We start from the raw sequence: 57,671 nt of genomic DNA on the forward strand, positions 1-57,671 counted from the left end.
GCCGGCTTCGGCCCGCTGACCCTCGCCGCGAACGCCGGCGCCTCGCGCATCCGCAGCCGGGAGCTGACCTCCTCGGAGGCCTTCGGCGGCGACATCTATCTCGACCCGTCGGACAGTACCGCGCGGCACACCATCCAGACCCAGGTGCACATCGAGGTCACCGATACCGCGACCGGCCGCTGGGCGCAGGACGTGCCGCCGGCCGACGCCCCGGCCCACACCGTCGAGCTGCGGATCCAGGAGCACCTGACCGCCACCGAGGGCTTCGACAAGGAGCCGCACGCCGTCACCCGCGCGCTCGACGACCCCTCGATCGACCATCTGCTCGCCGAGCGGACCGGCTACGGCGACGAGCTGAAGCACTCCTTCCTCACCGATCTGCACGACAAGGGCCTGGTCCTCGACGACAAGGCCCGGGCGGCCGTGGACGGCTACTTCGCCGAGCTCTCCTCCCCGCACAACGTGGCGAGTCTGCACACCACGGACCCGCTGCGCCGGGCCGGGCTGACCACCTCGATCACGGCCAAGGGCCGCGAGGGCGACAGCGTGCCGATCACCCTCGGCGCCCACGCGATCCCCAGGACCCTGACCCAGGTGAGCGAGTCCCGCTCCGGCCTGAAGATGGACACCGTCGCCCGGCACACCGTGAAGCAGGGCGTCAGCACCGGTCGCGGCGGCGGCCTGCCGGGCAGCCTGACCGGCGGCGGGAAGTCCCACGACAGCACCGCCACCCTCGGCGTGAACGGCGCGAGCACGCGGACCGAGAACGCGAGCCTGGAATCAGCGTTCACGGTGACCCGCACGGTGCGCGCCGAGGACACCAACGCCTCCTACCGGATGGAGTCGCAGCTCGATCTGCACGTCGCCATCGGCGAGGACCAGACCGAGCACTTCAGCGTGCCGGACGCCACCGCCTGGATCCGGCTGCGCACCGACGACCACGCGCGGCTGATCAGCCCGGACGGGACGCCGGAGCGCAAGCCCGCCGCCGAGGACGCCGCCAGCCTCGACCCGCACCTGATGTCCTCCGAAGGGCTGCCGCTGGGCCAGGTCAAGAAGCTCTCGAACCTGGACGGGCTCTACCGGGACCTCACGGCCAAGCTGGCCGACCACCTGCCGGAGGAGGCGTCCGGCGATCTGGCCGCGCTGTTCCGCGCCGATCCGGCCGGCTCCTTCCTGCACGGCGCCGACGAGAAGCACGAGAACTGGCGCCGCATCGTCTCGGCGGTCTCCGGCCCCGGCCTCGTCCAGCGCGCCGACGCGCTGACCGGCGAGGGCGTGACGGTCAAGCTCCGGATCGATGGCAAAGACGTGCCGCTGCGGCTGTCCCTGGGGGATCTGAAGCCCGAGGAGGCCACCTCCCTGGGCCGCGACGACAAGCTGATGCCGATCTCGGTCCACCAGGCTTCGCAGACCTCGAGGATCCGCAGCTCCAGGCAGCAGGACCTGTCGCTGAGCACCTCGCTGGGCCTGGGCAAGAACAACGGCCTGTTCACCGCCACGATCAGCGGCCGCGAGACGAAGGCGGCGCGCTCCACGGTGTCCGGCGGCGTGCGGCAGTACACGCGCAGCCTCAGCGGCAGCACGCTGTTCGACGTCGGCGGCAAGCTGGGCTGGAAGCTGGAGCACCCCGAGAAGCCGCTCGAGGGCGAGGTCGACGGCGGCCTGCACCTGTGGGTCTCCTCGGACCTGGTCAAGGCCACGGCCGGGCTCGGCAAGCCGCTGCCGGTGCGTCCGCTGGCGCCGCACGAGCACTCGCCGCTGGCCACGACGCCCATCCACATGGCCGTCACCGGCGGCGGGATGGACGCGCTGCGCACCGAGATCGCGAAGAGGAACCCCGGTCTGGCCCACGAGTTCGGCACCGGCCGGTTCGCCGCGGAGCTGCCGCTGCTGTCCGGCGGCGGCGTGCGGGTCGCGCCGGGCGTGCACTGGGACGTCACGCCGACCGGCCGGCCGCAGGTCCTGAAGACGATGGCGGTCTACGTCGAGGGCCACGGCGAGGCCGGCACCGCGGTGGACCACGACCTGGAGGTCCGTGCGGGCAAGGGCGGCTCCGGCTTCGGCGGCGGCAAGGGCGACGACCTCACCGGCGGCGCCACGGTCAGCCACTCGCGCGACACGTCGCGGGGCTCGAACACCGGACGCGGCGAGAACACCTCGCGGCTGATGACCGCCAAGACGGTGCAGATGGCGCTGGTCCGCACCCAGGTGCGGCACCGGGTCACCGGCGTCAGCATCAGCGAGGGCAACGACAAGGGCAACGACGCCGGCAGGCCGGTCGAGCCGATCGAGACGGTCGGCGAGACGCTGGTCATGGTGCCGCTCAGCGAGCTGCACGGCCGGCAGGACCTCTACGAGTTCCCCGGGGACAGTGCCGAGAAGGTCTTCGAGGGCTTCACGGCGCCGGGCGAGGGCGATCCGTCCCAGGCGCTGAAGGCCGGGATGCTGTTCGGCCCGGTCGGCGCGCACCCGGACGGCGGCCTCGGCCTGGAGGCGACGGCCAAGGCCGGCGCGGCCTTCGGCGACCGCGACCTGAACGAGCAGGTCCGCGACCTGCTCCAGACCCCGACGCTGGCCTCGCAGATCAGGAAGCTGAGTGACGGCGGCCTGACGCACCCGATCGTCACCGCCGGCGGCGGCCGCTACGAGCTGCGCATCCAGGCCAAGACCGTCGGCCGCCCGGTGCTGCACGACACCAACACCAGCGGCGGCACGAAGAGCTACAACGCCGACGTGGCGACGTCCAGCGAGCGCACCGGCAGCTCGAAGACCACCTCGGGCGCCGCGACCTTCGGCGTCGACACCCCGGCCGTGACCGCCACCGCCACGCACACCCGCTCCGGGGGCTCGGCCGACGTCCAGACCAGGGCCCGGCGCGACATCGAGTCCGAAGGCCTGCGCTACTCGGGCGACTCCGTGGACGAGTACCGCCAGGACGTCGAGTACACGTACACGATCACCCGGATCTCGCATCCGCTGTGGAACCTGCACTTCGGCGACCGTCCGCCCGAGGCGCTGCAGAAGTCGGTCGGCGGCAGCTACGTGAGCGAAGTGCGCGTCTTCGAACGCACGACGCACGCCCTCGACACCCACGACACGCCCGAGAACGCACCCGCGGCCCGGCCGAAGCTTCCGGACACCGCAGTCGCCCTCGACTGGCACGGCCAGGAGAAGATCAGCACTCTGTTCCGCGAGGCCGGCGGCACCGAGCAGCGGCACGCGCCCCTGGACGCGGCGGTGCTCAGCAAGGGCAGCTTCGGCGCCTCGCTGCACGACGTGCTCAAGCCCGGCGGCGCCGAGTTCCGCGGCGTGGACCTCGGCGGCCGCACGCTCATGATGAAGCGCGGCGTCCTGGTCGAGGGCACGCTGAAGGCGCCGAAGAGCGTGGCGTTCCTCAAGAGCGGCACCGAACGCGAGTCCTTCAGCCACCGCGACGTCGGCACCACGACCGAGCACTCCGACAGCACGAAGCAGGAGACCAAGGGCCAGATCTCGGCCACCGGCGTCACCCCGCACGGCGTGACCGTCGGCGGCCGCGCGGGCCTGGGCCGCTCCGTCGAGGAGCGCGAGAAGACCAGCGAGACGCACAGCACCGAGACCCGCCCGCGCTGGGACCGGCAACCCGGCGGCCTGTTCGCGGTGCACGTGCCGATCGAGCTGAAGCTCGACTTCGGACGCGGCGGCGAGCCGAGCACCACGACGGTCGACGTGCTGGTGCACGTGGACGCGGCGGGGGCGGAGGCGCTCGGGGTGCCGACGGCGAAGATCCGGGAGCTGCGGGGGGATCCGGAGCCGGCGCCGGTCGCGCCGGTCGCTCCCGTCGCGCCGCCGCACGAGCCGGCGCATGACTCACCGCACGAAGACCAGGCACCGAATCCTCCGCACGACCCGACGCACGAAGAACCCGCCCTTGACGCGATCCCGCTCGACGACGCGACTCGCGAAGAACTCAGACTGTTCACTCCCGAAGAGCTGACTCAGCTGGAGAACCTCGCGCGCGACACCTCGCCCGAGGACTTCCGCCGGCTCGTCATGCGCATAAGTCTGTCGCCCGGCACCGTTCCGGAGGCAGCTCTCCTGGAGCGCGTCCCCGGCCTGATGTCGCGCGATCATGTGCTGCACGCCGTCCAAGAGATCCGCGATCAGGAACCCGCCGCACCCACCACCCCCACCCACGCCTCCGTCGCCCCGCTCGTCGCCCCCTTCACCCATCCCGGCGACGACTCGGTCACCGTCCACACCATCCCGGCCGGCACCACCGTCTACCGCCTCGTCGACATCCGCACCGCCGTGGCCCACCTCAACGGCCGCATCGAGCCGCGGAACAAGGTCGGCTGGATCCACCTCGGACGCGGCCTCTACACCGCCCCCGAGAGTGAGAGCGCCGCCGTCTACAACGACCGTTTCGACAAGGTCATGCTCCGCCTGACCCTGCGCCGGGACATGGTCGGCATGAACATCCGCGAGGCCGGCACCAACGCCGCCGAGATCGGCCACCAGCTCGGCGAGCAGCACGAGGACGGCTCCGTCCAGATCAGCGACGCCGGACGGCGGCTGCTCGACGGTTCCGACTTCGTCGCGGTCCACACCGGCGAGGCCGCCCCCTACGAGATCAAGTTCCACGAGGGCACCCTCGACGACTTCGACGTGCATCCCGATGACGCAGCGCTCGCGGGCTACGGCGACGGGGTCCTGGCGGTCTACGGCGACTGGGCCCAACATCCCACCGACCTGCCGCTGGACGCGGAACAAAACCTGGAGAAGATCGGCCTGTGGGCCACCGGCACGGCACTGCCCTGGCACCAGGTGACCGGCGCGCACGTCCGGCAGGTCGCCGACGCGGTGGGCCTGCCGCACGACCAGTTGCGCCGGCTGTCGGAGACGCTGTTCCCGATCTACATCCCCGACACCCTCGACGAGCTGCGCGAGGCGGTCGGTGACGCGATGCCCTTCGCCACCATCAAGCAGCACCAGGACGACGTCAAACTCGTCGGCGACGCGCTGGCGAACATGACCAAGCCGAGGTACGACGAGTTCCGCGCCCACGCCGGCTACCAGGACGTCGCCGACAAGGCCGCGGCCGTGGCGCGGCAGACCGACGACCTCGGGCACCTGGCCGCCGTCAACGACCTGCACGCCGCCGTCGAGCGGTTCACCGATGCGCTGCCGCCGGCGCAGCAGCAGCGGTTCGAGCACACCGACCTGTACAACGCCACCGGCCAGGCCTACGCCCGGGTCTCGATCGTCGAGCTGCGGCTGCGCCGCGACACCGGCGCGTTCCAGGTCCACATCGGGCACGACTTCGCGGACGACGCGACCCGCACCGCGTGGGTCGAGCACTTCCAGAAGGGCTTCACCGAGGGCACCGACGACGTCCTGTGGATCCGGAACATCAAGCACGACTCGGACAAGCACCTGAAGCCGGCCATCGACGCCATGAAGGCCGGTCCCGACCGGCGCTACTTCACCGTCGCGCTGCACGGTTCGCCCGGCTCCACCCACGTCGGCAGCGGACACCTGTCGGTCAAGGAGATGGCCGCCCTCGTCCGCGCGGACAAGAGCTGGTCCCAGAACCAGCGGCCGGTCCGGCTGTTCTCCTGCTACACCGGCATGGACGACCACGGATACGCGCACGAGCTCGCCAAGGAGTTGGGCGTGGACGTCATCGCGCCGAACGACAAGGCGTGGGCCGACCGGAACGGCAACACGTACGTCTCGGAGAACCTGTACAAGTACGACGCCAACGGCGTCCCGCGGCCGACCCCGAAGCGCAAGGAGCCTGAGACCGGCGCCTGGCGGCGGTTCTCGCCGGACGGGAAGGTCGAGCTGGAGCTCGCGCCCGGGCGGAAGCTGCCGCGCACGTCCGCGCTGACGCTGCTCACCCGGACGCTGCCGCGCACCGAGGACGAGATCAAGACCTGGCCCGAGGAGGCGCACGAACCGCTGCGCGCGCTGGCCGGCGTCCTGGCCACCGGCGACACGCTCTTCGAGCGGCACCTGATCGACCAGCACATGAACAAGACGCGGGACGATCTGTCGGCGCTGCTGGACGACAAGACCGTCGAGAAGCTGGCCGCGCATGTGCCGCCCGGTCGCGACGACATCCGCCAAGCCCTGCATCAGCTTTCCCCGGAGCCGGACCATGATTCCGGCCCCGACACCAGCCCCGACACCGGCCCGGTACCGCTCGATCCCGTCGCCTTCACCCTGGAGGCACCGACCCCTGAGGAAGCCCTGGCGACCCTCACGACGCGGCTCCAGAACGACGAACACGTCTGGGTCTACGCCGGCAGCTCCCCGTTCGCCCGGCGGGTGACGCTGGTCGACGGGCAACCGCATCTGGGATCGACCCGGCTCACCGCCGCGCACGTGGCCCAGTTCGGGGACGCCCAGGGCTTCGACCCCGACGACAGGCTGTCCCTCACCGATGCCGCCAACCCTGCGCCCGCACAGGTCAAGCCGAACGGCAACCAGCGCATGCTGTTCCACAACACGTCGCTGATGCTGGGCCACTTCACCGGCGACATCGTGCGGGACGGTGCCGTGACGCGCTTCGGCAACCAGCACCTCACCATCGACAAGGCGATGCCGGCTCTGTTCACCAAGCTGGCGACCCAGGATCCCGGGGAGGTGCGGACGTTCCTGGCGCTGGTCCACGACAACCGCCACCTGGCCGGCACGACGATGACCGGCAACGGGTTCGTCGCCCCGGCCAACATCCACTTCCGCCCGGCCGCGAACCGCCAGCGCGCGATCGCGCTGCCGGCCTGGCTCGGCACCCAGAACCACCACACCGACCCGCCGCCGGACCCGGAGCCGACGGAGGTGACCACGGACGTGACCTACGCGCGCTTCCGCGCCTTCGTCGACAACCGCCTGGCGGACCTCGAGGTCCCGGACGAGGACCGCGCCGAGCTGATGGGCTCGCTGGACTGGACCGCGAGCCGCTTCGACCCGAACCCGGACGCCCTGACCCCGGCCGCCCGCGACGCGCTGTTCGCCGGCCTGTACCTGAACGCCGGCGAGCGCCTGGACTTCAGCAAGAAGGCCGTGGTCCTGCAGAGCCTGGCCGGCCACGACGCCCCCATGCCGCTGAAGCTGATCGTGCGGGAGAAGTCCAAGGTGGGCCCCGCCCTGCGCACCTCCCTGACGCAGCTGCGCGGCGAACTCCCCGAGGGCTCGGCCGCCCGAGCCGCGATCCAGGCCCTCCTGGACCACCCGGACAGGGAACTGCGCCCCGCGGCCCCTCCCCTGAGCGAGGCGATATCGGTGATCATGGACCATTACTGGCCGACCATCCTCAGCTGGATGCCGGCACCGCAACCGGAATAGGAACAACGACGACCCATGCCGCCCACGACACGCATCGCCAAAGTCTTCGACGGAGCCGACGACGGCGTCCCGTTCTACCTCCCGACCCACCCGCGCCTGTCCCCGGCCGAGCGCGACCGGCCTCTGGCCTACCTCGCGGCGGGCACGGCGCTGCTGATGACCACCGCGACCGAGCCCGACTTCGTCGAGCCGAAGCGCGGCGAGGTGGTGCCGATGAACTTCCGCACCGACGGCACCTGGGTCTGGAACGACGCGCTCGCCTACTACCTCGCCGAATACGGCTTCGCGCCGGAACCGGACTTCCTGGCCGCGATGGAGGCGGCCGGGTGGACGTGCCCGACCCCGGACGCCGAGGTGGTCGAGCGCGCGCTGGAGGAGTTGTTCGGGGAGTAGGGGACTCGGTCCGGGCGCATTCGGCGCCTACGCGCCACCGTCGCCAGGCCGGACGTCGCCTGGCGCGTCAGAGAATCGATCCGCCCCGCATACCTTGTCGGCCAAAGCCCGCTGCCACTCGACGGCATCCGCGCCCCGATAGTCCAAGATCAAAATATCATTCCCCTCCTGATACATCGAGTGCGTCACGCTGGCGGTCTCCGTTCCCCACGTCCGTTCGATCCGTATCGGGATGGGGAGCTTCCCCACGCCTACGGCCGCACAGTCCGTGACCTGATACGCAATCGTCACAGCGACTGTTTCCCCGGGCTGGAGCGTGAAGGGCACGGAAGCGGAAGGCTTCGAGAAAGGGTGCGTGATACCAGAGTCATCGCTCGCCAGGAGACGCAGTCCGGGCTCGTCCCGGCCCACACCGACGATGCGCAGCGCACTCCACCCGTCGTTCTTGATCAAGACGCCGGTGGTGAACTCCTTGCGGTCCTGCCGCCAGGTGTCTCCCCCGTCTCCGGGCTGCGGAGAGGTGACTCGCGCATGGACACTGCCCGACAGCCATAGCAATACGCTTGAAAACCCCAGCACAAGAGCGGCAGAACCGCCGGCCAGGAGCCGCATTGGCCTCTTGGTGGTCACGGCGATGCCAGAGCTCTCGGACACCGCAGTCTCGTCAGCACCCGTCACGCGCCAAGCATGGTCCATCCGGCGGTCCCCGCGTCAACCAAGAAGATCGACCAACGCTCTACGTCAGGCTGGGCAAGGGTTTCCCGACGCGGCGCTAGTACCAACCGGTCGCGTCCACCACTTCGCCCTCTTCATCCTCTTCGTCCGCCGCCAGAGGTTCGCCCGGCCCGCCCCCGGCTGTGATCGCCGGCAGTCTGCCGCGATTCCGCCGCCGCTCCGCCTCCCGCCGGGCCCACCCCGGAATCAGCGCCGCCGCCCCGCCGCCGATCAGCAGGACCCCTGCCAGCGCGCGGGTCTTGCGCACCGGCACCACGGTCGTCGACGGCTGCACCAGCAGCTGGGTCCGGACCCTGTCGTTCGCGTCGACCCCGACGCGGTTCTGCAGGTCGTCCAGATCCGCGTTCAGCGCGCCCAGCAGGATCCGCAGCGACGCCGCCGCCGCCGGCACGCTCGGTCCGTCCGCCGAGATGTCCAGGCGCGGCAGCCAGTAGTAAGGCTCCTGTGTCGTCCCGCTGTTGCGCGGCGTCAGCGAGTACCCGGCGGACATCCCCTGCGCGTGCAGCTGCGCCGCGCTCGAATCGCTCGACAGGCCTTCGGCGATCAGTGCCGCGGTCGCCGCCAGCGACGCCTTCTGGTCCGCGTACGGGTTCGGATTGTCCTTGGCCTGCTCGACCGAGGGCGCCTCCACCTCGACCACGGCCTGCGCGCGGAAGCGGGGCGCCGGGTGCGTCGCGAAGTAGCCGCCGACCATCGTCACGGCCAGGATCGGGGCCGCCAGCCACCAGGCCCGCGCGCGCCGTCGTATCGCGCGCGTCGGGCCGGCGTTCCGCCGGCCCGACGACGCCAAGAGTTCCTCCCGCGCCCTCACAGCCGTCCCCCATCCGCTTGGCCGGGCGCCCTGCCGCGGGTGCCCGTGCCGCCCCATCGATGATGCAGGGCGCGGCCCAGCGCGGGAACCCCGAAAGTGGGGGGACATCCCCACACGGCCGAGGTCGTCCGTTTCCTTCCCAGTGATCTGATACGGCCCTATCATTGACCACCGTCGGGTTTCGTCTTTGGGCCCGGCGCGCGAGGCCGAACGCGAAACGTGGGGGGACCATGGATCTCGGCACGATGCTGCGCGTCATGCTGCGGCGATGGTACGTGTCCATCCCCGCACTCCTGGTAGCCATAGCGCTGCCTGCTGCGGCGTGGACGATGATCTCCTCGAAGTACCAGACCACCTCCACCATCAGCCTGCTGAACTCGCCCGCGGGTTCCAGCGCCGACCAGGGCACCGGCAACCCGTTCCTGGCGTTCAACAGCTCCCTGACACCGATGGCCGACTTCCTGGCGCGCCGCCTGAGCTCGGACCAGACGGCGACCGACCTGGCGACCAAGGGCGTCACCGACGCCTTCTCCGCCGAGCTCGCGCCGAACGCCTCGGGGCCGTTCCTCACCATGACCATGACCGGCAAGAACCCGAACCAGGTCGTGACCGAGCTGCAGACCTTCGACCAGTACGCGATGAGCCAGCTCGCGGTGATCCAGACCAGTGCCAACTCCTCGCTCCCGGCCTCGACGCTGATCCGCGCGGTGGTCGTGGTCCCGCCGCAGAAGCCGACGACGTCGATGAAGTCGAAGTTCGAGGACGTGGCCGGGGCCGGCGTGTTCGGGCTGGCGATCCTGTTCCTGTCCGTGTTCGGCAGCGAGGCCATGGCGCTGCGCCGGGCCCGCGAGCGCTCCGGCCAGTCCCGCCGCCGTTCCGGTGGCTCGCGCTCGGGCTCGGGATCGGGCGCTGGCGCTGGCGCGGGATCAGGCGCGGCATCGGGCGTCGCCGGCGCCAACGGCATCAGCAGTGGCAACGGCACCTTGGCCCGCCGCACCCCCGCCCTGTCCTCCTCCGCGCAGCTGCCGCACTACCGCGACGCCGAGTTCGACGGCGACTTCGAGGGCGAGCACGAGGACGAGACCGAGCCGTGGATCGACATCGAGCCGCTCCCGCTCGAACACCTCGCGATCACCGATCGCGATCCGGGCTCGCGCTGAGAGGGCGCCGAGAAGTGAGCGCCCCGGCACCCCCGCGCCTCCGCCGCCGGACTGCGGGCGGCTCGTCCACCGGCACCGGTACCGTCTCCGACGAATCCGCCGGCCGCAGCCGCCTCCCCGCCCTGTCCCGGCACCGCGACCCCGCCGCCCTGCACGCGAAACCCGCCCGCTGGGACGCGGCCTCGATCCTGACCGTCTACGCCTTCCTGGTGATGCTGATCCCGGCCACCCAGACCGTGGCCAACCTCGGCGCACTCGGTGCTCCAGCGACCGTCTTCTCGGTCGTGGCCTTCCTGTGGTTCCTGGCCGGACGCCTCACCGGCCGGTTCAGCCTCGACCCGGGATCCAGCTCGGTCCGCAAGGCGATGTGCGTCCTGGCCACCGCGTTCACCATCTCCTACATCACCCTGTCGGGCCGCTCGGCCAGCCCGCTGGAGACGCAGGCCGCCGACCGGGCCCTGATCCTGCTGCTGATCTGGTGCGGCCTGGTGGTCGTGGCCTCCGCGGGGATCACCGACCGGGACCGCCTGGAGACGCTGCTGCGCCGGCTGGTCCTGCTCGGCACGATCGTGGCCGTGATCGGCATCTTCGAGTTCTTCTCCGGCTGGCAGTTCACCGAGCACGTCGTCATCCCGGGCCTGGCCACCAACAGCGACCCGGCCGCCACCGGGGCCCGCGGCGGCCACCTGCGCGCGCAGGCCACCACCACCCAGCCGCTGGAGTTCGGCGCGGTGATCGCGGTCCACCTGCCCTTCGCGCTCCAGCAGGCCGGCGACGCCTCGAAGTGGGGCCCGGGGCTGCGGCAGATGCTGCGCCGCTACGGCCCGGTGACCGCCATGATCATCAGCCTCCCGATGACGGTGTCCCGCACCGCGATCATCGGCCTGGTCGTGGTGCTGGCGACGCTGATGCCCTCGTGGCCCAAGCAGCGCCGGCGTCCGGCGTACCTGATGACGCTGTTCGGCGCCGCGGCCGTCCGGGTCCTCGTCCCGGGTCTGCTCGGCACGATCCTGGTGCTGTTCTCCTCGGCCTCGGGCAACTCCGACAACAGCTCGCAGGCCCGCACGAAGGACTACGCGGGCGTGACGCCGTATATCAAGTCACGACCATGGTTCGGCCGCGGTCCGTCCACGTTCATCCCGAGCCTCTACCGCTACACCGACAACTACTATCTGCTGGCCCTGGTCGAGGTCGGCATCGTCGGCGTCCTGGCGGTCCTGATCATCTACTTCACCGGCATCCGCGCCGGCCGGCTCGGCCGCAAGCTGAGCGTCGACGAGCCGTACCGCGACCTCGGCCAGTGCTTCGCCGCGACGTTCGCGGTGATGCTCTTCATCAGCGCCACGTTCGACACGCTGAGCTTCCCGATGCTCAGCGGATTGCTGTTCCTCTTGTTCGGCTGTTCGGGTGCTTATTTAGGCATCGCCAGGTCGGAAGCCGCCGCCAGAGCCCAGGCAGGTGCCCCATGAGCCATTCGCAAGCCGCCCCCGACGCCGGTTCGGAGCCCAGCTCGGAACCGGGTTCGGAGCCGGGTTCGGAAGCCACCTCGCTGCCCGCCGAGGAATCGCTCGGCGACCGGGTCCGCTCCGCCGCGAAGTGGAGCATGATCAACACCCTGCTGATCCGCATCGGCACCTTCGCCACCGGCGTGATCCTGGCCCGCGGCGCGCTGACGCCGCGCGACTGGGGGCTGTACGCGGTCGGCGGCGTCGCGCAGGCGGTGCTGCTGTCGTTCAACGAGCTGGGCGTGAGCCTGGCCGTGGTGCGCTGGGACCGCGACCCGCGCTCGTTCGCGCCGACGGTGGTCACCCTCGCCACGGCCTCCAGCACGGTGCTGTACGTCGGGCTGTGGTTCCTGGCGCACGACATCGCGGTCATGCTCGGCTCCCCCGACGCCACCGGCGTGCTCCGGATCCTGTGCTTCGCGGTGGTCGTCGACGGCGTCGCCTGCGTCCCGAACGCGGTGCTGATGCGCGAGTTCCGCCAGCGGGCGCGGCTGACGATCGACCTGCTGACCTTCGCCGTGAGCTCCGGCCTCACCCTGCTGCTGGCGTTCCGCGGCTGGGGCGCGTCCAGCTTCGCCTGGGGCGGCGTGGCCGGCGTGATGGTCGCCCTGATCGGCTGCGGCATCGCGGCGCCCGGCTACCTGCGGCCCGGCTGGGACCGCACGGTGGCGCGCGAACTCGTCCGCTACGGCGCGCCCCTGGCCGGGGCCAGCCTGTTCGTCCTGGCGACGATGAACACCGACAGCGCGGTGGTCGGCGCCACCCTCGGCCCGGTGGCGCTGGGCCTGTACCGGGTCGCCTTCACGATGTCGAGCTGGCCGGTCCGCGCCATCTCCGAGACCGCACGCCGCGTCTCCTTCGCCGGTTTCTCCCGCGCGGCGGTCTCCGAGCAGACCCTCACAGACGGCTTCACCGGCGGCCTGTCTCCCCTGTTGATCGCCTCGGTCCCGGCCTGCGCACTGCTCGCCGCTCTTCCGGGCCCGATCATCCGCTCGGTCTACGGCGACCAGTGGACCGGCGCCGCGGGAGCCTTGCGCTACCTGGCGATCCTGGGCCTGCTGCGGATCATCTTCGAGCTCTGCTACGACTTCATGGTCGCCGCCGGCCGCTCCCGGGCACTCTTGACGGTCCAGGCCCTCTGGCTCGCCGCCCTGATCCCCGCCCTCTACATCGGCGCCCACCGCAACGGCATCAGCGGCGTCGGCGCGGGCCACATCGTGGTCGCGGCAGGCCTCATCGCTCCCGCCTACCTCCTGACGCTGCGCGCCGTCGGCATCCATCCCCTGCGCATCGCGGCGGTCACGTGGCGCCCCATCCTCGGCGGCGCGGCAGTGGTGGCCGTGGCCATCGCGGTGAACCACGTCGCCGGCGACTCCGACGCCGGGCTGGCCGGCGCGAGCCTGGTCGCGATGGTGGCGTATGTGCCGATCGCGGTGCCGGCGTCGGTGATGCGGCAGGTGTGGGCCGTGGCCCAGTCCCGGATCGGCAGGCGCCGCAGGCCGATCCCGTCGCCGATCATCGTCGACGAGCGCCTCGCTTCCGGGGAGTCCGCCTCGGCCTGACAAACGCGATCGTCTTCGAACTCTGTTGCCAGCTCGCGCACAGAGACGTAGTGTCCTGAACATGAGTGTTCAGTCTGGCGCCTTGAGCCGATCCCGCCGCGCCGTGAAACGGCCCCTGCTCGATGTGGTGGCCGAAGTCCTCCTGGCGCAGCCGGGCGCCTCGCTCGCCGAGGTGGCCGAGGCCGCCGGGATCAGTCGCACCACGCTCCACAAGCACTACGCGACGAGGGACGAGCTGGTACGCGCGGTCGGCGTGCGGGCCACGGACATCTGGGAGCAGGCGGTCGACCGGGTCGCGGACAAGCCCGGCACGGAGCCGGGCCTGCGAGAGTTGCTCGCCGCCATGATCGAGAGCGGGCCGCAGCTGGCGTTCCTGTGGCGCAACCCCGTCCTCGACGGTGATCACGAACTCATTCAGCGCTACATCGACGTCGAGAACCGCTGCCTGGCCGTCCTGGATCGCGCGCGCAAGCAAGGCCTGCTCGCCGCGTCCACGCCCGACTGGTGGCTGCTGCAGACCATGCACGCGCTCGTCTACACCGCGGCGGAGGCTGTGCACGACGGAAAGCTGGCACCGCTCGACGCGCCTGATCTCGCGCTCAGAACACTGCTGCACGGACTGGGTGCGCGGGGCGTGCAGGAGGCGTCGGCATGAGCAGGCTCACGCAGACAGCCGGATTCGTCACATCGCTCTACACACAGCGTGCCTTCACCCACTATCTGGCCTCCGTACGACACGAGCCGATGGCGCAGCTCGCCACCCGCAAAGGCAGCCAGGACCCGTACGCGATCTACCGGCGGATGCAGCAGAACGGGCCGCTCTACCTGACGGCGCGCGGCAACTGGTCCACGGCGAGCCACCGGGTGTGCAACGCGGTACTGCGCGACCGGAAGTTCGGCGTCATGCAGGACGAGTACCTGGACCTGTCGTTCCTCGGCATGAACCCGCCGGACCACACCAGACTGCGCCGCCTGGCACAGCCCGCCTTCAGCCCGAAGACCCTCCCGGCCTTCCGCGACCGCATCGAGAGCACGGTCGCGGACCTCCTCGACCGCGCGACGTCCCGCGGCGGCAGCTTCGACCTCGTCACCGATTTCGCCGCGCCGCTCCCGATCAGCGTCATCACCGAACTCCTCGGCATCCCCGACGCCGACAGCCGCGAGTTCGCCGAACACGGCGCCGTCGTCGGCGGCGCACTCGACGGCGTCAACTCGCTGCGCCAAGCGGCACGCTTCCAAGCCGCACAGGCAGCGCTGCACACCCTGTTCGAGAAGGTCTTCGAGCTCCGCCGCCGCGAACCGGCCGACGACCTGATCAGCCGCCTGCTGGCGGCCGAGGGCGACCAGCTCCAGCCGGGCGAGCTGGAACCGATGGTCTTCCTGCTCCTGATCGCCGGCTTCGAGACGACGGTCAACATCATCGGCAACTGCGTCCTGGCCCTGCTGCGCAACCCGGAACAGTGGGAAGCCCTCCGCGCGGACCCCGAACGCCTGGCCCCCCAAGCAGTCAAGGAGGCACTCCGCTACGACCCACCGGTCCAGGGCACCAGCCGCATCGCCCTGGAGGACGCCGAACTCGAAGGGCGGCACGTCCGCCGAGGACAAACCGTCTTCATCATGATCGGCGGCGCCGGCCGCGACCCCGAGGTCTACGACCACCCGGACACCTTCGACATCGAGCGCACCAACCCCGCCGAACACCTGGCCTTCTCCGGCGGCATCCACTACTGCGTGGGGCAACCCCTGGCCCGCATGGAGCTGAACATCGCCATCCAGATGCTGGCGGAGCGCATGCCGAAACTGCGGCTCGCCGGCCCGGTGCGGCGACGGCGGACGACGACCATCAGGGGGCTGCGGCAGTTGGTGGTGAGTGCGGACTGACGTGGTTGGGTGGGTATGGCTGGTTGCGGTTTGTTTGTGGGCTGACAGTCACAGGCGTTTCTTGACGGCTTCGCGCATGGTTTACGGGATCCGCTGGTGGCGCGGTTCGGGGGCGGCGCTGGTTTCGCGGGGCGGCGGTGGTGTGGGTAGGTGGGCGGCTCTACTGCGAAAATCCAAGGGCAAGGGCAACTGCGAAGGTCAAGGGCAAGGTCAAGAGCCTGAAGAGCGCCTCCGGCGGCGCCTGCGCGGCGAGCGGCCTCGCTCCGGGGAGTGGGGGCCGCGCTGGCTGCCGGCGGACGCTGCTTGTGGTCGCCTCTGTCCCGGATTCCCCGCCGCTTCGTCGCCCGGAGGGAACCATCCCGGCCTGGGCGGTATCAAGCCGGATCACTGTTGCTGTGGCCCAGTATCAGCGGCTTGACACCGCCCAGTCCGGGATGGTTGTGCAAGCACCGCCGAAGCGACGGGGAATCCGGGACAACCCCCGCCTGTGGGAACGGTTCCCGCACCACACGCACACACCGCCCGGCCGCCGCTGTACCTCACGGAGTGGACCCCGTCCACACCACAGACCGGGGTTGTCCCGGATTCCCCGTCGCTTCGGCGGGCGAAGCCAAGCAGGCCGGGCCGGTGGTGTCAAGTCGCTGATACCTGGCCACCAGCTGGGCGATCCGACTTGATACCACCGGACCGGCCTGCTTCCGTAAGGCGACGAAGCGACGGGGAATCCGGGACGAAGGCGACCACAAGCAACGACCGGCAGCAGCCAGCGCAGCCCCCACTCCCCGGAGCGAGGCCGCTCGCCGCGCAGGCGCCGCCGGAGGCGCTCTTCAGGCTCTTGACCTTGCCCTTGACTGTCGCAGTTGCCCTTGACTGTCGCAGTAGAGCCGCCCACCTACCCACACCACCGCCGCCCCGCGAAACCAGCGCCGCCCCCGAACCGCGCCACCAGCGGATCCCGCAAACCCTGCGCGAAGCCGTCAAGAAACGCCTGCAAGCCCCCATCCCACCCGCACCCCCACCCCACCCGCACCCGCACCCGCACCCGCACCCGCACGAGAAACTCACCCACACACACGTCAGAGGCGCCCTTTTTACGGCTTCGCGCGACCTACCACCCCCGCCGCCGCCAAGACTGCCACCACACCCACTCCCGCCCTCGATTCACCGCCGCGCTCACCACCAGCGGGCGCAGGTACGGCATCGCCCGCTCCCCGACCGCGCGCCGGACTCGCAGGCCCGCGTACTCCGGCAGGTGCCGGTACTCCGGCCAGCAGTCCTCGGCGAAGGCGACCAGTTCCGTCACCGGGACCGTGCCTGTCAGCCCTTTGTCGTACGCGCGGACCGCTCGGCGCAGCGCCTGCCGTGCCAGCTTGCGGCGCATCTCCCCGGCCCAGGCGTCCGCGTTCGGCAGGGCGTCGCCGCACTTCACCAGGACGGACTCGAACGCCGCGCGCCGCTGGCGCAGGTCGTCGAGTTGGCCGCCGAAGTCGACGGTCGACATGTTCGCGCCGTGGCGGCGGTAGTACGCCTGGTCCGCGGCGCGGATGTGGCCGACGCCGGCCACCGAGGCGGCGCGCATCCACATCTCGATGTCGCCGGAGTGCGGGAGGGCCGGGTCGTAGCCGCCGATGCGCTTCTGCACCGAGGTGCGCATCACCACCTCCGGTGAGGTGATGCAGCCCTCCGCTGTGCGGAAGCGGCGGCGGAGCCACCACAGGCCGGGCCGTACCGCCCACTGGCCGGTGTGCCAGTCGGCGCCGCGTGCCGGGGGGAGGGGCTCGCCGTCCTGGAAGGTCAGCGGGTGTCCGTACACGAAGCCGACCGAGGGGTGCGCGTCCAGTAGTGCCGTCGCGCGGACCAGCGCTCCGGGTGTCAGCCGGTCGTCCGCCGACAGCAGCACGCAGTAGTCGCCGTCGGCCCAGTCCAGCAGCCCTTCGTTGTACGTCGCGATGTGGCCCCGGTTCACCTCGTGCACCGCCACCGAGATGCGCGGGTCGGCCGCCGCCAGTTCCCGGGCCTTGTCCGCCGAGTCGTCGGGCGAGCAGTCGTCGATGATCAGGACCCGGACGTCCACGCCGGGCTGCTCGTCCAGCACGCTGCGCACGCAATCGGCCAAGAAGTGCCCGTACCGGTAGCACGGGATCACGACACTGACACTGCCCATAACACTCCGCCCGATCCACTTATCACTGAAGCACCACTAGCGAACAAGCGAACAAGCGGTCGGCCGAGCCCCGCGCGCAACCGCGACACGGAGCCCGGCCGACCACCTTCCATCCGAACCCAGAACCCTTACTTGATGCCCGGCTTGTTACTCCGGCTCCCATACGAAGGCGACGGCAACACCCCGGGCGCCACACCCAACGGCGTTCCCTGCCCCGGCAGCGCCGGCGCTCCGCCGGTCACCGTCGTCGGCGCGATCACCCACGTCAGCGGCGGCGTCGGATCGTCGTTGTCGACGTTCGCGGTCACCGTCACCCGGTACGACGCGTCGCGCGGCAGCATCCCCGACGGATGGAACGCCACGATGTGCGTCGCCGGATCGAACGTCACGTACCCCGGCATGATCGTCCCGGCCGGCCACTCCTGCCCCGGAACCGGAGCCGCCGTGACCACGGTCATCTTCACCGAGGCCGGGTCGGCCGTCGCCGGGAGCACCGTGGTGATCGGGTGCGTCGGATCCATCACCGGATCCTTCAGCAGCGTGATCTTGTTGCCCGACGGCGTGGCCGCCGTCCCCGCCACGTTCCCGCCCGTCACCGCGGCGCCCGCCGCACCCGAGACCCGGCTGCCGCTCACGCGCGCGCTCGGGCTCGACAGCTGCGACGCCGCCGGGCTGGCGGCCGGGGCGGTCGTCTGGAAGACGGGGTCGACCCAGTAGTTCGTGGCGTTGTAGGTGTTGGTCGGGAACGTCGTCGTGGACCCGTATGAATAGAGCCCGTTCGACGTCGCCGGCGCGGTGAGCGGATAGTAGTTGTGCGGGTTGGTGAAGTATCCGGCGTCGGCCGCGTAGTGCCCGGAAGACGCGTGGTACGAGACCACGTACTGCGTGTTCGCCGCGATCGAGACCGGGGTCGCGAACGTCAGCGTCTGCCAGCCGGAGGCACTCTCGCCGGTGAACGTCCCGGTCGCCAGCTGCTGGCCGGTGGCGCTCCACAGCGTGCCGGTGTGCGTGCCGGTGTTCGCGGCGCTCTTGTAGAACCGCAGACCGGTCACGTTCCCCGCCACCGAGGAGGAGAACTTCACCCCGAGCTCCACCGAGTTGCCGTCCCCGGAGTCCGCCGTCGTCGGCACCGTGGACGTCGGCCACAGCGTGCAGGGGCACGACGGCGCGGGCATCGTGGCGGCGGTCGTGAACTGCCACATCGCCGGCGCGCTCATCGCGTTGCCATAGGCGTCGTCGGCCATGAGCGAGGCGGTGTACCCGGTGCTCAGTGCCAGCGGGCTGTCAGGGGTGAACACGATCGTGTTCGTCGACGACGTATAGCTGATCGAGCCGGGCACCGCGGTCCCCGTCCCGTCCTTCACCGTGAAGGTCGCCGTCGTCGGGTCCATCGAGGCGCTAAACGAGGCCGACACCTGCGTCGTCGGCGATACCGCGGTCGCCCCGGAGCCCGGGGTCGTCGAGGTCACCTTCGGCGGCGTGGTCGGGATCCCGGTGTTGTCGAACACCGGGTCCACCCAGTAATTGGTGTCGTTGTAGGAGTTGTTCGGGAAGGTCGTCGAGGATCCGTAGGAGTAGACGCCGTTCCCGCTGGAGCTCGTCGACTGCTGCGCCTGGATCGGCGCCGCCCCGGCCCCGCCGTTCGTGAAGTACCCGGCGTCGGCCGCATAGTGCCCGACCGGCGCGTGGTACGACACGACGTAGGTCGTGTTCGCCTTGACCGACACCGGCGTGGTGAAGTTCAGCGTCTGCCAGCCCGGCTGCGTCACCGTCGCGGTCGAGGCCGGCGTGGACGCCATCAGCAGACCGTTCGAGGTCCACAGGCTCGCCACGTGGGAGCCGGTGTTCGTCGGGCTCTGGTAGAAGCGGACGCCGGTGATGTTGCCGGCGGTCGAGGTCTTGAACTTCGTCCCGACCTCCACCGACGCGCCGTCACCGCTGTCCGGGTGCGCCGGCGAGGCGGTGGACGGGAAGATCACGCACGGGCAGACCTGCGGCCCGACGGTCAGGCCGACCGACTGCGTGGCTCCTATGTCCGCGTTGTCGTCCTCGGAGCGCACCTGGATCTGCGCGTTGCCCATGGCCGTCGGCGTCCAGGCGTAGCTCCAGGTCACCGCACCGCCAGTGGTCTGCGTGGTGTTGGCGGCGTTCCACGTGGTGCCGCCGTCCACCGAGACCTCGACCCGCGCCACCACGGTCCCGAGCGCCGGCGCCGCGGTGCCGGTCGCCGTCAGGGGCTTGAGGACCTGCACCGTGGTGCCGGAGCTCGGAGCGGTCACGGTCGTCGTCGGACCCACGGTGCCGGCCGGCAGCGCCGTGCCGGTCACCAGCCCGGTCTGCGGCGTGGTCGGCTGCTCCCCCTCGTCGGCCAGCATGTTCATGGTGGCCTGCTGCACGTCCCGGTCCACCGTGGTGGTCTGGTTCGGCGGGTTCGGCGGGTTGGCGACGCCGGTGTTGTCGGTGTGCAGGTTCGTCAGGCCCCAGGCCCACTGGACCGTGGCCGTGCCGAACACCAGCGCGTGCGACGTCTGGTCGCGGAACTCCACCAGGCTGTGCGTGGCCTGGCCGGTCGAGTAGTCGTTGCCGTAGTCCGTGCGCAGCTGGTCCACGGTCAGCGTGGTGGAGGACAGGTCGATCTCCCCCGGCGGCCGGGTGGAGTCGGCGTAGTCCGAGTCCCACTCATAGCCGAGCAGGCCGTAGGGCGTGCTCTCCGAGCCGTTCATGAGGCTGGCGACCGAAGTGTGGCGCCAGACGCGCAGATCGGCGTACTGCGAGGAGAAGGTGATCGGCGAGTACTGGTTCGCGTTGACCGAGAACAGCGTGCCGGTCAGCTGGTCCTCGGGTGCCGCGCCGGTGCCCAGGCCGTGCGCGTCCATCCAGGTGCCTGTCCACTGCCCTGTCGGGTCGGGAACGCCGTCCACCGGGTTGGTCCCGTACAGCTTGGTCATCTTGTACGTGGTCATGGTGCGGTTCGGCGTGTTGCTCCCGTCGATGCTGTTCTCCATACGGGTCCGCCAGAAGACCTCGTTGCCGGACATGAAGATCTGGTTCTGTCCGGCATGCCGCGCGGCCATGACGTTGTTCCACTGAGTCTGGTTCCAGTACTCGTCGTGGCCCGAGGAGATGAACACCTTGTGGTTGCTCACCGACGCCGGATCGGTCGTGGCGTCCATCCCGGAGATGTAGCTGACGTCGTAGCCGTTCTCCTCCAGCCAGTAGATCAGCGCGAACTCCGAGCCGAAGATGCCGTTCTGCCCGATGTCCGGCAGCGGCCGGTTGTAGCTGACGCGGTAGGCGCGGCCGTCCGGCGCCGGGCCGTTGCCGACGTAGACGTCCTGGCCGCCGAAAGTGTTGTAGGCCTGCCAGGTCTCGTCGGAGGTCTGCACCACGATGTCGCTGTGGTGCGCGGCGTTGTCCGGCTCCCGGACGATCACCGGCACCGGCATGTAGCCGATCAGCGCGTCGGTGCTGTCCCACTGCTCCAGGGCGACGATGTAGACCCCCGACACGGCGGTCGGGGGCACCTGGATCGCCACGGTGGTCGGCCAGTTCCCGCAGTCCACCAGGCCGGTGGGCTTGTCGGAGACGCACCCCGGCAGGTTGTTGGTGTAGTTGGCGGGGTAGGTCCCGGTGGAGGTGTTCATGCTCCACGACATCGCCCGGGAGCCCTTGCCCCCGTAGTACCCGAGGCGGTCGACCTCGACCGCGTACTTCGTCGGGGACTCCACCTTCAGGCTGATCGTGCCGCCGGGCAGCACGCTCTCGTTGGTCGTGAACCCCTGGATGTCTCCGTAGGCGCTGGTGTACGTCGCCAGGTTCCCGGCGCCGTCGGTCAGGTCCTCCACTCCGGTGGTCTGCTGGTTCTCGCACGCCACCGTGTTGGCGCACGCGGCCGCGTGCGCCGGTCCGGCCACACTCCACACCGTCACCACTGAGGCGACCGCCATCGCGACGACCGCATAGGCCGACTGTCTGAGCCCTCTGTAAATTCTGTTGTGCGCCATCGTTCCGCGACCTCGTTCGCAGTGCTCTGTCTTGCTACAGACGGCTCCGGTGCGCCGAAAGCGCCCGGGCCAGGGCGGCGACGACGGTCTCCTGCTGCTCCCGCATCAGATGCGGGTGCAGCGGCAGGGAGAGCGTGTGCGCCGCGACATGTTCGGCGTGCGGATACGACGCGTCGGTGGCGAACGCGCCGGTCCGATGGAGCGGCACCGGGTAGTGGATCCCCGCGCCGATGCCCTCGGCCTCCAGAGCGGCCAAGACCGCGTCCCGGTCGGGGACCTGGACCGTGTACAGGTGCCAGACGTGCTCGTTGCCCGGCAGCACGGTCGGCAGGGTGACGTCGTCGAGGTCGGCGAGCAGCTTGTCGTAGTACGCCGCCGCGGCCTGGCGCGCGGCGTTCCACTCCGGGAGCCGGCGCAGCTTGGCGCGCAGGACCACCGCCTGCAACGCGTCCAACCGGCTGTTGACGCCCGCGATGTCGTGCGCGTACTTCACCAGGCCGCCGTGGCTGCCCAGCTTGCGCACCGTCGCGGCCAGTTCCTCGTCGTCGGTCAGGACGGCGCCGCCGTCCCCGTAGGCGCCGAGGTTCTTGCCGGGATAGAAGCTGGTCGCGGCGATCGCCCCGGGGCCCGAGCCGGGCGTGCGGCCCAGGCGCGTGGCCCCCTGGCACTGCGCGGCGTCCTCGACGATGCGGATACGGGTGCGGATGTCGCTGCCGCTGCCGGCCAGCCCGGCCTGCAACTCCTCGACCGGCGCGAGCTGCCCGTACAGGTGGACCGGCACGATCGCCTTGGTGGCCGGCCGGATCGCGGCCAGCGCCGCCCGGACGTCGATCAGGCAGGAGGCCGGATCGCAGTCCACGAACACCGGCTTGGCGCCGATCCGCGCCACCGCGCCGGCGGTCGCCGCGAAGGTGTTCGCCGGCACGATCACCTCGTCGCCCGCCACCACGCCGACCGCGCGCAGCGAGAGCTCGACGGCGTCCGTGCCGTTGGCCACGCCGACGCAGTGCCCGACCCCGGCGAACGCCGCGTACTCGCGCTCGAAGGCCGCCACCTGCGGGCCGCCGACGAAGCCGGTCGTGGCCAGCACCTCGGCGAAGCCGGCCTGCACGGCGTGGGCCACCTCGGCATGCGCGGCGGCCAGGTCGACCAGGGGTATGCGCGGGCTCATGGATCGGTCCTCCGGTCGACGGCGCCGCGGGGCACGGCACAGTGGAAGTGAATAAGGGTTCGATGACACTGACGGCGAGGGCGTCCTGCCGCACCCTCGCCGCCCGGCTCCGGCGCGTTCATCGCAGCGCCGCCCGGCGCGCTAAGGACTCCGGGCGGGCGACGTCCCGGAGCTTGCGGGCCGGGTTGCCGACCCACACCTCGCGGTCCGGGACGTCCTGGAGCACCACGGATCCCATGCCGATCTGCGACCAGGCCCCGATGCGCACGCCCTCACGCACCATCGCCCCGGCCCCGATGTAGGCGCCCTCGTCGACGACCACGCCGCCGCCGAGCTTCACCCCGGAGGCCAGCGTCGCGTAGTCCCGGACCACGACGTCGTGGGTCACCACGGCGTGCGGCATCACGGCCACGTGCCGGCTGATCGTCGCGTCGGCGGTCAGGACCACCCCGGCCAGCAGCACCGATCCGGCGCCGACCGTGGAGCTGCGGGACAGCTGCGCGAAGGGGTGCACGATGGTCGCGTACCGGCGGTCGGGCAGGCCCAGCCGCTCGACGATCCGGGCCCGCCCGAAGTAGTCGCGCGGGTTGCCGACGCAGACCACCAGCCGCACCTCCGGCAGCGACCGGATCAGGTCGATCGGCCCCCTGACCTGGTCGGCGATCGGCAGCCCGGGCAGCGCGTCGTCGAGGAAGCCGGCGAACACGTCAGAGCCCGGATACCGGTCGCGCAGGGCCTCGGCCGTCTCCCGGCCGAAGCCGCCGGCTCCCGCGATCGCGATGCGCAGCTCGGTCACGGGGCGGCCGCCTTCAGGACGGCGACCACGCGGTCCTGCTGCGCCTCGGTCATGCCGTGGAACACCGGCAGGATCAGCGAGTTCAGGCTCAGCGCCTCGGTGGCCGGCAGCCGCGGCGTGCTGACCTCCGCGTAGGCGGGCTCCATGTGGGCGGCCATGATGCCCCGGCGCGCGGAGACTCCAGCCTCCGACAGCCGGAGCAGCAGGTCGTCCCGCGAGACCGGGAACCGGTCGTCCAGCCGGATCCAGAACGACTGGTAGTTGGTCCGGCCGTATTCGGGGTCGGTCACCGGCGACAGCCCGGGGATCCCCGCCAGCTCGCGCTGGTACCGCGCGGCGATCTCGCGCCGCTCGGCGACCGTCGCGGCCAGCTTGCGCAGCTGCACCAGCCCGACCGCGGCCTGGATGTCGGTCATCCGGTAGTTGAACCCGGTCTCCAGATATGCCTCCAGCACCGGCTTGGCACTCGCGTGCCGGTCGGCGGCCGAGACGTTCATTCCGTGCTCGCGCAGCCGCCGCATCCGGGCCGCGGCCTCGGCGTCGTCGGTGGTGACCATGCCGCCCTCGCCGGTGGTGAGCAGCTTGCGCGGGTGGAACGACCACGCCGCCGCCTGCGCGCCGGCGCCGACCGGCGCGCCCCGGTACCGGACGCCGGCCGCGCACGCCGCGTCCTCCAGCAGCGCCAGACCGCGCTCCCGGCACAGGCCGCGCAGCGCGTCCAGGTCCGCCGGCACGCCGCCCTGGTGGACGAGGATCACCGCGCGGCTCCGGGGCGTCAGCACGGCGGCGACCGTGTCAGGGGTCAGATTCCCGGTCTCGACGTCCACGTCGGCGAACACCGGGACGGCGTTGACGTAGCGCGCGGCGTTCGCCGTCGCGATGAAGGACAGCGACGGCACCACCACCTCGTCACCGGCGCCGACTCCGAGCGCCACCAGGCCGAGGTGCAGCGCGGCGGTGCCGGAGCTGACGGCGACGCCGTGCGCGGCGCCGGCCTCGGCGGCGAAGGCCCGCTCGAACTCGGCGACGCGCGGCCCCTGGGCGACCCAGCCGGAGCGCACCGCCTCGGCGGCGGCCTCGGCCTCCTCCTCGCCGAGCCAGGGCACCATCACCGGGATCCGGGCGGGCGCCTGGGCCTCGGGCGTCCCAGCCTCGGGCACCCCGGCCTCGGGCATGCCAACCCCGGTGGCCACCGCGCTGCTCACGAAGCGACTCCCTCGGCAACAGAGCCCGCGGCAACAGAGCCCTCAGCCACAGCACCCTCGCCGGCGACACCGGACGTCGCCATGGCCGCCGCCGCGGCGCGCTCTGCCGCCGCGGCGACCTTGGACACCGGCACCGGTACCGGCTCGGGCGCCGCCTCCTGCTCGCTGCGCCACCACTGCACCAGGTCCGTCAGGCCCTCGCGCAGCTGCATCTCGGCCTTGAACCCCAGCCGCGACTCGGCCTGCGAGATGTCGGCCAGGCGCCGGGTCACGCCGTTGACCGCGCGCGGCGGCCCGTACTCCACCGGCAGGTCCGAGCCCATGACCTCCAGCAGCGTCTTGGCCAGGTCGTTCAGGCTGGTCTCGACCCCGCAGGCCACGTTGAACACCTCGTCGGTGAGGTCCGCGGCGGCCGCCAGGACGTTGGCCCGCGCGATGTCCGCGACGTGCACGAAGTCCATCGTCTGCGTGCCGTCGCCCAGGATCAGCGGCGGCGTGCCGGCGGCGATGCGCTCCATCCAGCGGATCAGGACCTCGGTGTAGAGGCCGTGGATGTCCATGCGCGGGCCGTAGACGTTGAAGTACCGCAGCGCGACGTAGTCGAGCCCGTACATGCTCTTGAAGCTGCGGAGCATGGCCTCGTTGAAGGCCTTCGCCGCGCCGTAGAAGGTGTCGTTGTTGTAGCTGTGGTGCCGCTCGTCGGTCGGGAACTGCTCGGCCAGGCCGTAGACCGAGGCCGAGGAGGAGGCCACGACCTTCTTCACCCCGGCCGCCGCCGCGGCCTCCAGCACGTTGAACGTGCCGTCGACGAGCACCTCGTTGGCCAGCCGCGGCTCCTCGGCGCACTGCGTGATCCGGATCGCCGCCAGGTGGAACACCACGTCGGTGCCGGCGGACAGCTCGGCGAGCAGCTCCCGGTCCCTGATGTCGCCCTCGACGACGCGCACCCGGCCGCTCGGCAGCGCCGCGGCCAGATTGGCCCGCCGGCCGCGGACGAAGTTGTCCAGCACGGTCACCGACTCGCAGCCGGCGTCCAGCAGCCGGTCCACCACGTGCGAGCCGATGGTGCCGGCGCCGCCGGTGACCAGCGCGCTGCCGCCCGCCAGGCCGACCGCCGCGCCGGTGTCGTCATTGGTGCCCAAGCCAGTCACACGCCCTCCAAGGCATCTTCGTTCACAGCCACGAGGGCTCCGTTCTCGGCGAGGCTGCGCGAGGCGGCCTCGAGGATTCGCAGGACCCGCAGTCCCGCGCGGCCGTCGGTGGCCGCCGGCGTGCCGGTGCGCACGGCGCGGGCGAACTCCTCGACCGCCACCGCCAGCGCCTCCCGCTCGTTCAGCGCCGGCGCGACCATGTCGCCGGTCCGGTAGGACACCAGGGCCGCGCGCCGCTGGTCGGCGGCGAGCTCCTCGGGGTTGGCCAGGTCCACACCGCGGTCGAAGACGCTGACCCGCTGCGCGGGGTTCAGGTCGTCCCAGACCAGCGTGCGCTTGGAGCCGCCGACGATGGTGGTGCGCACCTTGGTCGGGGACAGCCAGTTCACGTGGCCGTGCGCGATCGCTCCGGAGGACAGGGACAGCGTCAGGTACGCCACGCAATTCCGGCCGGCGCCTATCGGGTCCGCACCGGTCGCGGCCACCGCCACCGGCTTCACGCCCGGCGGGAGGATGAAGTCCAGGATCGACAGGTCGTGCGGGGCCAGGTCCCACAGCACGTCCACGTCGGGCTGGATCAGCCCCAGGTTGATCCGCACCGAGTCGACGAAGTGGACCTCGCCGAGCTCCCCGGAGTGGATCAGCTCCCTGATGGCCAGGACGGCCGGGGTGTAGCAGTAGGTGTGGTCGCACATCAGGATCAGGTTCCGCTCGGCCGCCTCGGCGACCAGCTCGGCGCCCTCGGCCTCGGTGGCCGCCAGCGGCTTCTCGACCAGTACGTGCCGCCCGGCACGCAACGCGGCCATCGCCACGTCCCGGTGCGTGCGGGCCGGCGTCGCGATCGCCACCGCCTTCACGTCCGGGTCGGACAGCGCGTCGTCCAGCGCGCCGCTGACCCGGACGCTGGCGTACGGCGCCGCGACCTTCTCGGCCCGCGCGGTGTCCAGATCGATCAACCAGCGCAGGTCCCAGTCCGGCGAACCCATGAGGTTCCGCACCAGGTTCGGCCCCCAGTACCCGGCGCCGACGACGGCGATACCCGGCCGCTCGGCGGCCGAAATTCCCCCCGACATTCTCAGTACGCTCCTTTGCCCTTGACGACGGCCGAGCCGGTGCGCAGCAGGATCTCCGCGTCCAGGCCCAACGACCAGTTCTCGACGTACCCCAGGTCCAACCGCACCGCGTCCGCCCATGCCAGGTCGGAGCGGCCGCTGACCTGCCACAGCCCGGTCAGGCCCGGCTTGACCAGCAGCCGGCGCCGGACCTCCTCGCTGTACTTCGCGGCCTCCTCCGGCAGCGGCGGACGCGGCCCGACCAGCGCCATGTCGCCGCGCACGACGTTGAGCAGCTGCGGCAGCTCGTCCAGCGAGTACCGCCGCAGCACCGCGCCGACCTTCGTCACCCGCGGGTCCCGCCGCATCTTGAACAGCAGGCCGTCGGCGTTCTTGTTCAGGTGCGTGAGCCCCTTCTTCGCCTCGGCCGCGCCGACGGACATGGTGCGGAACTTGTAGAGGACGAAGTGCTCGCCGCGCAGGCCCACGCGCGTCTGCCGGAAGTAGACCGGACGCCCGTCGCCGACCAGGATCGCCAGCGACACCGCCAGGAAGATCGGCGCCAGCAGCAGGATGCCGATCGCCGCCGCCGCGCGCTCGCCGAGCTCCTTGGGAACGCGGGAACCGCGCGACAGCTTGGGCGCGCGGACGTGGAACAGCGGCACGCCGCCGTCCCGCCGGACCGCCAGCCGCGCCGGCGCGATCTCGTTCAGGAACGGCGCGACCAGGATGTCCGCACCCAGGCCGGCCAGCCTCCAGCCCAGGCTGCTCAGCGCCGCCGCCCCCAGATGCGGGCCGGGCATCAGCACCACGACCTCGCATCCGGTCACCTGCAAGGCGGTCGCGACCTGTTCGGCGTCGCTCGGTCCGCCGTGCGCGGTCAGCGTGCCGACGTTCAGCGGGTCCAGCGGGTCCTGCGGGGTCGGCGGCACCGACCCCGAGGCCGTCGTCATCGCCGCGCCGGGCACAGCGGGCCCGGCGACCTCCAGCGACGCCACCGCCCGCAGCCCCGAGCGCTCGCGCCGCAGGATCGCGGCCATCGCCGAGCACTGGATGGAGCTGCCAACCAAGAGAGCTGGCCTTGAGGCCAGCCCCGGGTGCCGTGCTTGCAAGGCTCGGAACGCTTTACGCGCCACCAGCGACGCCAACGCCGCCATCGGGGCCGCCAAGAGCACCCCGCGCACCAGTCTCTCGTTGCGGGCGACCAGCGCGCACAGCGCCGACAGCGCTGCCATCGCGGCCAGGCAGGCCCGCAGAATCCTGTGATACTCCTCGGTGCCCGGCCCCACGTGCCGCCGCTCGTAGAGCCGGTGCGCGCCCGCAGCACCGACCCACGCGACGGGCACGGCGACCAGCGCCGGCCAGTCGTCCTGGACCGGGACCGCCAGCCACGTGGCCGCGGTCGCGCAGGTCCAGTCCATAGCCACCAGGAGCGCCGCACCGGCGCGCCTGCCGTAACTCGTCCGGGGTCGTGCGAGACGTACTCGCACGACCGTACTTTCAACGCCCGACCCGACCGCCATGCCGAAATCCCCCCACGGAACTCCATCGCACCGCTCGACGCCTACCGCCCCGCACTACCCCCGGCCATGACCGCTGCGTAACCGCACGAACACTTGTCGAACTGGAAGCATGGTAGTGGGCTGGGATACTTCGCGCGAGTTGTACCGGAGAGTTATCATGGCTAACACTTAGCGTCGTTCTGCTGTTATACGTACTCTGTCCAGACATGGTCGTGTGTGGGACAACCACCGAAGCCCAGCAGGGCCGGTGGAGTGGGGGGATGAGAATGGCGCGCACTGCGCTGCGCTGGGGCAAAGACACGCTCAACCGACTGATCGGATGGCAGGTGATCTTTGAGATACGCAACAAAACCTTGAAATGGCCGGGTGCGCTCCGCATGCGGCGCTTCGAAGATCGCGAAGTGAAGCGGCTACGGGCCGAAGCACCGTTGTTGTCGGCGCGGGTCGCGGTGGTGATCCCGACCTACCGCCGACCGGACGGACTCGCCGCCGCGGTGGGCTCTGTCCTGGCACAGACCTGGTCGGACTTTGTCGTGGTGGTGGTGGACGACGGCGGCGGCGGGCTGGAAGCCGCCGAACTCCCGGACGATCCGCGACTACGGACAGTGTCGCTGTCGGAGAATTCGCACGTTTTGGGGCTGGTCCGGAACGTGGGAATGCGGCTGACGGAATCGCGCTACGTCGCGTTTCTGGACGACGACAATCTCTGGGAATCTGAGCATTTGGCCCTGACGGTGAAAACCCTGATGGATTCCCCGCGCCTGTCTGGCGTATACACCGCCTTGCATCGGGTGCTGCCGGACGGATCCGATCTGGACGTGTTGTCAGTGCCCTTCGACCGCAAGCGCGCGTCGTGGGACTCCTTCCTCGACTGCAACGCCTTCGTGGCGGTCCGCAGCCGGGCCCTGATCTTCAGCCGGATGCCCCGGCCCATCGGCCTGCTGCCGCGCGAGGACTGGGAAATGATGTACCGCTTCACGCGCCGCCACCGCATCACCCACCTGCCGTCCCCGACGGTCCGGTACCTGGTGAACCCGTCGAGCTTCTACACACAGTGGGACAAGGACGACAAGAGCAATAAGAGCAACAAGAGCGACAAGGGGGAGAGCGAATGAGCGCCACGGATTTGAGGAACATCTCGTTCCACGGCATCGGGATCCCGGACGGCCCCGAACGCGAACCGGACGAGCACCGCTACTGGGTGACGGAGTCGGCGTTCCTGCGCGTCCTGGACTTCTGCGCCGACCAGCCCAACATCCGCCTGAGCTTCGACGACGGCAACGCCTCCGACGCGGCCATCGCCCTACCGGCTTTGCGGGAGCGCGGCCTGCGAGCCGACTTCTTCCCGATCGCCGACCGCCTGGGCACCCCAGGCAACCTCGAACCCGGCGCCCTGCGGGACCTCACCGCCGCCGGCATGACGGTCGGCACCCACGGCGCGGCCCACCGCCCCTGGACCACGGCCCTGGCCACGGACCACATCAGGGAACTCGAGGACGCCCGAGGCCGCATCGCCGAACACAGCGGCCGCCCGGTCGACACCGCCGCCTGCCCCTTCGGCGCCTACGACCGCAAGGTCCTGCAAGCCCTTCGAAAGGCGGGCTACCGCACGGTGTTCACCAGCGACGCACGCCCCGCCCACAGCGGCGCCTGGCTGCAACCGCGCTACAGCGTCGAGGCCGGCGACACGCCGGAGACGGTGCGAGCGCGGATGCTGACGCCGCGGTCCACGACGGGGCGCGCGGCGGATCGGGCGGTGCTGATGGTGAAGGCGTGGCGGTGAGACCGGCTTCGATCGCGGCCGAGTTCGCCGCCACTGCCCGGCGCGACCTCCGCCGCATCCCCATCCCCCTCCCCACCGTCGCGAAGGCGAGCCCCTCCCCATGACCACTCGCGTCCTCATCGGCTTCGCCGATGCCTTCGCCGCGATCGAGTCCGCCTGGGCGCTGGCCGACGCCGGCCACGAGGTGTTCGCCTTCGCGCGGCGCGGGACCTCGCCGCCGCTGGCCGCGTCACGCCGGGTGCGCGTAGTGCCGGTCACCGCGCCCGAGGACGATGCGGCGGCCTGCGTCGCCGATGTCGTCAACGCCGCGCATCGGCTCGGGACTTCCGTGCTGCTTCCCCTCGACGACCTCGCCGTGTGGGTCGCCGACCGGACCGATCTGCTTGTCGCGGGGGCCACCGGCAAGGCCGCGGCCTTCGCGCTCGACAAGCGGCTGCAGGTCGAGGCCGCCGCCGATGCCGGGTTCGCGGTGCCGGCGCGTACCGCCGCCGGGCCGTGGGTGGTCAAGGCCGCGCTGGCCGCCGTCGAGCTGGACGGCAAGCTGGTGCGTCCCGGGGGCCGGGTCGCGGCCACCGAGGCCGATATCGCCGCGGCCACCGAGGAGCTCGCCGGGCCCGTGCTGGTGCAGCAGTTGCTGACCGGTGTGGGAGAAGGGGTCTTCGGGTTCGCGACCCCGGACGGCATCCGGGCCTGGAGCGGCCATCGCCGGGTACGGATGACCGATCCGCGCGGGTCGGCGTCCAGTGCGTGCCGCTCGATCGCGGTCGAGGAGGATCTGCGGCCGCGGGCCGAGATGCTCCTGGCCTCGGTCGGCTGGCGCGGCATGTTCATGCTCGAGCTGCTGCGCGACGCCGCCGGGACCCCGTGGTTCATGGAGGTCAACGGGCGGCCCTGGGGCAGCATGGCGCTGGCCGTCCGCCGCGGCTTCGACTATCCGGTCTGGGCCGTGCGGCAGGCGCTCGAGCCGGCGTTCGTGCCCGAGCCGCCGGATCCGGAGCCGCCGCACATCGTCTGCCGGCACCTCGGCCGGGAGCTGATCCACCTGGCCGCCGTGCTGCGCGGCCCGATCGCCGACCACCCCGGCCCGTGGCCCAAGCGCGGCGCGACGCTGGCGGCCCTGCGGCCGACGCGCGCCGACCGCTGGTACAACCTGCGCCGGGGCGAGCGCCGCGTCTTCTGGCGCGACACCTGGTCCACCCTGTCCGCCCAAGCCGCCCGGATGAGACGGAGAACCTCGTGACAACGGTCCGCGCGGTGGCGCACATCCACTCCGAGTGGTCCGACGACGCCTCCTGGCCTCTGGACCGCCTGGCGGCCGCGTTCCGCAAACGCGGCCGCAGCGTCCTGCTGATGTGCGAGCACAGCCGCACGTTCACCGAGGCCAAGTGGGAGGAGTACGTCCAGGCGTGCGCCGCGGCCTCCGGCGACGGCGTCCTGGTCGTCCCGGGCCTGGAGTACAACGACGCCGACAACGTCGTCCACATCCCGGTCTGGGGCGAGGTCCCGTTCCTGAGCCAGACCCCCGACATCGCCGACGTCCTGGCCCACACCCGCGCGGCGGACGGCGTCGCCGTCTTCGCGCACCCCTGGCGCCGCAACGCCTGGCGACGCTTCGACCCGGCCTGGGCCAAGGACCTGACCGCCGTCGAGATCTGGAACCGCAAGTACGACGGCTGGGCCCCGAACCGCCAGGCCCGCGCCTACGCCGAGCGCCTGGGCCTGCCGCCGTTCGTGGCCCTGGACTTCCACGGCGCCCGGCAGTTCTTCCCGCTGGCGATGGAGCTGACCCTCACCGGCCCGCCGTCCCGCACCACCGTCGAGGACGCCCTGCGCGACGGCCGGTTCGAGCCGCTGGCCTTCAGCCGCTCGGCCCTGCGGCTGACGTCGGGGGTCGGCGGCCTGGCGCTGGCGGCGGCCGAAGCCGCACGCGCCGTCGCGGCCCGTACGGTGCGCGCGGCACTGAACAGGAGGAAGTAGGAGCAGGCGTCAAGGCCCCGGCTTGGCCCGCAGCCGAGCCGGGCTCACCAACGCACGCACCGCAGCCTTGCTGCTGGCCCGTCCGAGCAACGCCCGCGACGCCTCCCGCAACAGCAACGCGCCCCAGAAGGCCGCGACCGCCGGAGCGCTATGCGTGCGCCGGTAAAGCCGAATCCGGTTCACCGTCAGCAGCGTCCACAGCTTCGGCGAGACAAGGGCCTCGCCTTCCAGATGCACCGCGACCGCCTCGGGCGCCAACCGCGTCGACAAACCACGGTCCCTTGCCCGCAAGGCGTATTCCGTCTCCTCGGAGTAGAGGAAGAAGGACTCGTCCCACGGCCCGCATGTCTCGACGCACTCCCGCGACAACGCCATCAGCGATCCGGCGACCCAGTCCGCGCGCGTAGGGCCCTTGTACGCCTGCGGATCCACGACCTGCTCACCGAGGGCGGCGAACCGTCCCGAGCGATTCGCCCCGAGCACCATCTCGCCCACCAGACGCAACGGATTCGGCTCACGCCGCAGGGTTCTGATCATGCGGCCGGTTCCGTCGTACAGCAGCGGCGCGGTGATCCCGGTGCCCGGCCTTTCCAGTCCGCGCACCAAAGCCGCGCCGCACCCCGGCCGCATCCGGATGTCCGGATTGCAGACCAGGACGGCGTCGGTCTTCTCGTCCAACGGACCGACCGCCTCCAGCGCCGCGTTGATCGCGGCGGCGTAGCCGGCGTTGCGTCCCGTCTGGACCAGGAGCGCGTCGGGTGCCTTCGTCCGCACCAGATCGGACGTCTCGTCGGCGGAGTCGTTGTCGGCGACCACCAGCCGCCAGCGCAGCCCGGCCATCCCGGACTCCAGCGAGTCCAGCAGCCCCGGCAGGACATCGGCGCTGTTCCACGTGACCACGACCAGCACGGCCCCGGGCAGTTCCTCAGCGGACGACGGCATCGAGCACCTCCGTCAGCTCGGCCACCCACCGGTCCATCCCGAACTCCGTCTCGGCCAGCCGCCGGGCCTCGCGCCCCATGGCTTCCGTCCTCTCGGTGTCGGCGATCAGCTCCAGGATCCGCGCCCGCAGCGCCGCCGCGTCGTGGGCCGGCACGAACACGCCGTTGACGCCCTCCTCCAGCGCGTCGCGCTGGCCGTCGACCCGCGTGCACACCACCGCGCGTCCCATCGCGAAAGCCTCGATCATGCAGCTGACCCCGTGGTCGGTGTCGCTGGGATGCAGCGGGAGCACGACGAATCGCGAGCGCGCGTACAGGTCCCGCAGCTCCACCGCCGACAGCGGCCCGAAGGTGACGCCTTCCGGCAGCTCGACGCGCTCGCCGCGGTCGCCGAGTTCGGCCCGCCAGCGGTCGTCCATGCCCGCGACCAGCGAGCCGGCGATGTGGCAGCGCACGCCGGTGCCGTCGAGCGCGGCGATCAGGGTGGCGAAGTCCCGGTTCTCGCGGCCGGCGGAGCAGATCATCACCGCGTCCGCGCCGTCCTTGCCGTCTCCACCGTCCCCGCCGTCCGGGTCGTCGGGAGTCCCCGGCTTGGCCAACTCCGGGTCGAAGAACCCGGTGTCCACGACCCACTTCGGCGACACGATCCGCTCCGCGGGCACCCCCAGCTGCTTGACCGCGAACTCGGCCTGCGCCGTGGGCGGCAGGACCATCGTCGTGATCCCCGGCCAGGCGTACCGCAGCAGCTTCGCCTTGGCGCCGGAGGAGATCCAGCTGTAGAGGGTGACGAGCTTGGCGCGCTTGCGGCGGCCGGTGAAGCGCAGCGCCAGGGCCAGCGGCAGGCTCGAGGCCTCGGCGCCCCAGGCGAAGATCGCGTCGTACTTCCCGCGCACGCGGAAGGCTTCGGCGGCGAAGGCCAGCGGGAGCGGCAGCTTGCCGTATATCAGCCTGCGTGTCCGCGACGGACCGGTCAGGAAGCGCTGGTCGAGGACCGTCAGGTCGTAGGGCAGGTCGTAAAGCCAGACCTTCGAGCGCGTCCCGGTCTTCGCCTGTTCGGCGACCTCTTCCAGGTAGGGCGGGAACCAGCCCGCCGACACCATGACCAGGATCCGGGGTTGCTCCAGAGCGTCCGTCACCGGGCCATGCTCGCAAAGCCGGGAACAACCCCACAAGAGCGTTAGAACCCTGACAGGACGCGTGCGGATTCCGATGCGATACTCGGCAATCGTGGTGTCAGTGGTCATCCCCGCGCACAACGAGGCCAGCGTGGTCGGACGTCTGCTCGGCGGACTTCTGGCCGGGGCCGCGCCGGGCGAGTTCGAGGTCTGGGTCGTCGCCAACGGCTGTTCGGACGACACGGCGGAGATCGCCGGCGCGTTCCCGGACGTCAAGGTCCTGGTCATGCCCCAGGCGAACAAGCACGCCGCCATGCGGCTGGCCGACGAGCACGCCGAGGGCTTCCCCCGGCTGTATGTGGACGCCGACGTCGAGCTCGGACCGCGGGACGTGCGCGCCCTCGCGGCGGCGTTCGACGATCCCGGCGTCCTGGCGGCCGGCCCGTCGCGCGCGATGCCCGCCGACCGGCGGCCGTGGACCGTGCGGTGGTTCTACGACGTGTGGGACGAGCTGCCGGTGGTGCGCACCGGGTTGTTCGGACGCGGCGTGGTCGGGGTCTCGCGCGAGGGCTGGGAGCGGCTGCGCGCGCTGCCGCCGCTGCTCGGCGACGACCTGGCCGCCTCGCTGCTCTTCGAGCCGTCGCAGCGCCGGGTGGTGCCGGAGTCCCGCGTGGTGGTGCACCCGCCGCGCACGGCCCGGGCGCTGCTCAGGATCCGCACCCGCGCCCTGGTCTCGACGCTCCAGGCCGCCGACGACCCGGCGCTGTCCTCGGCCTCGGGATCGGCGCGGACCTCGCTGTCCGATCTGCTGGCGGTCGCCGGGGCGGCACCGTTCCGCGCCACGCCGAAGGTCGCCTGGTTCTTCGCGCTCACAGTCGCCACCAAGCTACGCGCTCGGCGCGCGGTCCGTACGAAGGACTTCCGAACCTGGCACCGCGACGACACGAGCCGCTGAGCCGCCGACCAAGATCGAAGTGTCAGTGTTCTGATTCGCGGGTAGCCTCCGGCGACAGGGGGTGGGGAACCATGACAGAACGTACCCGAACACCGCACGCCGTCCTGGTGCTGCTGAATCTGCCCGTGCCCGACGACCAGCGCGCCTGGTCCCAGGCCCTTGCGCTGCGCGCCGACGGCGCGCGGGTCACGGTGGTGTGCCCGGCGATCCGCGGACGCCGGGCCGGACCGGAGCGGATCGACGGCATCGAGGTGATCCGCTTCCGCTCCTTCGAGGGCCAGGGCGCGCTCGCGACGGCGGCCGAGGGCCTGTGGACCGCGGCGGCGGCGGCCCGGGCCGCCCGCGGCGCACTGCGCTCCTCGCACGCCTCGACGCCCCGCATGCTGCAGATCGGCAACCCTCCCGACCTGCTGTTCCCGCTCGCCTGGTGGGCCCGCCGGCGCGGCGTGCGCACGGTCTACGACCAGCGGGACGTGGTCCCGGTGCTGGCCGAGTCGCGCGCCGGATTCAACAGGCTGACACCGCTCTTCCTGGCGGCCGAGCACCGCATGATCACGACCGCGGACGTGGTGATAACCCCTAGCGAGGAGCAGCGGGCGCGGATCCTGAGCCGGTACCGGCGCGACGCGCTGATCATCCGGACGGCCGAGGTGCCGCCGGCAGCCGGCGACGCCGATGCTGATGTCGCAGCCACAGCCGCTCCGGAGCTTTCCGAGCAGAGCGACTCCCAGGCCGACCTGACCATCGGCTACCTCGGCGTCGTCGGCGAACAGGACGGCCTCACCGACCTCCTCGACGCCGTCGCCCTGCTGCGCGCCGACGGCGTCGCCGGCTTCCACGTCGAGGTCGCCGGCGACGGGCCCGCGCTGCCCGCCGCGCGCGCCGCCGCGACGCGCCTTGGCCTGGACGAGCTCGTGACCTTCCACGGCTGGCTGGGGCCCGGCGCCGTCGACACCTTCCTCGGCAAGATCGACACGATGGCCGTGCCCGACCCCGACAACCCGTTCAACCACTTCTGCGCGATGAACAAAGTCACCCACGCGATGGCCCGCGGCATCCCCGTCGCGCTGCGCCCGCTGCGCGAGAACGTCCGCCTCACCGCGGGCCACGCGTACGAGGCCGCCGACATGACCATCCGCGCCTTCGCCGACGCTCTGGCCGCGTTCCTCAAGGACACGCCGGCCTCGCGCGCCGAGATCGCGGCCGAAGCCCGCACCACCTTCGAGGCGCACCATTCGTGGCCTCATCACGCGCCGCGCTACGTCGAGGCCGTGTCTCCCACGCGCCACTGATCGAGCCACTGATCAAGCCACTGGTCACGCCACAGATCGAGTTACAGATCACGCCGCTGATCGCCGAGCGGGCCCCGGCGCTCTCCACCGAGCGCCAGGGCCCTCACTCATTCACTCCCAGTCCCCGCACGAACCCGCCCCGGGCCCGCCATCCCCCGCCGAAGATCGCGTCCCAGTCGAACTCGTCCGGGATCGCGGGCAGCGAGACCACCACCGCGCCCCCGTTCTGTTCGACGGCGTCACGCCAGGCGACGGCGCCCTGCACGCCGTCCGGCTGGCCCATCGTGGGTATCAGGCATCCGCCGTCCGCGCCGTCGAGCACACACACCGAGAACCCGGCCATGAGCGTCCACCCGTCGCAGGTCGGCAGCAGTCCGTCCAGCGACGCCAACTCCGGGAACTCCGCGTGCATCGGCGCGTCCGCCAGCACCAGCAAGGGCATCGGGCCCAGCATGAACCGCGCGTTCTCGCGCGGCAGCAGCATCGCAGTCATCGCGCCACCGTACCGGCAGCAGCAACCTGACGTTCTCCCGGTCGGCACCGGGAGAACGCCGGCCGCCGGGCCTCAGCCGAGTTCGGCCACCCCGGCCCACGCCTTGTGCCCCGAGACCTTCTCCGCCTTGCCGAACCCGCCCCCGGCGACCCCCGGCAGCAGCACCAGGTTGCCGTGCTTGTTCACGGCCCAGATGTCCGGCAGCCCGTCGCCGTTGGCGTCGCCCTTGCTGACCAGCAGCGGATACCGCGCGGCCGTCAGCCCGTGGCCGACCAGCACCCGCGTGGTCCCGTCGCCGAAGGTCCCGTCGGCCGCGCCCGGGTAGAGCCAGACCTGGCCCGTCGCGTCGTCCCGCGCGATCAGGTCGTGCAGCCCGTTCGCGGCGGGCACGATGCCGATGACCGTCCGGCCGCTCCACCCGGCCCCGGCGGTCGCCACCGGCGCGTTGTAGCGGTCCATCACCACCGACGAGTACAGGAACAACTGGTCGCCGACCTTGCCGACCAGGTCCGCCCGGTGGTGCCCGGTGAGGTCGCCGGGCGAGAAGAGCTGCGTGAACGCCGGCCACGCCGTCTGCCCCGACGGCGCGGGCACCAGCACCTCCTGCGACGGCGAGAACCCGCCGAGGCCGTCGCCGAACGCGTTGTACAGGTTGCCGTTCTGGTAGACGAACAGGTCCTGGAACTCCCCGCGCCGCTCGTCGCCGCCGCCGGCGATGAGCGCCCCGGTGAGGTTCGTCCCCGGCAGCGTGCCGACCGCGGGCGCCACCGACCCGTCGCCGCCGCCGGCCGAGAACCGCAGGCCGCCGTCGGCGCCGACGGACAGCAGGTCGGCGTGGCCGTCGCCGTCGTAGTCCGAGTAGCCGTCGACCTGCGCGCTACCGGTGAGGGAGAAGGTGTAGGTCGCCGGCTCCGACACGTCCCCGGCGGCGTCGACCGCCTCGACGGTGAGCGTGTTGGTCCCGAACTGCGCCGAGCGCAGCTCCGGCGTGGTCGCCGTCCCGTCGGCACCGGCCGCGACGTGCGCGTTGCTGCCGGGCGGCGTGGACAGCGTGCCGTTGAGCACGTAGTCGAACTCGACGACGCCGCTGGCGGCCGGCACCGAGAAGGTGAACGTCCCCGGCGTCCGGATCACCGGCCCGGGCTGCCCGTCCGGCGGGAAGACCGCCGAGGTGACGGTCGGCTGCGGGACGACATCAGCAGTGGCCGGACCCGAGGCGAAGACCCCGGCCCCGGCGGCCGCGACACCGGCCGCCAGCAGTATCAGGGCACGACGAGTCAACGGTTGAACCATGGTGGAACCCCCCTGAAGCAAAACCCCGTACTCCCCGAAACCATGGGAGCGCAGTCATCGTACGTCGCGCTGACCTGCTGGGCTACCTCACCTGTCCCGCTGCCCCCACACGCCCCACCAGTTCCACGAGGGCGGCGCCCAACGGAGCCTCTATGCGTGTCGAGGCGTACCTGTCGCCCCGCGTCACACCCTGGTTGACGATCACGACCGGCTTGCCCGCCCCGGCCGCCCGCCGCACGAAGCGCAGCCCCGACATCACCGTCAACGACGATCCGAGCACCAGCAACGCCTCGGCCCGGTCCACCAGCTCGTTGCACTGCTCGACGCGCGCCTTGGGCACGTTCTCGCCGAAGAACACGACATCCGGCTTCAGCACCCCCCGGCCGCAGGCGTCGCAGTCCACCGGCCGGAACCGCAGCACCGCGTCCTCGGCCAGGTCCACGTCGCCGTCGGGGTTGATCCGCGCCGCGACCCCGTCGAAGACCGGATTGGCCTGGATCAGCCGGCGCTCCAGTTCCGTCCGCTCGCTGAACGCCCCGCAGGTCAGGCAGATCACCCGGTCCAGGCTCCCGTGCAGGTCGACGACCTCCGGCAGGGTCCCGGCCGCCTGGTGCAGCCCGTCGACGTTCTGCGTGATCACGCCGTCCACGTGCCCGGAGGCGCGCAGCGCCGCGACCGCCCGGTGCCCGGCGTTCGGCCGCGCCCCGGCCATCGCCCGCCACCCGAGGTGGCTGCGCGCCCAGTACCGCTGCCGGGCCTGCGCACTGCCCGCGAAGTCCTCGTAGGTCATCGGCGTGTGCTTGCGAAGCGCTCCGGATTCGCCGCGGTAGTCGGGGATCCCCGACTCCGTGGACAGCCCCGCGCCGCTCAGCACGACCACCCCGCGCCCGGCCACCAGGTCCACCATGGCGTCCAGGCTCGTCGTGCGCGGAAAAACCTCGCCGGTCGGTTCCCAAGTCAACGTCGGTCGCGTACGCACCACACCAGCGTAAGCGCCGCCCGCTTCGGCGCGACACGCCGCGATGAGCGGGGACCGGCTCCCCTGCGCATTCCGTGGGCGACCGGCGGCTACGGTATGTGCGCGTAACGGACATACCGCCCGTCGGAAGGGACGCCGCCGTGAGCAAGCCTTCGCCTGCGCAGCTACCGTCGATCCTGCCGGGTCCCAGGCCCGACGGGGCGGCCGGGGCAGCGACCCTGGACGAGCGGACCCGCGCCGCCAACGAGGCGGGGCTGAAGGTCACCCGGCGCGCCGCGATCTGCCTGTGCATGATCGTGAAGAACGAGGCGGCGGTGATCGAGCGCTGTCTGGCCTCGGTCCGCGACGTCGTGGACTACTGGGTGATCTCCGACACCGGCTCGACCGACGGCACCCAGGACCTGATCCTCGCGGCGATGGCCGACGTCCCCGGCGAGCTGTACGAGGACCCGTGGCAGGACTTCGGCCACAACCGCTCGCTGAACCTGGACCACGCCCGCGGCAAGGCCGACTACCTGCTCCTGGTCGACGCCGACATGGTCCTGCGCCAGACCGGCGAGCTGCCGGCGCTGGACGCGGACTCGTACATGATCCGCCACAGCGGCGACGTGGAGTACCGCAACAAGCGGCTGGTCCGCGGCGACCTGCCGTGGCGCTACGTCGGCTCCACCCACGAGTACCTCACCACCGACCGCCCCGACCGCCAGCTCCACCTCGACGAGCTGGTGGTCGACCACTTCGCCGACGGCGGCTCGCGCGCCGACAAGTTCGAGCGCGACGCGCGCCTGCTGTCCGCGGACCTGGAACGCGACCCGGACAACCCGCGCACGGTGTTCTACCTGGCCCAGACGCGGCGCGATCTCGGCGAGACCGACAGGGCCGTGGCCCTGTACCGGCGGCGGGCGAAGATGGGCGGCTGGGTCGAGGAGGTCTACTTCTCGCTGCTGCAGATCGGCGAGCTGACCGCGGAGGCCGGCGACTGGCCGGCGGCGATGGACACGCTGATCGAGGCCTGGGAGTACCGGCCGGAGCGGCTGGAGGCGCTGTACGAGCTGACGTCGCGGCTCAGGCTGCGCGGGCGGTACCAGGCGGCTTACGCGTTCGCCAGCGCCGGAATCGGCGAGCCGCAGCCGGACGACGTCCTGTTCGTCCGTCCGTGGGTGTACCGGTGGGGCTTGTTGTTCGAGCTCTCCATCAGCGCGTACTGGGTCGACGACTTCGTCGGCTCGGTGCGGGCCTGCGACATGCTCCTCGCGATGCCGGACCTGCCGGATCTGCACCGGCAGCAGACCGCCGCCAATCGCGAGATGTCCTTGCAGCGGCTCACGGACGCCCGTCGTTGATATGAGGAATGCGGATTCGCGGACCTGCGGGCGCGGCGTGTCGACAATTCTCTGATACGTCCCGCGAGCGTGGCCCGACCTCGGCATATCGGCCGAGTGAGTGAGAAAACGGTAATGCCGTTTCGGCGGATTCCGGCGCCGGGAAATGTGACGTCTGAGACAAGTCGTCAAACCCCAGCTCTACTTCCGAAAGGGCTCTTCAGCATGTCGCAAGACTCTCAGAGGCCGGTGGGGACGCTCCAGAAGTGCGTCATGGTCACCACCGGCCTGACGGTGCTCGCCGGCGCCACGCTGACGGTGGTCGGCGGCGGGCACGACACGGCGCACAACAACGCGGTCCGCACCGAGGCCTCCGCGAGCACCACGCCGCTCATGGCCGCCCCGGTCAGCGTCGCCGCGTTCTCGACGCCTATGGCGGCGCACCCGGCCGCGCTCTCGGCCCCGCACGCGGCGCACGTGGCGGAGCGGACGACGCTCAGCGCCGCCGTGCGCCCCGCGCTGCACGAGGCCGCGATCCACGAGACCTCGGTCCACAAGGCCGCGGTGCACAGCGCGGCGGTCCACCGGGCTGCGGTGCACAACGCGGCGGTCCACGAGGCTGCGGTGCACAACGCGGCCGTCCACCAGGCCGCGGTGCACAACGTCGCGGTCCACAAGGCCGCGGTCCACCAGGCCGCGATCCACCACGCGGTCACGCCGAAGTCCGACGGGATGCCGCTGCCCCCACCGGAGCCTCCGCACGAGTTCGCGCCGCACCGGCACTTCGAGCGGCATTTCCACCACCACATGGAGCACAAGGCGTGCCACCACCGGCCGCACGAGAAGTGCCAGTGCGTCGGGAAGCCTGGCCCCAAGGGCGAGCGCGGGCCGATCGGGCCCGCCGGTCCGACTGGTGCGACTGGTGCGACCGGCCCGGCCGGGCCTGCCAACGGTCCCACCGGACCCACGGGTGCCACGGGTGCCACGGGCGCGACCGGAGCGACCGGGGCCACCGGCCCCGCCGGCCCCGCCGGCCCGGACATCGACATCGTCTGGCACAGCGCCTCGCAGGGCGAGCAGGTCGGCCTGAACAACAACGTGCTGAACTACCGCTTCGTCAACGGGTCCCAGGTCCGCAGCCCGTTGCCCCAGACGCTGTCGGCACTGCCCGGCTACCCCGGTACCACGGTGGCCCCGGCGGCCCCGGTGGTCGACGTCTCCGAGACCATCCAGAGCGACACGCTCTTCGTCGACGTCGTCACCAGCACGGGCAACGCGGCAGAGCTGATGTGCAAGCTGAACGGCATCACCGGTTTGGACAACGGCGCCCCGGCCATCTTGGCCTGCAACTCGGGCACCATCGCGAACCCGCAGTACTGGAAGGTCATTCCGTTCCCGTAAACCGCATCGCTCTGTCCGGCACCAGTTAGGCCCAGAACGACCCCGCCGCATCCGCGGCGGGGTCGTTCTTCGTCTCGCCTCACGCCTTCACGGCATCGGTGCGCTGTCCGGCGGCGGCATCAGAACCGGCCCCGGCCCCGGCGCCCGATCCGGCCGCCCGCTGGACCCCGGGCAGCGTCAGCGACAACAGCACCGCCACCGCCGAGAACCCGACCGACCACCAGAAGGCCGTGTGGAACGCGTCCACCGGCGTCCTCGGATGCGCGGCGACCCCCTCCTGGAGGATCACCGCCAGCACCGCCGTCCCGAACGACCCGCCGATCTGCTGCGCCGTCCTCGTCAGCACACTGGAATGCGGGATCTGGTCCTTCGCCAGCCCGACGTACCCGGCGACCATCACCGGCATGGTCACGGCGCCGAGGCCGAACCCGCGCACCACCATCCACACCCCGAGCTGCCACTCGGCGGTGTGCGGCCCGGCCAGCGCGAACGGGACCGTCGCGACGGCGACGATCGCGAAGCCGCTCAGAGCGATGACCCGCGCGCCGAGCCGGTCGATCGCGCCGCCGGTGACGGTCCGCGACAGGATCGTGCCGACGCCCTGCGGGACGAGCAGTACGCCCGCGGACAGCGCCTCCCCCTGCTCCGCCCGGACACCACACCGGCCGCGGACATCGTCGCCGCCACGAGCGACCAGCTCACGGTGACCAACGCCGTCGACCTGCCCCCGGGCCTGCGCTGGCACACGCCCCGCGCAGTGCTCATCGGCGACGCCGCCCACGCCGCCTCACCGGCCACCGGCCAGGGCGCCTCCATGGCCCTGGAGGACGCGGTGATCCTGGCCAAAGCCCTGCGCGACGCCCCCACCCCGGCAGCGGCGTTCGCCGACTACGACCGCCTACGCCGCCCGCGCGTCGAGACCAACATCGCCTCCAGCGCCGCCCTGAGCGCCGGACGCCCGCCCGCGAAGCCGCAGACGCCGCCGCTCACCGCCGAGGAGCTGATCGGGCAGCTGTCGTGGACGGCGCCGCTGCCTAGTGGCACACGATCCCAGTGATCTTCATCGTGGTGAGGTCGACGGTGTAGGTCGCCGTGCCGATCGTGGGAGTGTCGGCCTGGTTCCCGTCAGTGGGCGCACCCACGACGCTGATACCGACGGACTCGTTCGTCCCCGTCACCGTACCGATGCCCTTCGCGACGACACCGAACGGATCCTTGGCGACACAGAGCAACGGGATCTTGCCCGTTGTGGACAGGTCGGTCTGGAACGCGTCGGCCGACGCGAAGTACGGTGCCACCTCCGACGTGGGCTTCGCGCCGGAGCTGACGAGGGAGCGCTCGCGGACGTAGGACTGAAGCGCGTACATCACCAAAGCGTCGGCGGGGTCGCCGCCATAAACGTGCGAGTCCTTGCCGGCGGCTGCGGGGTCCGAGGCCGGGATCGACGGCAGTCCCTCGCAGATGACGCGCTGCACGTCTCCGGAGGACGGATCCACGAAGAGGTTCGCAGGATTCGGATACGTGATCTGGTCGTAGGAGAAGCGCCAGGCGGAACCGGCGGACGTGGTTACCGGAGCGTAGAAGACCCAGCTGCCGGGCTCGTACTGCGAGCAGACGTTCCATTCGCCGCCGAAATCGGGCGCGGGCGCGTCTTGGGAGGTGGGCGCGTAGGCGTGGCTCGACGTGATCTGCTTGCTCGGTATCTGGTTCTTGCCGTAGGTGCTCAGGACGAAGGCCAAGCCCGGATAGGCCGGCATCGCCGCCGTCACGCACTTGATCGACTCGATCTTGCCGCTCGCGTCCACGGCGACCGACGCCGCCTTGGAGACGAGCTTGCCCTTCTCGAAGAGATCCACCCGCACCGTCGCCCCGGACCCCGAATCCGCCGGGACGGGCGTCTCGACCACGGCGAGCGTCGGCGCCTTCGCGCCACAGGTTGCGCCGGCCATCGGCTTGCCCGCGGAGCTCCAATAGGTGTGGAACTGCGAAGCGCCGGCAAAGAGCGTGGGCGCCACAGCCGCATCAGTGGATATGTGGCCGTTGGGGTCGAGCGCGTGCTGGACGAGTCCGTAGAACGTCCCGACTCCCGCGCCGCCGATCGGTGCCGTCAGGCCCGCCTGGACCTGCAGGGTAGTCGGGGGCGCCGACGACTGCGTGCTGGACGGCGTCGTCGCGGCGGCCGCGGGCGCTTGCGAGGTCGGGCCGCCGGCCGCCGGCGTCGCAGACTTCTTGCTCAGCACGCCGGACTCGACGATGCCGAAGCCCCCGCCTGCGAGCACCACGATGGCCGTGGCGACTACGAACGGGGCCCGCGACCGGCGCCCGCCGTTGCGCGCGTCCTGGGGCTGGCGCCGGCCCTCGCCCTGACCCCGGCCCTGGTACTGCGACCGACGCCCGGCGTATTCGTCACGCCTGCCGTATTCGCCGTACTCATCGCGCTCCCCATACTCATCGCGCTCGCCATACTCATCGCGCTCCCGCACTCCCGGCCCTCCCCATCGCTCGACAGTCCCCGCCGTATGACGTCCGACACGGAACAAGGTTCGTGCCCGTGACCGAACCGTGATCGCGGGGCCGGGCGCAGATCGCGACCGGTTACAGTTGACCCGGCCCGATCCCAGCAGAGAGCCCGAATGCGATGAACCCAGGACCCGACGTGACCGAGACCGCCGAGTCCCACCCCGGTATAGACCCCGAGCGCATGCGCCTGGTGCTGGCGACGCTGGCCGAGCTCGACGAACTGCCGCTGGACCACCCGCAGGCCGTCGAGCTGCGCCGGGCGACCTCCGGCGTCTACCGCGAGGTCAAGCGGCGCCGCCGTCAGGAGACCCGGTCGGCGAAGACGGAGAACGACCGCGCCGTCACCGAACGCACCGCGACGGGCGCCGCGTCCCGGATCGACGACGAGACCCAGGGCCTGCAGCTCACCAGCGGATCGACCGGCGCCGTCGCCGGATTCCTCGAGCGTGCGCGCTCCTGCTACGTCTGCAAGACCCGCTACGTCGAGGTCGACGCGTTCTACCACCAGCTGTGCCCGGGCTGCGCGGCCGAGAACCGGGCACGCCGCGACGCGCGGACCGACCTGACCGGCCGCCGCGCGCTGCTGACCGGCGGCCGCGCGAAGATCGGGATGTACATCGCGCTGCGCCTCCTGCGCGACGGCGCGCACACCACGATCACCACCCGCTTCCCCGCCGACGCGATCCGCCGCTTCACGGCGATGCCGGACAGCCGCGAGTGGCTGCACCGGCTGCACATCGTCGGCCTCGACCTGCGCGACCCGTCCCAGGTCATCGCGCTGGCCGAGGAGACGGCCGCGGCCGGGCCGCTGGACATCCTGATCAACAACGCCGCGCAGACCGTCCGCCGCTCCCCCAGCGCCTACAAGGAGCTGATCGACGCCGAGGACGCGCCGCCGCCGGCCGGCGAGCTGCCCGCCGTGACGACCCTGGGACGCTTCGACCTGAGCCGCCAGCCGATGCTGCCCGCCCAGGCCGGCCCGCACCGCGCGAAGCTCAGCCCGCAGGCCCTGACCGCACTGGCCCTGACCTCCGGCTCGGCCACCGCCGCACTGATCGAGGCGGGCACCGCGATCGACGCCGGCGGCCTGGTCCCGGACCTGGACGACGCCAACAGCTGGAGCCGCAAGGTCCAGGAGGTGGACCCGATCGAGCTCCTGGAGGTCCAGCTCTGCAACGTGACCGCGCCGTTCATCCTGGTCAGCCGCCTGCGCCCGGCCATGGCCGCATCGACCGCCCGCCGCAAGTACGTGGTCAACGTCTCCGCGATGGAGGGCCAGTTCGCCCGCGGCTACAAGGGCCCCGGCCACCCCCACACCAACATGGCCAAGGCCGCCCTCAACATGCTGACCCGCACCAGCGCCCGCGAGATGCTGGACCAGGACGGCATCCTGATGACGGCCGTCGACACCGGCTGGATCACCGACGAACGCCCGCACCCGGACAAGGCCCGCCTGCACGACGCCGGCTTCCACGCCCCGCTCGACCTGGTCGACGGCGCCGCGCGCGTCTACGACCCGGTGGTGCGCGGGGAAGCGGGAGAGGACTTGTTCGGGGTCTTCCTCAAGGACTACCGGCCGCATCCCTGGTGAGGCGCGGCCGGCACGGCCGGGCCGCCGTCCGCGACCAGCGGGGTTAATGAGACCCCTGATATCCCTGTCACCCCGAAACCCCCGCGACCTCCCCGAAACGCCCCTCACCGCACCGCTCTCACCTTGCCACCGTCCGGAATCGGCGCAATGCTTCCCAGAACGGCACCCACCGCAGCTCAGGGGGAACGCATGAAGACGTCCGACCGGCAGCCTCAGACCAGTACGCACGAGACGTTGGTCTCGAAGGTCGCCGACCTGAACGGCGTTCCGCTGCGGCGAATCGCGCCGGAACCCGCGTCGGCGGAGGGGACACAGGTCCGGGACGTCGCCGCGAAACAGGTATCCGTGGCCGCGTTCGACGCCTCGATCTGAGCGTCAGGCTGGCTTCGCCTTGAACGGTTCCGTAAGACCGTTCTCGTTGTTCGTGGTGAAGATCCAGAGCCGGTGCAATCTCGCGTGCACGTACTGCTACATGTATGAACACGCGGATCAAAGCTGGCGGACGCAGCCCGTCGCGATGAGCGAGGAGATCGTCGCGAGCCTGGCCGCGCGCATCGGCGAACACGCCGCCACGCACCGGCTCCCGGCGGTCGGGGTCGTCCTCCATGGCGGGGAGCCGCTGCTCGCAGGCGGTCCGCGCATACGGTGGATCGCCGAGCGCATCCGTGCCGAGCTGCCCCCGACGACGCGGCTCGGACTGCACCTCCAGACCAACGGCGTGCTCCTCGCCGCCGCCGCCGGCGAGGAACTGTGCCAGACGCTCGTCGAAACCGGGGTCAAGGTCGGCATCTCGCTGGACGGCGACCGTGCCGCCAACGACCGACACCGCGTCCACCACAACGGGACGAGCAGCTTCCAGGAAGTGGTCAACGCGGTCCGCCGGCTGGGATCGCCTCGATACCGGCGAGCCTTCTCAGGTCTTCTGTGCACGATCGATCCGGAGAACGACCCGGTCGAGAGCTACCAGGCGTTGTCCGACCTGGATCCCCCACGTATTGACTACCTTTTGCCCCACGCGAACTGGGATGTGCCTCCGTCTCGGCCGGCGGAAGCAGGCGCGACACCGTACGCGGACTGGCTGATCGCCGTACACCGCCGTTGGTCGGCGGACGGGCGGCGGCTGCCCATCCGGGTGTTCGACTCGATCCAGTCGGCGCTGGCCGGCGGGGAGAGCCTCAAGGAGGCTCTCGGCACAGAACCCTGCGATCTGGCCGTCGTCGAGACCGATGGATCGATCGAACTCGCCGACTCCCTGAAGACCGCGTACGACGGCGCCCCGCGCACCGGCTTCCACGTCCTGAAGCACTCGTTCGACGAAGCAGCCGCGCATCCCGGGTTCGCCCTGCGCGAGACCGGAGTAACAGGGCTCTGTCATACGTGCCGACAATGCCCGGTCGTCGAGATCTGCGGCGGCGGGCTCTACGCGCACCGGTACAGCAAGGACAAGGGATTCGACAACCCGTCGGTGCACTGCGCCGACCTGTTCAAGATCATCACCTATGTGAAGGAGGCATCGCCGCCGGACTCGGCGGCCACCGGAACCGGCGCCGCCCATGAGATGTCGGGGACCTGCTTCGACAGCCTCGCCGCGGGGCTCGGCGACGTCGTCGCGATCCGGCAGCTGGCGGCCGCCCAGCAGAGCATCAACCGCGGACTCCTGGACCGCGTGTTGACGGCGTCGTGCGAGCGGGGCGAATACTCCCGGCGGCCCTGGCAGGCCTTCGACGCCATGCAGCGCGACGATCCGCAGAGGTATCGCAAGGCCCTGCTACATCCGTTTCTCCGGGTCTGGGCCTCGCGCTATCTCGACGCCACGCCCGGATCGCCCGGAGTGGAGTACCTGAGCTCCCCGACCGCCGATCACCGGCACCGTCCGCGGCTCACGGCCGGGGATCTCACCGTCACGCTCGACAACGTCGACCCCTGCCTCGACTGCTACGGGAAGCCACTCGTCGACCGCCTGGATCCCGCGGCACTCGCCGCCTGGCAGCACATGTTCGCCGAAGCCTGGCAGCTCATCGCCACCGAGTACGCCGACTACGCGCCGGCCATCGGCGCGGGGCTGTCGACCATCGTCCCGCTTGCGCCCCGACCCGGCGCGCAGACGAGCGCGACGGCCCGCCAGGCGTTCGGCGCGATCGCGATAGCGCTTCCCGACACCGCCGATGACCTGGCCTTGCTCATCATCCACGAGTTCCAGCACGTCAAGATCGGCGCCTTGATGGACATGTTCGATCTCTACGATCCGGCCTCGCCGCTGACGTTCCCCGTCCCGTGGCGCCGGGACGAACGGCCTCCCGAGGCGGCACTCCAGGGGCTCTATGCCCATGCCGCTGTCGCCGACGTCTGGCGGACCCGATGGCTGCGTACCTCGAACACGGATTCGGAACGGTCCACGGCCGGGAAGCGGTACGCAACATGGCACCGGGCCGTCGCGCAGGTCGCCGGCGCTCTCCAGGTATCAGGGGTGTTGACAGGGCTGGGCGAACGCCTCGTGGCGGGCCTGGCCGAACACGCTCGTCGATAACCCTGAAAATGTTTCGCAGAATATTGCTTCGCCGCCTCCGAACGGTACACTCCGCAGTGCGTCGGCCCGGCTGGTCGGAAGGAATCCACAAGTGACAGAGGAAGAAAGGGAGCGCCTTGCCAAGGCTCCCTACTTTTTCCTGAGTTACGCACGGATGCCTCCGCACAACGACACCGGAACAATCAGCGGTGAGCCCGACAAGGACGTCATCGAGTTCCATCAGGACCTGTGCAACGCGATCCGCCACCTGGCCGCCGTCGAGCCCGGGGCGCGGGCCGGCTACCTGGACCGCGCCATGGGAACCGCGACCCGGTGGGAGGTCGCGGTGCAGGAGGCCCTGGCGACCTGTCGAACCTTCGTCGCGCTCTACAAACCGGCCTACTTCGAGAGCAGCTGGTGCGGGCGGGAGTGGGCGGCGTTCGAGCGCCGGCAGCAACTGGCCCGGCAGGCGGGCTCGATCGCCTACGACGCGATCATCCCGGTGCTCTGGGCCGATGAGGCCAGCTTGCCCGATCCCCTGCCCAAGGCGGCCAAGCCGGTGCAGTATGAGGACGCGGGGCAGCCCTCGAGCTACCGGCTCCAGGGGCTCTGGGAGTTGCGCTTCGGGATGTACGACCTCGAATACAAGCGGACCACGATTGCTATTGCCCGCACCATACTCAAGATTGCGCGGTCGACACAGATCCCCCAGTGCGACATCTCGGAGTTCTCACAAGATGACAACGCCTTCAGTTCGGTATCGGAATGACGTGAAGGGACAGAAGGGTATGGCGGGCTCTCGACCGTCCGGTGACGAACCGTCCGTCCACGAACCGCTGTTCTTTCTCAGTTATGCCCGCCCGCACGAGTCCGAGGCGGAGCATCCCCGGGAGGAGCCGGATCTCTTCCTGACCTTCTTCGACGACCTCACCCAGCGGATCAGTACCCTGTTGCCGGGCGAGCGTCCCGGCGACCTGGGCTACGCCGCCTCCGCCGTCGCGCCGGGACAGTCCATACTGCAGGCCCTGGCGATGTGTCACGTCTTCGTGCCGCTGATCTCCCCTCAGTACTTCAGAAGCCGGTTCTGCGGACTGGAGTGGTCGGCCTTCCGCAAGCGAGTCGGCACCCGGGACCTCGCGCTCCACTTCGTCCCGGTGACCTGGGCGCCGGTGGAGCAGGCGGACATCCCGCCGGACGTCCTGGAGATCAACTTCCAGACTCCCCGCCAAGGCCGGGCCGACATCACCGAGGGCCTGTACTCGCTCATGGTCGACCGCGCCCCGGGCAGCGACTACGACCGGGTCGTGAGGAACGTGGCCCGGACGATCAGCGAGGCCGCCCGGGAACACCCGCTGCCGGCCGGCACGCCTGCCGCGCTGCGGAGCCTGCCGAACGCCTTCCGGGCCGCGCCCACCCGCCTGCGCCTGCGGATCGTGATCCTGGCCCCGACCCGGGACCGTTCCCCGGAGGGCCGGACGGCCGTCGAGCACTACGGCCCCACCCAGACGGGCTGGGCCCCGTACGACGACCGCTGGGACCGCACGCTCGCCGCGGACGTCAAGACCGTCGCCGACCGCCTCGGCTACGACCCCGAGATCGTCGCGTTCGACGACGTCGCCCCCGCGCTGCTGGCCGGCACGCTGGCCGGCGCGCCGACCATCCTGCTCATCGACAACTGGGCCCTGCTCGACACCGGCTGGCGGGACCAGGTCGCGGCCTACGTCGATCCGGCGGCCAAACGGCCGGCCTGGGAGACGTTCATGGTGGTCCGGGACGAGAAGGACCCGCAGACCCGGGAACGCGGCGCGGACCTGCGGGCCGCTGTGGACGAGACGCTGGGGGCGAGCCTGCAGGCGATGCAGACGGTCGTCCAGCACGCGGCGTCCGGGAACGGCCCGCGCGAACGCTTCCCCTCGCATTTCTCCACCGTGGCCGAGTTCGCCGCGGGCCTGTTCCGCTTCCGGAGGTCCCAGTGACCGGCGGCGCGCGGAACGGCAGTGCACTGGTCGACGACGACGGAGGTGTGACCATGACGGGCTCGGAAGCCGCCGACGGCCGGATCGTGACGTTCTACAGCTACAAGGGCGGCACCGGCCGCACCATGGCGCTGGCGAACGCGGCCTGGATCCTGGCCGCCGCCGGGCACCGGGTCCTGATGATCGACTGGGACCTGGAGGCGCCGGGCCTGCACCGGTTCTTCGAGCCCTTCCTCGGGGACGGGCGGCTGCGCGACGTCCCGGGCATCATCAACATGATCGACCAGTACTGCGACTCCGCCAACGCCCGGCGGACCGGAACGGACGGCACGGAAGGCACAACCATCGACCCGGTCGCATGGTGGGCGGAGAACGCCCACGTGTCCGACAACGCGGTCGAGCTGGACTGGGACTTCGAGTCCGGCGGCAGCCTGCACTTCATCCGGGCCGGACGCACCGCCCCGGTGCAGTCCGCCGGGATCCCGGCCATGGACTGGTTCACGTTCTACCACCACCTCGGCGGAAACGCGTACCTGAAGCAGATGCGGCTCCAGCTCAAGCAGGCGTACGACTACGTCCTGATCGACAGCCGCACCGGGAACAGCGACATCGAGGACATCTGCACCAAGAGCCTTCCCGACGACCTCGTCGTGTGCTTCACCCTCAGCGGCCAGAACATCGACGGCACAGCGATGATGGCGGTCGAGGCCTACGAGAACCGAGCCACCGACTGGCGGCGCCCCCCGGTCCGCATCCTGCCGGTGGTGACCCGCGTGGACGACTCGGACTCCGACCGGCGCGACACCGGCCTGGCCGTGGCGCAGGCCCGGTTCGCGCCGTTCGTGAACCGGATCGGCTCCCACGATGCCGCGACCTACTGGAACCTCGCGCAGATTCCTTACAAGGCGCTCTACTCCTACGAGGAACTGCTCGCCGTCTTCGGCGACTCGCCCGGCAACCCGCAGTCGGTGCTGGCCGCGATGGAGCGGCTGGTCGGACTGATCACCGAGGGCGAGGTGACATCGCTGGCTCGGATGGACGAGGGCCTGCGGCTGCGGCACCGGCAGAAGTTCTTCCGGCGCGCACCGGTCGCGCTGGCCGACGTCTGCATCAGCCACCTGGCGGCCGACCGGACCTGGGTGGCGTGGCTGCGCTGGCTGCTGCGCGGCGCGGGCCTGGAGACGTCCGTGGACGAGGCGTCCGCGGCCGACGGCCGGGCCCTTGACCCGCTGACCGCCGAGCAGATGCGGTCGGCCCCCTACACCCTGGTCCTGGTGTCCGGCGCCTACCAGCAGTCGGCGCTGGGCCGGTCGGTCTGGGCCAGCCGCAACGACGTGCCGGCCCAGCCGACCCAGCTGGGCAAGCTGGTGGCGCTGCACGTGGAGCCCCCGATGGCGGGCGGCGCGCTGCGCTGGTCGCCGTCGGTGGAGACGGTGAACCGCAGCGAGGTCGACGTGGCCGGCTCGCTGCTGGCCGCGCTCGGCTCGCCGATGACCGCCGAGCAGGCGCTGACCGAGGCCGAGCGGATCGGGCCCCGGGTCCGGTACCCCCGCTCCCGGCCCGACCACTGGAAGGTGCCGAACCGGGTCGTCCGGTTCACCGGGCGCGAGGACAGCCTGGCCCGGCTGCGGAACCAGCTCACCGCGGGCGTCCGGGGCGACATGACGCACGCCGTGCTCGGCATCAGCGGCATCGGCAAGACGGCGCTGGTCGTGGAGTACGCGCACCGCTTCCAGCACCACTACGACGTGGTCTGGTGGATCCGCGCCGAGCACCTCAACTTCGTCACCGAGGACCTGGCCGAGCTCGCCCGGCGGCTGGGCCTGGAGGTCCAGAACGTCGGCGAGGCCGCCGACGCCGTCCGGGAGGACCTGCGCGCCGGCCGGCGCGGCGGGCGCTGGCTGCTGGTGTACGACAACGCCGAGGACCCGGAGCAGCTGCTGGACCGGTTGCCCTCGGCCGCGAACGGCCACGTGCTGGTCACGTCGAACAACTCGAAGTGGTCCAGCGCGGTGCCGGCGATGGAGATCGAGGTCTTCGACCTGGCCGAGAGCATCGACCTGCTCACCCGCCGGGTCCCGGGCCTGTCGGAACAGCACGCCAAACTGGTCGCCGTCGAGGTCGGCAACCTCCCGCTGGCCGTCGAGATCGCCGGCTCCTGGCTGGCCGAGACCGGGATGCCCGTCGAGGCCTACCTGGAGCTGCTGCGCAGCGACCCCGCCGCGACGCTGGAGCGCGGGCACGCCTCCGGGTACGACCGCTCGGTCATCGCCGCCTGGCGGCTGAACGTGGCCAAGATCGGCGAGCTGTCCCCGGGCGCGGAGCGGCTCCTGCAGCTGCTGGCGTTCTGCGGCCCCGAACCGGTCGCGGCCAACCTCGTGTACGGCGACGCCATGAGCCGCGCCCTGCTGCCCTATGACAGCAGGCTGCGCTCCGGCAAGGGCCCGATCGGGCAGTACGTGCAGCTGCTCAACAACTACGGCCTGGTCACGGTGCCGCGCGGCACCGACAAGCCGCTCCAGGTCCACCGGCTGATCCAGCAGGTGGTCCGGGACGAGATCCCGGAGCCGGCCGACCGGGAGGCGCTGCGCCGCGCGATCCACGAGGTCCTGGTCGCGGCCCGGCCGCCGCAGGGCGATGTGGACAACGCGAAGACCTGGCCGGTCTACGCCGAGATCTGGCCGCACCTGGTGCACTCCGAGGCGCGCCGCGGCAACGCCGAGACCCGCCAGCTCTACGTCGACCGGGTCCGCCACCTCCGGCTGCGCGGCGAGCCGCGCCCGGCGGCCGAACTGGCCGAGGAGACGGTCGCGCTGTGGGAGGCCGATCCGGACATCGGGCCGGACGACGCGCGCACTCTGAGCATGCGCTTCGAGCTGGCCAACGCACTGCGCGCGCTGGGCGACCCGGCCCGGTCCCTGGAGATCAACACCGACGTGCTGGAGCGCCAGCGGTCGCACCCGGACCTCGGCCCGGAACACCTGGCGACGCTGATGACGGTCGGCGGGCTGGCCTCCGACTACCGGGCCCTGGGCCGTTTCCAGGAATCACTGGCCCTGGACCGCGCGAACCATGTCGACTTCCTCACCCACATCGGCCGGGACCACTCCCGGACCCTGCTGGCGGCCAGCAACCTGGCCGTGGCGCTGCGCGCGGCGGGCGAACCCTTCGAGGCGCTGAAGATCGACCAGCAGACCCTCGACGACCGCCGGGACGTCCTGGGCGAGACGGACTTCCTGACCTTCAAGTCGGCCATCAACCTGGCCCGCGACCTGCGGGACTGCGGCGACCGCAGCGGCGCCCTGGAACTGCTCAAGGTCACCTACCGGGACGCCCGCGAAGCCCTCGGCGACGACGCCCCGGCCACCATCGAGGCGGCCCGGGCCCTGTCCACCAGCTACCGCAAGGCGGGCGACTACACCGAGGCCGGCAAGCTGCTGGAGCGGCTCCGCGTCCAGCTCGGCGCGCCGGAGTCGGTGCAGTCGGTGCCGCAGCTCGGCTACGCGCTCAACGCCGCCGCCCACCGCGCCGGCAGCGGCGACGTCCAGGGCGCCCTGGACCTGGCCCTCACGACGCTGCAGAAGTACCAGGACAAGCAGCCCCACCACCCCGACACCATGGTCTGCGCCAACAACGTCGCGATCTATCTGCGGCGCCTGGGCCGCACCGAGGAGTCGCTGGAACGGCTGCGTGTGACGTTCTCGGAACTGACCACGGCGCTGGGGTCGACCCATCTCAGCACCCTGGGTTGCGCGATCAACCTCGGGAACGCCCTCGCCGAGACCGGCCACCTCGACGAGGCCGAGGAGCTGTACCTGGCGACCGCCAACCTCCTGCGCACGGTGCTGGCGCCGGCCGAGCCCGCGGCCCGCGAGAGCCACCCCGATCTGCTGGCGTGCCAGGCGAATCTGGCGATCACCTGGCACGAGACCGGCCGGGAGGACCAGGCCGTGACCGAGCGGGCCAGGGTGCGCAAGCTGATGGCGGCGACCCGCGGCGAGAAGCACCCGAGTACGTCGCGGCTGGACCGCTGGGAGCGGGCCGACCGGGAGCTGGACGCGACGCCGCTGTGAGGCGCGGTCATCGCTCTGGCTGGCGCGACACCGTCAGCGCCGTGACGCGGCGCCCGCGGGATTCGCGGTGTTCGCCAGCCAGCGCAGGATCCGCGGCATGGCCGGGATGGCGCCGAAGTGGGCGGTGTCCAGCGCGAGCATGGTCGTGGCGTTCTTGATGTGGTCGGCGAGCCAGTAGAAGTGGTCCATCGGCGAGAACGTGTCCAGCTCGCCCTGCCAGAGCAGGGCCGGCACCTCGATGTCCGACACCTGGAACCCCCAGGGCTTCACCAGTGAGACGACGTCGTCGAACCAGCCCTGCAGACCGTGGTCGCGCGCGTCCGCGTCCGCCTCGTCGGGGTCGAAGGCGGCGTCGAAGTTCTGCACCAGCATGCGGCGCACGCCGGTCTCCCAAACGATCCGGCGATCTCCCGGCGACATTTCCGGGACGAGGGATCTGATCATCTGCTGTGGATCGGAGTTCAGCGCCGAATGGCGCTGAAGCAGTTCTTCGTGAAGGGATCCGTGGTCCTCGGCAGCCAGCGTGAAAGCGTGGATGTTGGACGGGGTCATCCCCCCGAACCAGTCAAGTTCCGCGGGGTCCACGTCGAAGGGCGCCAGACTTACCAGGATCGCCACGTTCTGCACCCGATCCGGCAAGAGCGCGGCACACGCCATCGCATGCGGACCGCCCCCGGAGCGGCCCATGACGGAGAACGTCTCGATGCCCAGCGCATCGGCGATCGACGCGACATCGGCGGCGGCGTGACTCACACTCCGCCCCTCCAACCGCCCGGAGCCACCGTATCCTGGCCGGTCATAGGCGATAAGCCGCAAGCCCGAGTTGTACAAGTGATTGACAAGAGGTCGCGGCCCGCGACGGCTTCCGGGCATCCCGTGCAAATAAAGGATCGGATACCCGTCCTCCGGGCCCCAGGACTCCACCGCGAGCCCCCGACCACCCTCGGCCACCACTTGCGTTCTCACTCGCAGCCTCCCGAGTCCGGTGCCGACCGTAGCCTTCGCACCCTGTTCGCAGCATGGCGCAGGACATCACGATTGTCATTAACGAAAAGCGCGCACTGGCTATCCGTGCTTCCGCCAAGACACGCGAGAGCCTAGCGGAGGGACGCTCCGCTGTGGCACATGTTGAGAAAGGCACGCGTGGGTTTCACCCTGCCTCAACCGTGAGCTATGCGACGTTCAACCGACATTGCGATCATCACGCGGCACGCCAGGCTTCTTGCCACCGACCGTAGGCGGGGACCCCCCGTAGTCGTCAGGACCCATCGCGGTGCTCCCCGCAGCACCCTGATTTCCGGACATGACTCCATAGTGCCGTCCATGCCTGGCGCGGGTACAGAGCCCGCTCTAGAGGCGAAGCCCTTAGTAAACTTCCGCGCGTAGTCGGCAGTCGCGACGACTGTCGTCTTGAAACGGGGAGGGCACGGGGGATGGTACGTCCAACAGGCTGGGACGTCTTAGGGCTGGATGGGGATCCGACGCCGGGTGTGGTGGAGTCGGTGCAGGCGTTGGCGAGGGAGTTCGGGGACTTCGCCCATGATGTGGAGGCGGCGTATCGGAGTCTGAACAGTTTTGGTTCGGATGCGAGTGCGTTGCAGTGGATCGGTCAGACCGCTGATGCGTTCAAGGGGCAGTTCGGTCCGTTGCCGGGGCGGCTGCAGAAGCTGTACACGTCCTACAGCGAAGCCTCCGATGCGCTGTCGGCCTATGCGCCGTTGTTGCAGGCCGCTCAGACCAAGGCTGATGCGGCTTTGCGGCAGGCTCAAGACGCGCACACCGATTTGCAGCGTGCCACCAGCACCGCTACCAACGCGGCGTCGGATCTGAAGACGGCGCAGCAGAATCAGGCGGCCAACCCGGATCAGAAGGCTGTCACTGACGCGCAGACGGCGCATGACACCGCGCAGACCAACCTGGACAACGCCAAAGCCAAGATGGCGGCGTTGACCAAGCAGGCCAACGACGCCTACAACGACCGCATCACCGCCGCCAAAACCTGCGCCTCCGCGCTCCACAAGGCCCAGGGCGACGGGATCCACAACAAGTCTTGGTGGGATCACGTCGGCGAGGATCTGTCGGAGTGGGGCGGGAAGATCGCCGAGATCGCCAACGACCTGGCGCCCTTCCTGGATGTTCTGGCGCTGGCCACCTCCTGGATCCCCGGCGTGGACGTCATCACCGCGGCGTTGGCCGAGGCTGACAACATCATCGCCCTGGTCGGTACCGGCATGCAGATCGCCGGCGACGCGATGCAGGGTCACTGGGGCGACGCCCTGATGGGCGCCGGCATGCTCGGCCTCACCTTCCTCGGCGGCAAAGCCATCGGCTCGCTCGGCGGCAAACTGGCAGGCAAACTCGGCCGAGAAGCCGAGGAGGGCGCCGAGGGAGGTATCGGTGCCGAAGCCCGTGCGGCCGAGGGAGGCAAGACCTCGTACTGCGAGCGCGACCCCATCGACGTCGTGTCGGGCTGGATGCTCGCCCACAAGACCGATCTCGCTCTGCCCGGGGCGCTGCCCGTCGTCCTCCGCCGTTCTTATGCCTCCGGATACACCACGGGCAGGCTGTTCGGCCCCGGCTGGTCGAGCACCCTCGACCAGCGGATAGCGGTCAACGCCGCCGGGATCCACTTCGCCGGCGACGATTCGCAGACGATCCGGTTCCCGATACCGGCTTCGGCCGAAGCGGTGCTGCCCGACCGTGGCCGCCTGCTCTCGCTGGTGTGGGACCGCGGTCTCGACGAGATCCGGATCAGCGATCCGGACACCCGCTCCACGCTGCACTTCCCGACGGTCCACCACCGGGACGAGATCGGTGAGATCCGCGACGTGGCCGCGATCAGCGATCGCCACGGGAACCGGGTCGCCATCGTGCGCGCCGAGGACGGCAACCCCACCCTGGTCGAGCACCCGGCCTATCGGGTCGCGGTCGACACCATCAGGACGGCGCAGGGCCCGCGGATCAGCTCCCTGCGTCTGCTCGGAGACGATTCCGGGGCACACGTGG

41 protein-coding genes (2 of these 41 running past the window's edge) are annotated in these 57,671 nt (G+C 71.0%); 23 read left to right on the forward strand and 18 right to left on the reverse strand.

From position 1 onward, the window contains the following. Together ABIA35_RS20625 and ABIA35_RS20630 are read left to right on the forward strand one after the other, a co-directional pair. Window positions 1–7,335 carry the 3' end of a hypothetical protein gene (locus ABIA35_RS20625; protein ID WP_370358924.1) on the forward strand. It extends 8,127 nt beyond the left edge of the window, so the window shows 7,335 of its 15,462 coding nt (coding positions 8,128–15,462); the start codon falls outside the window, past its left edge; the stop codon is at window positions 7,333–7,335. A gap of 15 nt (window positions 7,336–7,350) precedes the next feature. Beyond that, window positions 7,351–7,728, forward strand: a complete 378-nt coding sequence (locus ABIA35_RS20630; protein WP_370336032.1) for a hypothetical protein — start codon at window positions 7,351–7,353, stop codon at window positions 7,726–7,728. Between the two features lie 27 nt (window positions 7,729–7,755). Here the strand turns inward: ABIA35_RS20630 and ABIA35_RS20635 are convergent, their stop codons facing one another. Together ABIA35_RS20635 and ABIA35_RS20640 are read right to left on the reverse strand one after the other, a co-directional pair. Further along, complete coding sequence (locus ABIA35_RS20635; RefSeq protein WP_370358925.1) at window positions 7,756–8,406, reverse strand: hypothetical protein; 651 nt, start codon at window positions 8,404–8,406, stop codon at window positions 7,756–7,758. A 94-nt stretch (window positions 8,407–8,500) separates the two neighbouring features. Then, a complete protein-coding gene (locus ABIA35_RS20640; protein WP_370336036.1) occupies window positions 8,501–9,253 on the reverse strand; it encodes a hypothetical protein in 753 nt (250 codons plus the stop codon). Window positions 9,254–9,504: 251 nt separating this feature from the next. Between ABIA35_RS20640 and ABIA35_RS20645 the strand changes: the two genes are divergently transcribed. The 5 genes from ABIA35_RS20645 to ABIA35_RS20665 all read left to right on the forward strand — a co-directional run bounded on the left by ABIA35_RS20645 (window position 9,505) and on the right by ABIA35_RS20665 (window position 15,382). Next, window positions 9,505–10,434, forward strand: a complete 930-nt coding sequence (locus ABIA35_RS20645) for a hypothetical protein (RefSeq protein ID WP_370336038.1) — start codon at window positions 9,505–9,507, stop codon at window positions 10,432–10,434. Window positions 10,435–10,448: 14 nt separating this feature from the next. Then, window positions 10,449–11,903: an O-antigen ligase family protein gene (locus ABIA35_RS20650; protein WP_370336040.1), complete on the forward strand. Its 1,455-nt coding sequence runs from the start codon at window positions 10,449–10,451 to the stop codon at window positions 11,901–11,903. After that, a complete protein-coding gene (locus tag ABIA35_RS20655; RefSeq protein ID WP_370358926.1) occupies window positions 11,900–13,501 on the forward strand; it encodes an oligosaccharide flippase family protein in 1,602 nt (533 codons plus the stop codon). The genes ABIA35_RS20650 and ABIA35_RS20655 overlap by 4 nt, the downstream gene beginning before the upstream one ends. 61 nt (window positions 13,502–13,562) lie before the next feature. After that, entirely contained in the window at window positions 13,563–14,156 is a 594-nt protein-coding gene (locus ABIA35_RS20660; protein ID WP_370336044.1) for a TetR/AcrR family transcriptional regulator, read from the forward strand. Further along, complete coding sequence (locus ABIA35_RS20665) at window positions 14,153–15,382, forward strand: cytochrome P450 (protein WP_370358927.1); 1,230 nt, start codon at window positions 14,153–14,155, stop codon at window positions 15,380–15,382. The genes ABIA35_RS20660 and ABIA35_RS20665 overlap by 4 nt, the downstream gene beginning before the upstream one ends. A 1,108-nt stretch (window positions 15,383–16,490) precedes the next feature. On the opposite strand, the gene ABIA35_RS20670 is transcribed toward ABIA35_RS20665, so the two are convergent. From ABIA35_RS20670 to ABIA35_RS20705, 8 genes are all read right to left on the reverse strand, one after another. Further along, a complete protein-coding gene (locus tag ABIA35_RS20670) occupies window positions 16,491–17,546 on the reverse strand; it encodes a glycosyltransferase family 2 protein (RefSeq protein ID WP_370336047.1) in 1,056 nt (351 codons plus the stop codon). Window positions 17,547–17,674: 128 nt separating this feature from the next. Next, window positions 17,675–21,493 (reverse strand): DUF4082 domain-containing protein, encoded by a 3,819-nt coding sequence (locus ABIA35_RS20675; protein WP_370358928.1) that lies wholly within the window; start codon window positions 21,491–21,493, stop codon window positions 17,675–17,677. Between the two features lie 91 nt (window positions 21,494–21,584). Continuing rightward, the gene (locus ABIA35_RS20680) at window positions 21,585–22,721 is read right to left on the reverse strand and encodes a DegT/DnrJ/EryC1/StrS family aminotransferase (protein ID WP_370358929.1); all 1,137 of its coding nucleotides are present in this window, start codon (window positions 22,719–22,721) and stop codon (window positions 21,585–21,587) included. 118 nt (window positions 22,722–22,839) lie between these two features. Continuing rightward, window positions 22,840–23,517 carry a NeuD/PglB/VioB family sugar acetyltransferase gene (locus ABIA35_RS20685; RefSeq protein WP_370336053.1) on the reverse strand — a complete coding sequence of 226 codons (678 nt, stop codon included), beginning with the start codon at window positions 23,515–23,517 and terminating at the stop codon, window positions 22,840–22,842. Then, window positions 23,514–24,626 carry a DegT/DnrJ/EryC1/StrS family aminotransferase gene (locus ABIA35_RS20690; protein WP_370336491.1) on the reverse strand — a complete coding sequence of 371 codons (1,113 nt, stop codon included), beginning with the start codon at window positions 24,624–24,626 and terminating at the stop codon, window positions 23,514–23,516. The genes ABIA35_RS20685 and ABIA35_RS20690 overlap by 4 nt, the downstream gene beginning before the upstream one ends. A 92-nt stretch (window positions 24,627–24,718) precedes the next feature. Continuing rightward, a complete protein-coding gene (locus ABIA35_RS20695) occupies window positions 24,719–25,864 on the reverse strand; it encodes an NAD-dependent epimerase/dehydratase family protein (protein ID WP_370358963.1) in 1,146 nt (381 codons plus the stop codon). 5 nt (window positions 25,865–25,869) lie between these two features. Beyond that, the gene (locus ABIA35_RS20700; RefSeq protein WP_370336055.1) at window positions 25,870–26,946 is read right to left on the reverse strand and encodes a Gfo/Idh/MocA family protein; all 1,077 of its coding nucleotides are present in this window, start codon (window positions 26,944–26,946) and stop codon (window positions 25,870–25,872) included. 2 nt (window positions 26,947–26,948) lie between these two features. Then, complete coding sequence (locus tag ABIA35_RS20705; protein WP_370336057.1) at window positions 26,949–28,346, reverse strand: sugar transferase; 1,398 nt, start codon at window positions 28,344–28,346, stop codon at window positions 26,949–26,951. A gap of 368 nt (window positions 28,347–28,714) precedes the next feature. Between ABIA35_RS20705 and ABIA35_RS20710 the strand changes: the two genes are divergently transcribed. From ABIA35_RS20710 to ABIA35_RS20725, 4 genes are all read left to right on the forward strand, one after another. After that, the gene (locus ABIA35_RS20710; protein ID WP_370336059.1) at window positions 28,715–29,563 is read left to right on the forward strand and encodes a glycosyltransferase family 2 protein; all 849 of its coding nucleotides are present in this window, start codon (window positions 28,715–28,717) and stop codon (window positions 29,561–29,563) included. Continuing rightward, complete coding sequence (locus tag ABIA35_RS20715; RefSeq protein WP_370358930.1) at window positions 29,560–30,231, forward strand: polysaccharide deacetylase family protein; 672 nt, start codon at window positions 29,560–29,562, stop codon at window positions 30,229–30,231. Before ABIA35_RS20710 ends, ABIA35_RS20715 begins: the two co-directional genes overlap by 4 nt. 100 nt (window positions 30,232–30,331) lie before the next feature. Continuing rightward, complete coding sequence (locus tag ABIA35_RS20720) at window positions 30,332–31,471, forward strand: hypothetical protein (protein WP_370358931.1); 1,140 nt, start codon at window positions 30,332–30,334, stop codon at window positions 31,469–31,471. Further along, window positions 31,468–32,208, forward strand: coding sequence for a PHP domain-containing protein (locus ABIA35_RS20725; protein WP_370358932.1), 741 nt, complete (start codon window positions 31,468–31,470; stop codon window positions 32,206–32,208). Before ABIA35_RS20720 ends, ABIA35_RS20725 begins: the two co-directional genes overlap by 4 nt. A gap of 9 nt (window positions 32,209–32,217) precedes the next feature. Here the strand turns inward: ABIA35_RS20725 and ABIA35_RS20730 are convergent, their stop codons facing one another. Beyond that, window positions 32,218–33,150 carry a glycosyltransferase family 2 protein gene (locus tag ABIA35_RS20730; protein ID WP_370358933.1) on the reverse strand — a complete coding sequence of 311 codons (933 nt, stop codon included), beginning with the start codon at window positions 33,148–33,150 and terminating at the stop codon, window positions 32,218–32,220. Next, window positions 33,134–34,285 (reverse strand): glycosyltransferase family 4 protein, encoded by a 1,152-nt coding sequence (locus tag ABIA35_RS20735; RefSeq protein WP_370336069.1) that lies wholly within the window; start codon window positions 34,283–34,285, stop codon window positions 33,134–33,136. The genes ABIA35_RS20730 and ABIA35_RS20735 overlap by 17 nt, the downstream gene beginning before the upstream one ends. 73 nt (window positions 34,286–34,358) lie before the next feature. Here ABIA35_RS20735 and ABIA35_RS20740 point away from each other — a divergent pair, with 73 nt between their 5' ends. Next, window positions 34,359–35,219, forward strand: coding sequence for a glycosyltransferase family 2 protein (locus ABIA35_RS20740; protein ID WP_370358934.1), 861 nt, complete (start codon window positions 34,359–34,361; stop codon window positions 35,217–35,219). 71 nt (window positions 35,220–35,290) lie between these two features. Continuing rightward, the gene (locus ABIA35_RS20745; protein ID WP_370358935.1) at window positions 35,291–36,511 is read left to right on the forward strand and encodes a glycosyltransferase; all 1,221 of its coding nucleotides are present in this window, start codon (window positions 35,291–35,293) and stop codon (window positions 36,509–36,511) included. 103 nt (window positions 36,512–36,614) lie between these two features. Here the strand turns inward: ABIA35_RS20745 and ABIA35_RS20750 are convergent, their stop codons facing one another. The 3 genes from ABIA35_RS20750 to ABIA35_RS20760 form a co-directional block, all read right to left on the reverse strand. Then, entirely contained in the window at window positions 36,615–37,004 is a 390-nt protein-coding gene (locus tag ABIA35_RS20750) for a hypothetical protein (protein ID WP_370358937.1), read from the reverse strand. Between the two features lie 72 nt (window positions 37,005–37,076). Next, window positions 37,077–38,285 carry an FG-GAP repeat domain-containing protein gene (locus tag ABIA35_RS20755; protein WP_370358938.1) on the reverse strand — a complete coding sequence of 403 codons (1,209 nt, stop codon included), beginning with the start codon at window positions 38,283–38,285 and terminating at the stop codon, window positions 37,077–37,079. A gap of 94 nt (window positions 38,286–38,379) precedes the next feature. Next, on the reverse strand, window positions 38,380–39,276 hold the full coding sequence (locus tag ABIA35_RS20760; protein WP_370358939.1) for an NAD-dependent protein deacetylase: 897 nt from the start codon (window positions 39,274–39,276) through the stop codon (window positions 38,380–38,382). A gap of 140 nt (window positions 39,277–39,416) precedes the next feature. Between ABIA35_RS20760 and ABIA35_RS20765 the strand changes: the two genes are divergently transcribed. Together ABIA35_RS20765 and ABIA35_RS20770 are read left to right on the forward strand one after the other, a co-directional pair. Beyond that, the gene (locus ABIA35_RS20765; RefSeq protein ID WP_370336079.1) at window positions 39,417–40,619 is read left to right on the forward strand and encodes a glycosyltransferase; all 1,203 of its coding nucleotides are present in this window, start codon (window positions 39,417–39,419) and stop codon (window positions 40,617–40,619) included. A 204-nt stretch (window positions 40,620–40,823) separates the two neighbouring features. Further along, window positions 40,824–41,999, forward strand: a complete 1,176-nt coding sequence (locus ABIA35_RS20770; protein WP_370358940.1) for a hypothetical protein — start codon at window positions 40,824–40,826, stop codon at window positions 41,997–41,999. A gap of 79 nt (window positions 42,000–42,078) precedes the next feature. Here ABIA35_RS20770 and ABIA35_RS20775 read toward each other — a convergent pair whose 3' ends face one another. Further along, complete coding sequence (locus ABIA35_RS20775; protein ID WP_370358941.1) at window positions 42,079–42,744, reverse strand: hypothetical protein; 666 nt, start codon at window positions 42,742–42,744, stop codon at window positions 42,079–42,081. Between ABIA35_RS20775 and ABIA35_RS20780 the strand changes: the two genes are divergently transcribed. Continuing rightward, window positions 42,703–43,056 carry an FAD-dependent oxidoreductase gene (locus tag ABIA35_RS20780; RefSeq protein ID WP_370358942.1) on the forward strand — a complete coding sequence of 118 codons (354 nt, stop codon included), beginning with the start codon at window positions 42,703–42,705 and terminating at the stop codon, window positions 43,054–43,056. The two genes, ABIA35_RS20775 and ABIA35_RS20780, sit on opposite strands and share 42 nt — an antisense overlap. On the opposite strand, the gene ABIA35_RS20785 is transcribed toward ABIA35_RS20780, so the two are convergent. Continuing rightward, window positions 43,034–44,482 (reverse strand): hypothetical protein, encoded by a 1,449-nt coding sequence (locus tag ABIA35_RS20785; protein ID WP_370358943.1) that lies wholly within the window; start codon window positions 44,480–44,482, stop codon window positions 43,034–43,036. The genes ABIA35_RS20780 and ABIA35_RS20785 overlap by 23 nt on opposite strands. 155 nt (window positions 44,483–44,637) lie before the next feature. On the opposite strand from ABIA35_RS20785, the gene ABIA35_RS20790 reads away from it, so the two are divergent. The 6 genes from ABIA35_RS20790 (at window position 44,638) to fxsT (ending at window position 54,665) form a co-directional block, all read left to right on the forward strand. Continuing rightward, the gene (locus tag ABIA35_RS20790; protein ID WP_370336089.1) at window positions 44,638–46,110 is read left to right on the forward strand and encodes an SDR family NAD(P)-dependent oxidoreductase; all 1,473 of its coding nucleotides are present in this window, start codon (window positions 44,638–44,640) and stop codon (window positions 46,108–46,110) included. 189 nt (window positions 46,111–46,299) lie between these two features. Next, a complete protein-coding gene (locus ABIA35_RS20795; RefSeq protein WP_370336091.1) occupies window positions 46,300–46,482 on the forward strand; it encodes a hypothetical protein in 183 nt (60 codons plus the stop codon). Between the two features lie 55 nt (window positions 46,483–46,537). Next, window positions 46,538–48,637 carry an FxsB family cyclophane-forming radical SAM/SPASM peptide maturase gene (locus ABIA35_RS20800; protein WP_370358944.1) on the forward strand — a complete coding sequence of 700 codons (2,100 nt, stop codon included), beginning with the start codon at window positions 46,538–46,540 and terminating at the stop codon, window positions 48,635–48,637. Window positions 48,638–48,728: 91 nt separating this feature from the next. Continuing rightward, on the forward strand, window positions 48,729–49,385 hold the full coding sequence (locus ABIA35_RS20805; RefSeq protein ID WP_370336093.1) for a TIR-like protein FxsC: 657 nt from the start codon (window positions 48,729–48,731) through the stop codon (window positions 49,383–49,385). Window positions 49,386–49,404: 19 nt separating this feature from the next. Next, on the forward strand, window positions 49,405–50,592 hold the full coding sequence (gene fsxC, locus ABIA35_RS20810; RefSeq protein WP_370358945.1) for an FxsC protein: 1,188 nt from the start codon (window positions 49,405–49,407) through the stop codon (window positions 50,590–50,592). Window positions 50,593–50,645: 53 nt separating this feature from the next. Next, on the forward strand, window positions 50,646–54,665 hold the full coding sequence (fxsT, locus tag ABIA35_RS20815) for an FxSxx-COOH system tetratricopeptide repeat protein (protein ID WP_370358946.1): 4,020 nt from the start codon (window positions 50,646–50,648) through the stop codon (window positions 54,663–54,665). Window positions 54,666–54,698: 33 nt separating this feature from the next. Here fxsT and ABIA35_RS20820 read toward each other — a convergent pair whose 3' ends face one another. Next, on the reverse strand, window positions 54,699–55,619 hold the full coding sequence (locus ABIA35_RS20820) for an alpha/beta hydrolase (RefSeq protein WP_370358947.1): 921 nt from the start codon (window positions 55,617–55,619) through the stop codon (window positions 54,699–54,701). Between the two features lie 479 nt (window positions 55,620–56,098). Here ABIA35_RS20820 and ABIA35_RS20825 point away from each other — a divergent pair, with 479 nt between their 5' ends. Continuing rightward, on the forward strand, window positions 56,099–57,671 hold the start of the coding sequence (locus ABIA35_RS20825; RefSeq protein ID WP_370358948.1) for a DUF6531 domain-containing protein. 2,936 nt of this gene lie beyond the right edge of the window; only the first 1,573 of its 4,509 coding nucleotides appear in the window; the start codon lies at window positions 56,099–56,101; the stop codon falls past the right edge of the window.

It is taken from the genome of Catenulispora sp. MAP12-49 (genome assembly GCF_041262705.1).
Taxonomy (GTDB): domain Bacteria; phylum Actinomycetota; class Actinomycetes; order Streptomycetales; family Catenulisporaceae; genus Catenulispora.

Coding starts and splice junctions, on each gene's coding strand:
- ABIA35_RS20630 (WP_370336032.1), top strand. CDS start 7,351: ATGCCGCCCACGACACGCATCGCCAAAGTCTTCGACGGAGCCGACGAC.
- ABIA35_RS20645 (WP_370336038.1), top strand. CDS start 9,505: ATGGATCTCGGCACGATGCTGCGCGTCATGCTGCGGCGATGGTACGTG.
- ABIA35_RS20655 (WP_370358926.1), top strand. CDS start 11,900: ATGAGCCATTCGCAAGCCGCCCCCGACGCCGGTTCGGAGCCCAGCTCG.
- ABIA35_RS20660 (WP_370336044.1), top strand. CDS start 13,563: ATGAGTGTTCAGTCTGGCGCCTTGAGCCGATCCCGCCGCGCCGTGAAA.
- ABIA35_RS20665 (WP_370358927.1), top strand. CDS start 14,153: ATGAGCAGGCTCACGCAGACAGCCGGATTCGTCACATCGCTCTACACA.
- ABIA35_RS20670 (WP_370336047.1), bottom strand. CDS start 17,546: ATGGGCAGTGTCAGTGTCGTGATCCCGTGCTACCGGTACGGGCACTTC.
- ABIA35_RS20675 (WP_370358928.1), bottom strand. CDS start 21,493: ATGGCGGTCGCCTCAGTGGTGACGGTGTGGAGTGTGGCCGGACCGGCG.
- ABIA35_RS20680 (WP_370358929.1), bottom strand. CDS start 22,721: ATGAGCCCGCGCATACCCCTGGTCGACCTGGCCGCCGCGCATGCCGAG.
- ABIA35_RS20690 (WP_370336491.1), bottom strand. CDS start 24,626: ATGGTGCCCTGGCTCGGCGAGGAGGAGGCCGAGGCCGCCGCCGAGGCG.
- ABIA35_RS20700 (WP_370336055.1), bottom strand. CDS start 26,946: ATGTCGGGGGGAATTTCGGCCGCCGAGCGGCCGGGTATCGCCGTCGTC.
- ABIA35_RS20705 (WP_370336057.1), bottom strand. CDS start 28,346: ATGGACTGGACCTGCGCGACCGCGGCCACGTGGCTGGCGGTCCCGGTC.
- ABIA35_RS20710 (WP_370336059.1), top strand. CDS start 28,715: ATGGCGCGCACTGCGCTGCGCTGGGGCAAAGACACGCTCAACCGACTG.
- ABIA35_RS20715 (WP_370358930.1), top strand. CDS start 29,560: ATGAGCGCCACGGATTTGAGGAACATCTCGTTCCACGGCATCGGGATC.
- ABIA35_RS20720 (WP_370358931.1), top strand. CDS start 30,332: ATGACCACTCGCGTCCTCATCGGCTTCGCCGATGCCTTCGCCGCGATC.
- ABIA35_RS20730 (WP_370358933.1), bottom strand. CDS start 33,150: ATGCCGTCGTCCGCTGAGGAACTGCCCGGGGCCGTGCTGGTCGTGGTC.
- ABIA35_RS20740 (WP_370358934.1), top strand. CDS start 34,359: ATGCGATACTCGGCAATCGTGGTGTCAGTGGTCATCCCCGCGCACAAC.
- ABIA35_RS20745 (WP_370358935.1), top strand. CDS start 35,291: ATGACAGAACGTACCCGAACACCGCACGCCGTCCTGGTGCTGCTGAAT.
- ABIA35_RS20750 (WP_370358937.1), bottom strand. CDS start 37,004: ATGACTGCGATGCTGCTGCCGCGCGAGAACGCGCGGTTCATGCTGGGC.
- ABIA35_RS20770 (WP_370358940.1), top strand. CDS start 40,824: ATGTCGCAAGACTCTCAGAGGCCGGTGGGGACGCTCCAGAAGTGCGTC.
- ABIA35_RS20790 (WP_370336089.1), top strand. CDS start 44,638: ATGAACCCAGGACCCGACGTGACCGAGACCGCCGAGTCCCACCCCGGT.
- ABIA35_RS20795 (WP_370336091.1), top strand. CDS start 46,300: ATGAAGACGTCCGACCGGCAGCCTCAGACCAGTACGCACGAGACGTTG.
- fsxC (WP_370358945.1), top strand. CDS start 49,405: ATGGCGGGCTCTCGACCGTCCGGTGACGAACCGTCCGTCCACGAACCG.
- fxsT (WP_370358946.1), top strand. CDS start 50,646: ATGACGGGCTCGGAAGCCGCCGACGGCCGGATCGTGACGTTCTACAGC.